The organism is Caldicellulosiruptor hydrothermalis 108 (assembly GCF_000166355.1).
In the GTDB taxonomy this organism is placed as follows: domain Bacteria; phylum Bacillota; class Thermoanaerobacteria; order Caldicellulosiruptorales; family Caldicellulosiruptoraceae; genus Caldicellulosiruptor; species Caldicellulosiruptor hydrothermalis.
In genome coordinates, this window is the sequence record NC_014652.1 from 916716 (window position 1) to 974386 (window position 57671).

Consider the following 57671-nt stretch of genomic DNA (forward strand, 5'->3'; position numbering starts at 1 on the left):
TTGATAAGTGGAAGTTCAAAGCTGCGTTCGTGTGTGGCGCAAGAGATTTGGGTGAGGCTTTGAGAAGAATTCAAGAAGGTGCTTCCATGATAAGAACAAAAGGTGAGGCTGGGACAGGAAATGTTGTTGAGGCGGTAAGACACCTTCGCAGAATAAACAAGCAAATTAGCTATGCTGCATCGCTGAATGAAGATGAGCTTTATGCATATGCAAAGGAACTTGGAGTGTCCTATGAACTTTTGAAAAAAACAGCCGAGCTCAAACGTCTTCCTGTTGTCAACTTTGCGGCGGGCGGAATTGCAACACCAGCTGATGCAGCTTTAATGATGCAGCTTGGAGCAGATGGTGTGTTTGTTGGTTCTGGTATTTTCAAGAGCAAAAATCCTGAGAAAAGAGCAAGGGCAATTGTGATGGCAACCACATATTACAATGACCCCAAAATACTGGCAGAAATATCATATGACCTTGGAGAAGAGATGGAAGGTATAGATTTGAGAAATCTTTCTGAGCATGAACTTTTGCAGTTTAGGGGGAATTAAAAATTGAAGACAATAGGAGTTCTGGCGTTTCAAGGCGGAGTTATAGAACATGTGAAAAAGATAGAAGAGCTTGGGGCAAAGCCTCAGCTTGTCAAGAAAAAAGAGGACTTAAAAAGCCTTGACGGCTTAATTTTGCCTGGGGGAGAAAGCACTACAATTGGAAAATTTTTGATTGAAACAGGCTTAAAAGATCAGATTTTAAGCTTGATATATGAAGGTATGTCAGTTTGGGGAACATGTGCCGGTGCAATTTTGCTTTCTAAAAATATCAAAAACCAGGGAAGTGGTGTTCTTCCCGTTCTTAACATAGTGATAGAAAGAAATGCCTATGGAAGCCAGCTTGACAGTTTCAAAAAAGAAGTTTTTGTCCCAAGATTCAACATAGCCACAGAGTGCATTTTTATAAGAGCGCCGAGGATTGTTGAGGTAGCAGAAGGTGTTGAGGTTTTAGCAGAGCTTGAAACTCCAATTGCAGTTTTGCAAAAAAATATCTTAGCTACAACATTTCATCCAGAACTTACATCTCAAAATTATTGGCATTCTTTCTTTGTGGAGAATGTGGTAAAATAAATTCTAAAGGTTTTCTTTTTCTTTCTCTTTTTTTCCCTTAACACTTTCTCCTGGTTCAAAAAACAGGCAAAAATCAGTACAGTATTTTGAGGGTGGACAAACGTGGGTTTTTAAGCAGTATCCATCTTTTTGATATTTGCAGGGATACCAGCAGCTTATAAAACTCATGTTTAGTCCCTCCTTTCATTTATATTTTTTGCTGTTTTTCAAGAAAAAATAATGCAATATTTAACTCAGAAGGGGAAAATAGTTTATGATATTTAATATTGGAATTGATATTGTTGAAGTGGACAGATTCAAAGATATGAAAAGATTTGATGAATTTTTAAAAAGGGTGTTTACTTCCTGTGAGCTTGAATATATAAAACAGAGAAGATATAATCCTGAGACAATAGCAGGGTATTTTGCTGCAAAAGAAGCAGTTGCCAAAGCACTTTCAACAGGAGTTGTTTTTTGCTTTAAAGACATAGAAATACAAAAAGGGAAAACTGGCTGTCCAATGGTGAAGCTTTATAACAGGGCAGAGGCTCTTTGTTTTGAGCTTGGAATTAAAAATATTGTGGTGAGTATATCTCACCAAAAATCGGTTGCAGTTGCAGTTGCCATTGCTGAAAAAGCCATTGCTGAAAAATAAAAAAAAAGAAGGGATGATAAATGTTTGTTTTGACCTCATCCCAGATGAGGGAAATTGACAGGAAAGCTTCGCAGGAAATAGGGATACCTGAAGTTGTGTTGATGGAGAATGCTGGTTTTTGTGTTTTTGAAGAGATAAGAAAGGATTTTGAAACTCTTGATGACAAAAACATTGCAGTTTTTTGCGGAAAAGGCAACAATGGCGGCGATGGATTTGTTGTTGCAAGGTATCTTGCCCAGGTTTGTCAAAATGTAAAGGTATTCTTATTCGATGAGAATGTGACTTTGACATCCAAAGTTTTCCTTGATATATTGAAAAGGCTGGAAGTCGATGTTAGCATTTTGTCAGAAGAACTATTATTATCCCTCAAAACCCAGAGATTTGACATAATAGTTGACGCAATCTTTGGGATAGGTCTTTCAAAAGACATTGATGGGCTTTATAAAAAGGCAATTGAGTATATAAATGGTAGCGGCGCTTATGTATATTCGGTTGACATTCCAAGTGGAATTTGCTCTGATTCAGCTTCTGTGAGAGGCTGTGCTGTTAAGGCTAACAAGACAGTAACGTTTGTTTACCCTAAGATAGGGAATATTTTGTACCCAGGTAGCTATTATTGTGGAAAGGTAATTGTTAAAGATATAGGTATCCCTGAAAAGATTATCAAAGATATCAAGGTAAAGATTCTAACAGCCGAGGATTTAGATATATCCAAATTTTACAGGTTTCCCGACTCTCACAAAGGCGATTATGGCAAGGTGGGAATAGTTGCCGGGTCAAAGTATTATCCTGGTGCGGCGGTTCTGTGCAGCAATGCTGCAGTACAAAGTGGCTGTGGACTTTGCTACTTAATAACACCCCAAGAAGCGCTTTATTTTCAGAATTTAAGAAAACCGGAGATAGTAGTGCTGCCTCTTGAGGGCAAAGAAGGTGTTATATCTTTTGATGGTTTTGTAAAATTTGACGAATACCTTGCCAAGTTTGATGTTTTGGGATTTGGCTGTGGGCTTACGAAGAATGAAGAAGTTGAAAAGATATTGATTCATATTTTAGAAAATTTCCAAATACCTATTGTAATAGATGCAGATGGACTAAATACTCTGTCATCAAGCCAAAAAGCAAAAAAACTCTTGGCAAACTATAAATCTCAAAAAGTTTTAACCCCACATTATATGGAAGCTGCAAGGATTCTTGGCGTTGATGTAAAAGATGTTGCTAAAAATCCAATTGATGCTGCCACAAAGATTGCAAGTGAATTTAGAGCTATATGCGTACTAAAAGGTTCAAGAACAATAATAACAGACGGAGATGAGGTTTTTATAAATGTTCTTGGCAATCCTGGCATGGCAAAAGGCGGAAGCGGAGATGTTCTCACGGGTATTATTTTGTCTATGATTGCTCAAGGGTATTCTGCTTTTGAGGCGGCAAAACTGTCGGTATATCTTCATTCTCTTTCGGCAGATATCTTGCTTGAAAAAAAGGCAATGCAGACAATTTTGCCCTCAGATATTATAGAGGGGTTGGACAGTGCTATTAGGAGACTAATTGAAGGTTAAATATAAAAAATGAGGTTTTTGTCTAAAAAACTCTGGCTGTGTATAGTAGTTATGCTGCTTTTTGAACTTTCCGGATGCAAAAATACTGTTCAACGTCCTGCTTTAAAAATTTTTCCCGACTATATTGCAAAAGGTTATGTGGAAATCTCTTCAAAAGATGGTGTTTCAAAGTACTCATTTTTAGAAAAGAGAATTGATGGGAGAGTTGAGGCGGAGTTTGTAAAAGGCACAAGAAAAATAAAATTGACAAAAGAGGACGGAAATGTTTTGCTGGATGGCAAAAACATAAAAAGTATTTCCCAGGACATATTTTTGGACTACTATATAGATAAGCTGATAAATGCCGAAAAGTACTCAATTGTAGTTCAGCAGAATCAAACAATTGTCACATTGGAGCTGAAAGGTGATATAAGGTACCTTCACTTCTACTTTGTAAACGGAGAACTGGAAAAGATAGGAGTAATATACCAGGATAAAAGGTTTATGAAAACCATTTATTTGACAGAATATAAAAAGTATAGAAAGGGATGAACAAATTGTCGCTCTACAACAGAGTTTGGGCAGAGATTGATCTTGACAATTTGGTGTACAATCTTGAAAACATCAAGAAAAAGATTTTACCCCAAACTCATATAATGGCAGTGGTGAAGGCTGATGCATATGGGCACGGAGCGGTTGAAATTTCAAGAGTACTTGTAAAAAATGGTGTTAGTATGCTTGCTGTGGCAATAATTGACGAGGCATTGCAGCTGAGACATTTCAATTTTGATGTTCCAATTTTAATTTTGGGTTTTACCCCTTTTGAGCTTTCTGAGCAGGTTGTTGAAAACGAGATAAGCCAAACAGTTTACACGTATGAGCAGGCATATTATCTTAGCCAGGCAGCACAAAAGGTAGGAAAAAAAGCCAAGATACATATCAAAGTTGATACTGGAATGGGGAGAATTGGATTTTTATGTTGTGATGAGAGTATACAGACAGTACTAAATATTGCAAAGCTACCAAACATCGAACTTGAAGGAATATTCTCTCATTTTTCATCTGCAGACGATCCAGATTCGGATAATTTTACGCATGAGCAGTTTATGAAATTTGAAAACTTTGTGAAAGAACTCAATAAAAATGGGGTATACTTTAAATATAAGCACATTGCAAATAGCAGTGCGGCAATCCGTTTCCCCCAGTATCAACTTGATGTTGTAAGGCTTGGTCTTATCCTATACGGGCTTTATCCAAACAGTAGCTTGAAAGAGCACATAAGTATCAAGCCTGTGATGTCTGTCAAGGCAAGAGTTATCAATGTAAAGGAGGTGCCGGAAGGCTTCCCAATAAGCTACAACAGAAGGTATATAACTACACGCAAAAGCAAAATTGCCACCATACCTATCGGTTATGCAGATGGTTTTACGCGTGTTGGAAGTAGTCAAAGGCATGTTCTCATAAAAGGTGAGTTTGCCAAAGTTGTTGGGAGTATATGTATGGACCAGTGCATGGTAGATGTGACTGATATTGAGGATGTCAAGATTGGCGATGAGGTTGTCATTATAGGAAAACAAGGGAAAAATGAGATTTTGGCTGATCATTTGGCTGAGCAGATTGGCACTATAAACTATGAGATTGTGTGTTCGTTTAGCAAGCGAATTCCGCGGGTTTATATCAAGGATGGGCGAGTTGTCAAAATATTAAACTATATCTTATGAAAAATTTACATTGATTTATCCTTTTCAAAAACCGTATAATGATAATAAGCTCATCCGCTTATTCCTACACTTTGAATTTTGTTTTTTTATATTTTGTTTTGCAAGGGGGAAATGAGATGCCGCAAATACGATTTGTGAAATTCCTTTTGCAGTATAAAAGTAATTCTTATGATGATGGTTTTATGAGGACAGCTATTGAAAAAAGAAAGCTGAAAAAGATTGAAAGAGAGCTTGAAAGTTGTTATAAAAAGTATGCAGAGCTAAATAGAAACATTGCAAACGAATGGCTTGCACTTGACTTTGAAGGACTTTTAAAATATGAGAATATAATTTACGATGATTTTGGGTATGATTTTTATAGAATAGAAGAAAGTAGGGTAGCGGAGAGTGGAGAAAGTGATACAGCAAAATCAAAATCAACCACCACTTGAAATCAAAAGGGGAGACATATTTTATGCTGACCTTGCTCCACATGTTGGTTCTGAGCAGGGCGGCATAAGACCAGTTCTGGTAATTCAAAATGATATAGGGAACAAATACAGCCCAACTGTGATTGTGGCTGCGATAACTTCACAGATTGGCAAAGCTAAATTTCCAACGCATGTTGAGATTCGTGCGGGTGAGTTTGGTCTCAGCCGTGACTCTGTCATTTTACTTGAGCAGATCAGAACAATTGACAAAGTGCGGCTCAAAAATAAGGTTGGCAAGCTTTCTGATGAGGTCATGGAAAAAGTAAACCAGGCAATTCTGATAAGCCTTGGGCTAATAGAATGGACAGCGGAGGGATATGATTGGAAAAAGAAAGAAGGCGCAGGTTTAAAAAAGGCGTAAATTTTTTGATACTTGTTCTGGTCGCAGGAGTGCTGAGCATGGGGGTTATATTTGCATCTACACAGTCAATTGACAGCAATGCTCTTGTCACATACGGTTTTTTAAAAAAGCAGGTTGACCAGTTAAAGGCGTACATAGACAATAAAATAAATGAATTAGATAAGAAAATAAAGGATACAAATATTTCTTCAGGGCAAGCACAAGATATTTCAAAGTTGCAAAGCCAGCTTGCCAATTTATCTTCCGAGATTGAAAAACTAAAGAAGCAAACTACGCAGCTTGATGCCAAGCTTAAAAACGTCTCAGGTTCTTCAGTAGTAAAAAAGAGCGATTTTGTATACACCAAAGGTTACGAGGTTATTAAGGTACCAAAAAGCAAGACCATCTTGTTTGATGCATCAACAGAGTTTGTGGTGCGGGTTGGAAAAGCTATTTCTGTTGTGCCAAAAGGGGCAACAATTATTGATTTGACAAGCGCAAAAGATGTGGGGGCAAACCAGCAACTTTTGTTTAACCATTTTTATTTAGTTGCAAGAAACGATGGCAGGGGATTCAAAGCAGTAGAGGATGTGTGGGTAATTGTAAATGGTGGGTACAAAATCAAATAGCAAAGGGGAAGAATATTATGAAAATAGATATTTTAGCGGCGGCGACAGCCGGTTTTTTGTCTTTTTTTTCACCCTGTATTTTGCCGCTTATTCCTGTGTATGTCCTATATCTTTTTTCTCAAAAGGGTAGCAGGTTAAAAAATAGCCTTTTGTTTGTTCTGGGATTTTCAATTGTCTTTGTTGTACTTGGAGTGCTTGCTGCAGCGGTAGGCAGTGTTTTTTCTGGGTACAGTTTTGTGCTAAAAAAGATAGCAGCAATAGTTATTGTTTTGATGGGTCTGGTGATGCTTGACTTGTCACCAGATTTTTTAAAAAGGATTTTTATACATATACAGGGTAAAGGTAATTTGGATATTAATGCTTCACCGTTGATTTTAGGAATGGTTTTGAGCATAAGCTGGACACCCTGTGTAGGACCAGTTTTGACGTCTATTTTGAGTATGGCGGCATTATCTGAAACATTTTTAAAAGGAGCGATGCTGCTTTTTATCTATTCGATGGGTTTTGCCGTGCCGTTTTTGATCTCAAGCTTTTTAATAGACAGGCTAAAAGCTTTTTTTGGCATGTTGAATAGGTACAGCAGGGCAATAGAGTATTTTACAGGTGCGCTTTTGATTGCATTTGGCATGCTTGCGTTTTTTGATAAGATAAATTTCTTCAGGTAGAAAATAGAAAAATTCAAAAAGAGGTGAATATTTCATGTTGAATAATAGAATCAAAAGTGTTATCTTTATATTGATAAGCGCCATTTTGATTGGGCTTTTAGTATACCAGATTATGTCGCGCTCAAAAGAGAATGCAGCTGCCGAAGGTATAGTTAATTTCAAGCTTGTATCAGTGGATGGCAAAGAGTATTCATTATCAGATTTTAGGGGCAAAAAGGTTGTTCTCAACTTTTTTGCAACATGGTGTCCACCCTGCAGGGCTGAGATACCCGATTTTGAAAGATTCCATCGCGAAAACAAAGATGTTGTTTTGATTGGCATTAATATTCAAGAAGATAAAGCAACAGTTGAGGAATTCTTAAGTTCAATGGGAGTTACGTACCCAGTACTTCTTGACAGGGATGGGAAGGTTTCTGCACAATTTGGGATTGAAGGAATACCCACAACATTTTTGATTGACGAAAATGGAAGGATAATAGCGAAAAACGTTGGTATGATGACTTATGAGCAGCTTAAAAAATTTGCTGGAAAGTAAAAATACTTCGAAAAAAGGGAATGAAAAAGGATGCTGTATGGTGAGAGGCTTCTTTTTGGGGATATGTGGGTTGAAGTTAATGGTTCGATTGCTTCGGTAGGTATAACTAAAAATTTGGAGATGGAGCTTGGTGACATTGTGATGTTTGAGTTTTTCAAGACGTCAGGGTATATTCAAGAAGGAGAGGAGTTTGCAAGAATTGAGTCAATCTACAAGACGTACACCTTGAAATCCCCAGTGAGTGGTTATATAAGGTGGGTAAACCGTGAGCTTCCTTTTGATCCTACTTTATTAAATTTATTACCAGAAGAAACAGAAATAATTAGTATAGACATCCAGCAACTTGTGTGATATAATAATGCAAGCAAATTATTACATACAAAGGGGTTGAATATGCTGATGAAGTTTTCTAAAAAGTTAGTTGCAATAGTTGTTTTAATTGCATTTGCGGTAGCTTTAATTCCATTTTATTCTCATGCTGCCGACTTTCCTGTCACAGTCAAGGATGGAAAAGGATATAGCATAACTGTAAAACAGAAACCTCAAAGGATTTTGTCGCTTGCGCTTCAGACAGATGAGATTTTGCTCAATATGGTGTCTGCTAACAGAATTGTTGGGCTTTCTATATTTGCTGATGACAAGAACAATTCGAATGTCGTAAATCTTGCTAAGAATGTAAAAGGCAGATATTCGAGCAACGACATTGAAAAGATAATTGCGGCAAAACCTGACCTTGTGATAGTACCTTATTACATTGACAAGTCAAAGTACGACCTTTTGAAGAAAGGTCTTAAGTGTCCTATATATGTCAGCTTAAATCCAAATTCGATTGTAAATATCAAACAAGAGATTATAAATCTTTCAAAGCTAACTGGTGAAATCCAGAAAGGTCAGGCTCTTATAAAGTACATGGACGATAAAATTAATTTTGTGCAAAAAAAGGTAAAATACTTGAGAAAGAAAAAATATGTGCTTTTCTACACATACTACTTCAATTCCACATATGGCAAAAATACAACCCAGCATGAGATTGCAAAGTATGCAGGGGTTATAAATATAGCAGCTGTTGCTGGATTGAAAGGCTGGCCAACTATCTCAAAAGAACAGATTTTGGAGTGGGACCCGAACATCATTGTTATTCCATCTGCGTCGTACAATCCAAAAAAGACTTCTCAGCAGTACGTAGAGGAGTTCAAAAAAGACCCTGCTTTCAAAAACCTGAAAGCTGTGAAGAACAACAGCGTAATTATTCTTGATGATAGGCACGTTCAAACAGTTTCGCACTATATTGTTGAAGGTATTTATGACTTGGCAAAAGCTGCATATCCGTATCTTTTCAAATAAGGCTTTTATAAGTGGTGGTACAGTTGAAAAAGGTTTTGATTATTTTAGCTCTTCTGCTTTTGACAGTATTTATAATATCCATAGGGGTGGGAAGTGTTTTTATCCCTCCCCTTCGTGTTTTAAAGGCACTTTTATCGCTCATAGGTATAAGTTTTGGTCCAGCGAATGATATGGATTTGACAATTGTCGGGCAAATAAGACTTCCAAGAATAATAATTGCCATGATTGTTGGGATGAGCTTGAGCATAGCAGGTGCGCTTGTTCAAGGACTTTACAGAAATCCTATGGCAGACCCAGGAATTATTGGAACATCAAGCGGTGCAAGTTTAGGTGCCATTGTTTGCATAGCCTTTTCGCTTAACACCATAAACATATTTTATTTACCATTACTTGCTTTTGCAGGTGCGCTTCTGATTTCGTTTTTAGTGTACAGGCTTTCAACCAAGAACAACAAAACGCCCATTACAAACCTCATTTTAATTGGTATTGCAGTTTCAACTTTTGTGTCTTCCATAAACTCTTTGATTCTTTCAAACATAAATCAGTATCAGGTAAGCGAATATATATTTTGGATGCTCGGTAGTTTAGACGGTCGAAGCTGGGTGCATGTGAAGATTAGCTTTGTTCCTCTTTGTATTTTGATACTGTGTTCTTTGCTATTTGCAAAGAGGATAAACATTTTGATACTTGGAGAGGAAGAAAGCTTTACAATTGGGGTAAATCCAGAAAAGCTGAAAAAAACCTTGCTTTTTCTTGTTTCGCTCATAACGGGGATAGCGGTCTCTGTCTCAGGACCAATCAGCTTTGTTGGGCTAATTGTTCCGCACATGCTCAGACTCATTGTTGGAAGCGATTATAGAAGACTGATACCTGCTTCAATTTTAAGTGGTGGAATATTTTTGATTATGTGTGATACAATTGCAAGAGTATTGTTTTCACCGGTTGAAGTAAAGGTTGGGATTATAACCTCTTTGGTGGGGGTACCATACTTTTTGTACCTTCTGAAAAAGCGTGAAAATGAGGTGAGTGTATAGAATAATGTCTCTTTTTGTTGAGAACCTCAAATGCGGCTATTCTTATCCAATTGTTGAGGTAGATGGAAGGCTTAAGTTCGAAGAAGGAAAAGTCTATGGATTTGTTGGACCAAACGGAAGTGGTAAAAGTACACTGATAAAGGCTTTAGCAGGGCTTGTCAAAATTTTTGAAGGCAGGATTTGTTTTGGTGAGGTGCAGATAAGCAAGCTTTCTGACATAGAAAGAGCAAAGCTTATTTCGTACATGCCACAGCACATCTTTTCAAGCTTTCCGTTTACAGTTCTTGATGTTGTGATGATGGGAAGATTTCCCTATGAAAAGAGCAGGTTCTTTGCTACCTACGAGAGCAAAAAAATTGCAGAGGAGAAGATAGAACAGGTTGATCTTTCCAGCAAAAAACTTTCGAGCATATTAAAGATTTCAGGTGGTGAGAGGCAAAGGACTTCCTTTGCACGTGTGCTTGCTCAAAGTAGCAAAGTTTTGCTTTTTGATGAGCCAAACTCAAGCTTGGACATCTCTCACCAAGAAAAGATTTTAAGGATTGCAAAACAAGAAGCGCTGGATGGCAAGATTGTCATAATGGCAATTCATAATCTGAAAATTGCAGCCAAAGTGTGCGATAGTGTGATTATGATGAAAGATGGTAAAATTGTAGATATTGGAAGACCAGATGAAGTTCTAAACCAGCAGAACATCAAAAAGGTGTATGACGTTGACGCAGTTGTTTACAAAAATCCCTTTGGGATATTTGATATAGAACTTATCCAGAGAGAAGACCCAAAAGCTGTGCACGTTCATGTTGTTGCAGGAGGTGGGAGCGCACAGCTTCTTTTCAGGATGCTCGTTGAAATGGGGTGTAAAGTCACAACAGGTGTACTTTCCACAAACGATACAGACTTTGAAACAGCTCAGCTTTTTTCCATCTATACAGTTTTTACAAAACCTTTTATGCCAATTGGTGAAAAAGAGTACATTGAAAATGTCCAGCTTATAAAGAGAGCAGACCTGTGCGTGCTGTGTAGTATTCCGTTTGGTGTTCAGAACCTGAAAAACTTAGAGGCGCTGAGATATGCTAATAAGCTGTGTATAATTGAAGAGGAGGATATTTCAAAGCGCGATTTTACAGGCGGTTTGGCAACAAGACTTTATAATTGCTTGAGGGAAAAAGCATTGGTTCTTTCAAGCGTTGATAGCTTAAAAGATTATATCTTAAAAGAGACAAACGGTAAAATGTGAAGGGGTGATATGAAGTGAATCCAAACAAGGCGTGGTGGATAGATACAAACTTTGAAACTGTAAAGAAAAACTTGGAAGCAAGAAACTTTGAATGTTTTATTGTCGAGAAAAAAGAAGATGTTGTGCCTCTTTTAGAAAAGCTCATTTCAAAAGGCAGTGTGGTATCGTGCGGTGGGTCAATGACACTTTTTGAGTGTGGTGTGATAGATTTTCTGAGAAATGGCAATTACAATTTTTTGGACAGATACAAAGAAGGTATAACACCTGAGGAGCTTGGTGAGATTTACAGAAAATCTTTCTGGGCTGACTACTATCTTATGTCAACAAACGCAATAACACTTGACGGAAAACTCATAAACATAGATGGAAACGGCAACAGGCTTGCAGCGCTTCTTTTTGGTCCTAAAAATGTAATAGTGATTGCCGGCAAGAACAAGCTTGTTTTAAACGAGGAGCAAGGTTTGCTGAGAGTAAGAAATATTGCATCTCCCATGAACTCAAAAAGACTTTCTCGAAACACACCCTGCACCCAGGACGGAAAATGCCATGATTGTTTAAGTAGCGATAGCATCTGCAGCCATATTGTTGTAACAAGAAGGTCTCCTGCAAAGGGAAGAATCAAGGTTGTGCTGGTCAAAGAAGACTTGGGCTTTTAAAGATGGGGTTGTAATATTTTAGAAATATCTGCGTAACAATTCTGTAAAAAAGGGTTGACAGAATAAAGTGACTTGTAATAAAATAATTACATCAAAATAATAAACTTCATAGGCTGAATGCCTGAGCAAATTGTAAAAATTGCTCAGACAGCGGGAGACCCACAGTAGCCATTGGGGTGAATCGGCAAAAGTCTTGCCGTAGGGATAGCCTTCTTGTCCCGAACCCGTCAGCTAATCCCGTAAGCCTCAAGAAGGGAGTTTTTGTATGAATCTCAGAAGCTTAATTGCTATAACTCTTGGAATTTTTTTGATGTTTTTTTCTGCAAAGGCCTTTGCCCAGTCAGCCCAGGCAAAATCAACAATAAATATAAGAAGTGCACCTTCAACAAGTAGTAAGATTTTAGGAGTTTTCCCCAAAGGGTTTAAAACCCAAGTTTTGTCAAATGCAGGTGGATGGGTAAAGATTTCGTATGATGGAATTGTTGGGTATGTAAAGTCTGATTACATAACTATTACAAATGAAAAAAGGAGCGCAGTTTCAAATACTTCAAGGGCAAGTGTTGCAAAAACGGCTGCTAAAGCTGCGCAAGCTACAGTTTTAAAAGACAATGCGCGCTTAAGAAGTGATATGTCAACCTCATCAAAGATATTAAAGACATTAAAAAGTGGCAGCAAAGTCTATGTCCTGTCAAGAGAACAAAATGGCTGGGTGAAGGTAAAGACGCTTGATGGCACAGTAGGATATATGGCATATTACCTTTTGAAGATGCCTTCACAATTTGTATCGAAAACAATGTCACGTGGTGGGTATGAGAGAGGTCAAGCAGAAACTTTTACAAATCTTAGCTTAGCTCAGAGAATTTTGGAGTTTGCTCAAAGATTTCGTGGTATAAGATACTCATATGGTGGGACGTCACCATCAACTGGTTTTGACTGTTCAGGATTTGTACAGTTTGTGTTTAAGAACTTTGGGATACATTTAGAAAGAACAGCAGCTGACATGGCAAGAACAAATGGTGTGAGAATTTCTTACAGTGAAATTAAACCGGGAGATTTGCTTTTCTTTGACACAGATGGCGGGAAAAATTATATAAATCATGTTGGCATATATTTAGGCGGTGGCAAGTTCATTCATGCATCAAGTGCAAGGGGACGTGTAACAGAGACTGACTTAAATTCATATTATGGAAGATTTTTTATGATGGCAAAAAGGGTCATAAGATGAAAGTAATAAGGGGCTTTTTCCTGAAAATCAGAAAGGAAGAAGCCCCTTTCAAGTTTAAAAGTGCTTTTTACTTTTTTATCAAAGGCAAAATCAGGTTTTTGGCATCTTCTTCACTTTCAATGGTAGAATCAACTTTCTTGAGCTGCCAAACCTCAAGATGAGAAATCTCTACGCCCGGTGCGACAGTGTAAAGTGGACTTAGAGTTTCCATCTCGAGCATGAAATCGGTTGTATATGTTTCGTAAGAACATCCAAAGTCAGGGTACTCTGCACCATCTACATGTTTGTATTGTTTTATAAACAAGTCTCCATCATTTAAGTAGCAAGCCCAGCCGTCTAAATTTGGATATCCAATCTTAAACGGTGGCTTGCAGTTTTTATCCTGTTTTAGAATAATAAAATCCTCTCCCCACAAGACTCTGTGGTCGTTAAGTTTTGTATATGGCCACATGACCAAAGGATAGCTTGGTAAAAGTCCTGTATCAATCTTTGGAATTGGCATGACCTCAACTCCACCAGGTGCCATTACAGAAAGAGCCCAAATTGCGAACTTAACTTCAAAAAGACCATTGTTCTTGATTTTATACGTTACATAAGCTTCTGGTTCGGTTGGGTGAAACTTCAGTTCAATTGTTTTTTGCAAGAAAGTTGTGGTTTCCATGGGTTGTTTTAGTACAATGCCATTTTCTACAATTTCAAAGTCTATTTTGTGATTATCAGGGAAATATGTGCGTGGCATAGCTTCCGGACTGTGCCACAGTCTTGTCCCGCCGTATATTCTCCACTCATCACCGCCAACTTTTCCTGCCTGGTCTTCCACCACACAAAAGACGTTCTTACCACCTTCAAATCCAAAATGAATTATTCTCGGTCCCACGTCTGTTGTGACAATTGCTTCGATTTTCCCATTAGAAATTTTGTAGCAGTTTTCCCAGCCCATATACTCGACTTTTTTTACCTCAACCATTTTTAACCTTTTTCCCCCTTCTCAATTTATTTTGAAAAATATAGAGGCTTAGAATATAATTAAATTATACCTTATCAGGTTGTATTTTCACAAATCAAAAAACAAAAAAGTTGTGTAGATTCATTTTTTTCTTTGACAATTTTTAGATAGTAAAAGGGAGAGAAAGGGCAGAGAAGATGCTAAAAAAGTTCAAACCTGATATGATATGCAAAAGTATATTGGATATTGACCTTGAAACTCTTATAAAAAGAGGAATAAACTATCTCATTATCGACATAGACAACACCATAGTTGCGTGGGGAGAGTTTGATGTAAGAGAAGAGATTATTGAGTGGCTTGAAAAGGTTCAAAAGATGGGATTTAAAATTTGCCTTGTTTCGAACAACCAGAAGGATAGAGTCAAAAAAATAGAAAGTATGCTTGGCATTCCTGCCATCTATAATGCAAAAAAGCCTTTGAAATCTGGATTTTTAAAAGCATCAATACTGCTTCATCAGGGCAAGAAAAATCATCAAACAGCTGTGATAGGTGACCAGTTTTTTACAGATGTGATAGGGGCAAAAAGGTTAAAACTCTATGTAATTTTGGTCCGACCATTAAAAGAAAAGGAGTTTATTGTAACCAGAATAAACAGGATTTTTGAAAAGAAAATTCTAAAATATTACGAAAAGGATGAGAGAGAATGAAAAAGCTTTTTTTGATTGGCAAGAGTTTAAAACACTCAATTTCACCTTTTATTCATAACACGATTCTATCTGAGTTTGATATTGATGCAATTTATTCAAATTTAGAACTCTCTGATACTGAAAAGCTAAAAGAATTTGTTGAGATGGTGAGAAAAGATAAGGATGTTGTTGGATTTAATATAACAATTCCTTACAAGGAAGATATTTTGGAGTTTTGCGATGAAGTTTCAGAAGATGTGAGAATAATAAAAGCGGCAAATACTGTAAAAAAAGAGGATGGAAAGTTTTTGGCTTACAATACCGATTGGATAGGGTTTAAAAAAAGCTTGGAGGATAGGGGGGGTGATGTAAAAGACAAAAAAATATTGATACTTGGTAGCGGTGGTGCAGCAAAAGCTTGCATCTATGGACTTTACAGGATGGGTGCAAAAGAAGTGTTTATTGCAAACAGGACATATGAGAAGGCACAAGCTTTAAGGCAGCAGTATAAAGAAATAGTTGACTTGAAGATTATAAAGTGGTCAGAAATAGAGAATGTTTCATATGATATTTTGATCAACACTACACCCATTGGCATGTACCCTGATGTAGACATCTCTCCCATAAATACCCTAAATTTTACTGTTGAACTTGTATATGACATGATATATAATCCTTATAAAACTAAGTTATTGCAGCTTGCAGAAATAAATGGCAAAAAAATATTAAATGGGCTGCCGATGCTGATATATCAAGCAATTGAAGCAGAAAAAATATGGTTTGGAATTGAGCCAGATAAAGAGATGGTTTCACTTATACACACTTTAGCAAAGAGTGAACTTGAGAGAATTGGAAGTATGTAAGTGAGAAAAAACCGCTATTGAAAGAAGGTAATAAATAGTGGTAGCAGGCAAAAAACGCTTAGGAGAGTTGTTGGTAGAAGCAGGATTGATCACTCAAGAGCAGCTTCAAAAGGCTTTAAGTCTCCAAAAGTCTACGGGAAAGAAATTGGGTGAAATTTTAGTTGAACAAGGTTTTGTGACAGAAGATGAGATTGTAGAAGTTTTAGAATTTCAATTGGGAATTCCCCACATAAAACTTGATCAATACAATATTGATCAGGAAGCAGTGAGTCTGGTTTCAGAAAACATTGCCAAAAGACATACGTTAATTCCCATAAAAGTTGAAGGTGATAAGATTTATGTTGCTATGGCAGATCCTCTTAATATATTTGCAATTGAGGATGTGGCAATATATAGCGGTAAGAATGTTCAGCCAGTTATAGCCAAGGCTGGTGATATCAAAAGAGCGATTGAAAGATTTTATGGAAAACAGGAGGCATTAAGAGTTGCAGAGGAACTGAACAAAGAAGCATCTCAAAGGAAGCCACAACGATTAGTAATTTCTTCTGATGAGGAGCAGGAAACTCCTGTTGTAAAGCTTGTTAATTCCATATTTGAGCAGGCAATAACACTGCGGGCAAGTGACATACATATTGAGCCTTTTGAGAATGAAGTGAAAATAAGATTCAGAATTGATGGGGTATTGTATGATATTTTGAAGTTAGAGCCAAGTGTTTTATCGTCATTGATTGCACGAATAAAGGTTATTGGAAATATGGATATAGCTGAAAAAAGAATTCCCCAAGATGGTAGAACAACATTTTACTTTGATAATAGACAATATGATATGCGAATTTCATCCTTACCCACCATTTATGGAGAGAAACTTGTAATAAGAATAGCTGATAAGAGTTCATTTATTAAATCAAAACTTGAACTGGGATTTACAGATGATGATTTAGAAAAATATAATAGAATCATTTCTTCCCCGCATGGTATCATTCTTGTTTGCGGCCCAACAGGTAGTGGTAAAACAACAACCTTGTATACAATTTTGAATGAATTGAATACTGGAACAAAAAACATCATTACTGTTGAAGACCCTGTTGAAAGTACAATTTATGGCATAAATCAAGTTGAGATCAATCCCAAAGTAGGACTTACATTTGCCAGTGTGCTGAGGTCTATCTTGCGACAAGACCCCGATATAATTATGATTGGTGAGATAAGGGATAGAGAAACTGCAGAAATAGCAATTAGAGCAGCAATTACAGGACATCTTGTGTTGTCTACAATTCATACTAATGATGCTCCAAGTGCCATTACAAGACTAATCGATATGGGTATAGAGAATTTTTTAATTGGTTCTGCAGTAGTGGGTGTTATATCCCAGCGTCTTGTGAGAAAGATTTGTCCGAATTGTAAAACAGCATATATACCAGATATTTCTGAGTTAAACACTTTGGGTATAAAAGATAATAAGGATACAAAACTTTACAAAGGCAGAGGATGTGCTTTTTGTAATCATAAGGGTTATTATGGAAGGACAGGAATATATGAAATTTTGCTGATGTCAAAAGAATTAAAAAAATATATAGCTAAAAACGCAAGCAGTGACGAAATTAGAGAGATAGCTATAAAAGAAGGGATGAAAACCTTAAAAGAAGCATGTATCGCAAAAGTGTTAGAAGGTGTAACAACGGTAGAGGAGTTTGTGAAAGCGACTTACACATTAGATTAAAATTTTTGTCTTTTATAGGAGGCTTTTTATGATGAACATTGATGAGATTCTTAAAGAAGCTTTTTTAAAAGGTGCCTCAGATATTCACATAACGGTGGGATTGCCTCCAACTATTAGGGTTCATGGAAATTTGATTCGGCTTGGGGATGAGAAACTTTTGCCTAAGGATATAGAGTCAATTGTAAAATACATTGTGCCGGCTGATCATCTTGAAAAACTTTATGAGAATGGTGAAGTTGATTTTTCTTATAGCCTACAAGGAATTAGTAGATTCAGAGTAAATGTATTCAAGCAAAGGGGTTCATATGCAATTGCTTTTAGAATCATTCCTCAAGAAATTCCAAAATTTGAGAATTTGGGACTTCCACCTGTTATCAGAGAATTCACAAAGCTTAATAAGGGATTGGTTTTAGTTACTGGTCCAACTGGTTCAGGAAAATCAACTACACTTGCCTCGCTGATAGATATAATAAATACAGAAAGAAGTGTTCATATAATTACCCTTGAAGATCCAATCGAATACTTGCATAAACACAAAAGCAGTATAGTAAATCAAAGAGAAATCGGAAGCGATTCTAAAAGTTTTGCAGCAGCTCTTCGCGCTGCTTTACGTGAAGACCCGGATGTAATCTTAGTTGGTGAGATGAGAGATTTGGAAACAATCTCGATTGCTCTTACCGCTGCAGAGACCGGGCACTTAGTATTTTCAACTCTTCACACTATTGGTTCTGCAAAAACAATCGATAGGATAATTGATGTTTTTCCACCACATCAGCAACAGCAAGTAAGAGTCCAACTGTCAACTGTACTCCAGGCAGTAGTTTCTCAACAATTGCTTACGCGTAGAGATAAACTTGGTAGAGTAGTTGCTTGTGAGGTAATGATTGCAACGCCGGCTATAAGAAATTTGATTAGAGAAAACAAAACTTACCAGATTCAATCTGTGATTCAGACAAGTATGAAAAATGGAATGATAACGATGGAGCATTCGTTAGTAGAGTTGTATCGCAAAGGGTGTATCACAAAAGAAGATGTTTTTACATATGCGCCTGACCAAGACATAGTGAATAAATTACTCCAACTGTAAGTGGGGAAGATATCATATGGGCGAGTTTGTTTACAAAATATTAGATAAAAACGGAAAATTAACTAAGGGAACAATTATGGCCGAAGATATAAATGCAGCTCTGAAAATTCTTAAAAGCAGAGAAGTTTTTGTTATTGACTTACAAGAAAAAGGTTTATTAGAAAAAGAAATTAATTTAAGAGTCAAAAAGAGAATAAGTACAAAAGAGCTCTTTATTTTCTGCAGACAATTTGCTACAATGTTGATGGCAGGAATATCAGTCTTGAATTGCCTCGATGTATTGAGAACACAGAATAGAGGCAAATATTTTGGCAAAGTTTTAAATGACTTGTATGAGGAGGTAAGTAAAGGAAATCCTCTTTCATCTGCTATGCATGAGCACCGCGATATTTTTCCGTCTATTCTGATACACATGGTTGAAGCTGGAGAGTTGAGTGGTTCATTGGATACGGCAATGGATAAAATGGCAATACATTTTGAAAAAGAAATGAAATTGAAGCAGAAGATAGTAAATGCTTTGATATATCCAGTGATTGTCATAAGTGTTGCATCACTTGTATTTTTGTTTTTACTTATTTTTGTAATACCAGCATTTGTCGAAATTTTTGCACAATTAAATGTGCAACTTCCATCGATAACTCTTTTTATAATAAATTTAGGAGTTTTTTTAAAGAGAAACCTTATATATATATTAAGTGCAATTGTTCTTGGTTACATAGGATACAAAATGTTCAGAAAGTTTCAACGAGGAGCCGTTTTTATTGATAGTTTCAAACTCAAAATTCCCCTTATTAAAAGTATTATTTTAGGTCAAGCTACAAGCAGGTTTACAAGGACACTGGCAACACTTTTAGGTGCTGGTGTTAACTTGTTAACCGCTTTAGATACTACAAAAAGAGTAATTTCCAATGCTTATATTGAAAAGGCGTTCGAGGGGGTGATTGAGAGAGTTAGAGGGGGAGAGGGATTGTCACAACCAATAAGTGAGCTAAAAATATTTCCTCCACTTGTATCGGTTATGCTAAGAACCGGTGAAGAAACAGGTAGGCTCGAGTATATGCTCGAAAAAGCGGCTGACTTTTACGAAAATGAGGTTGAAAATCAGATAACAAGACTGACCGCTTTGTTTGAACCGTTGATGATTATCTTTCTTGCTTTGATGGTAGGTTTTTTAGTGATATCAATTATTTTGCCATTGTTTAGGTTGTATGGAAGTGTAACTATATGAAGAGGTTTTAAAAAAAAGAGGAGGGAGATAAAATGTTGAGATGGTTTATTAAAAAAATTAATGGGAAGAATGAAGGTTTTACATTAATTGAAATGATTGTAGTAGTTGCAATAATTGCAATACTTGTAGGAATAGCTGTTCCCCAGGCAGTAAAACAAATCAATAGAGCCAAAATTAGTGCTGACTTAGCAAATGCAAGGAATATAGCAATGGCTATTCAACAATATGTAGCAGATGGTGGAGATGCCAGCAAGCTCTCTACTAACTGGAAATCAATAGAAGAAGATACATTTATAGTCCCATATCTAAGTGGGGGAGTACCAAAACCAAAATATTCTTCGGACTATAAAGGCTTTTGTTACAAATACCAAAATGAAACTGTTCACGTTGGAGTATATAAAGATTCTTCATCTTTGACTGACGATAAAGTAGATGAAATATATCCAAATCCAGAGCAACCTTATAACCAGTGAAAAATAATAAGATGTGGTTAGACAATATGTGTCGCATAATGTTTTTAATTTGGACCCTTGTCCTTGGCAGCTTCCTAAACGTTTGCATATATAGAATACCACGGGGGGAGTCGATTGTATATCCCCCCTCTCATTGTCCTAATTGTAAAACAAGAATAAAGCCATATGATTTAATCCCTGTTTTGAGTTTTATCATTTTAAAAGGTAGATGCAGGGCTTGTCATGAGAAGATTCCATTAAGGTATCCTATAGTTGAAATTTTATCCTTGCTATGTGCAATTAGTGCCTACAGCAAGTTTGGTTTTAGTGTCAGGACATGGATAGCGTATTTCATAGGATTTGTATTGATATATATCTCATTTGTGGATGTGGATACACTTGAGATATCTAATCTTTCCATATTAATACTTTTTGTACTTTCCTCATTGTTATACTTTTTAGACAAAGGTTTTTCTTTGATAAACATAAAACACTTAATTCTTGGCGGAATCTATTCAAGTTCCTTGGTTTTGTTGATATATCTATCCTCTCGAGGAAGAGCAATGGGGTTTGGTGATGTTTTACTATTGTTTGCAGGCGGAGTTGGTTTTGATTTTGGAAAGGCAGTTGTTGTTAATTTTTTGAGCTTTGTAATAGGGGCAATATATGGTGTTCTTTTATTACTTCTTAAAAGAAAAACAGTAAAAGCACAAATTCCGTTTGCTCCTTTTATAGCTATGTCTATATATTTAACTCTTATATTTGGTGATCATATTGTGAAATGGTATCTTGGTTTATTTTTGTAAAAATATGTTGAGAGGGGAGAAATTTGTGTATAAAGTAAAAAACTATATGGAAGAAGCTGTTTTAATGTTATTTGATAGAGTGTTGAAAGATATAGATGTGTGCAAATGTGAAAAATGCAAGACAGATATATTTGCCCTGACTTTAAACAGGCTTCCACCAAGATATGTGGCAACAGAAGAGGGAGAGCTTTACACAAAAATAGAGTCCTTAAAGGAACAATTTGAAGTTGACATAATTGCAGCAATTACTGCTGCAGCATATATTGTAAAAAATAATCCTAAACATGAGAAAAAATAAAGAAGTAATGTGGTTTAACATGAAAGGTAATTGTAGAGCATTTACATTGATTGAAATGATAATTGTAATCTCAATTTTGGTCGTATTGTTGTCAATTGCAATTCCCAATTATTTGTTATTTAGTGAAAAAGCAGAGATTGATAGAGTTACTAAAGAAATTGCTTCTATGATAACACAAATGTATGGTAAAATAGAAAGTGAATTGGCATATTATAAGTATTTTGTTGTAATAAACAATTGGGCCAAAGAAAACGATAATGGAGAAAAATACCTTGAAGTTAAATTCATTAAAAGAGATGAAGGTAATCAAATAAAAATTCTTAAGACGTTGGTAAGTCGGAAAGTAGTACTCGAAAGTAACAAAGTTTCGACTCAGAGATTAACTGTTATTACGTATGATAATAGGCTTCGATATTGCATTTCTGAGGCAGATAGTGAGACTACAATTTTCTTAAGCTCTTATTCTCCTACGCAGGGAGATACGGTGATTGAAATAAAAGGGAAAGGGCATTCTACATTCAAAAGAAAGATTATTATTAAAGAAATACCTCCAGGAAGTGTCTTGATAGAATGAAGAAAAGAGCCTTGGGCTTTACATTAATAGAGGTTTTAGTCAGTGTTACAATTTTGTTTATTGTGATAGTGGTTATATATGATTTTTTTATGAACACAAATAAATTTCTACATAACCAAGATGAGAATATAGAAGTATCTCTTCAAGCTAAAAGACTCCAAGAAGATATAAAACAATGGTTCCAGATGGCTGATCAAAAGTCTATCGAATGTTTTCCGTACAGCAAAAGAGTTGAGATGAATGTTTATGAATATGACTTAGCTCAGAATATTTTCTTAAAATATAGAATTGTACTCCAATATGATGGTGTTCAAAAGAAAATAAGTATTCATAAATATGATGAAGCTGGCAGAGAGGTTTCTTCTTCAATTTATTTAGAGAAAAAGGTAGAGTATTTTTCTGTTATTGAAAATGGTAATTTAGTTTTGATTACTTATGAAATTAAATTTAGTCCTAAAAAAGTGCAGAAATACGAGATTACTTATTATCGACGTACTGATTAGAAATTAGAGTATCAAAGTGAGGCAATATAAACATGAGCAAAAAAATTACCATTGAGATAGGAAAAAACTATATAAAAATTTTAGAAGGAACTGTTAATAAGAAAATTTTAATTAGTAAAGTCTTTGAAATCGAATCGGATGATGATTTTATTAGGGATGATTCAAGGGTGGAAGAAGATATTCTTTACAAGTTGTTAGGAGAAGGGATTGTAAACAATAATTTTTCTAAAAACAACGTTACAATAGTGCTTTCTGGAATTGCAAACATTCTAATAAGAGAAATGGTAATTCCTGCTCTTTCACCAGATAAGACCTATTCACTTTTGAAATTTGAGGCAAAGCAAAGTTTTCCTGTAAATGTAGAGAATTTCGTAGTTGATTATAAACAGCTTTCTTTTTTTAAGGAAGGAAAAACAAAAAAGCAACATATTTTAATGGTGGCAGTTCCCAAGAAAATTATAGAGGGGATTATAAATGTGTCTGAAAGATTACACTTGAGAGTGAAAAAGATTGATTTAGAGTCAAATGCGTTATGGCGGGTAGTGAGTAGGGAAAGAGGAACTTTGAAAGAAGAAACAGCTACTGAGAATACCTTTATGATTGTGAATTTGATGCGGTACTATGTAACTGTTGTAATTTGTAAGGGAGAAAAGCTGCTGTTAGCAAAGACGTTTCCATTTTATCAGCTTGAAAGGATTTTCAGGTCTGAGGATATGTCAGAAGAAGTACTCTTCACTTATTACGGTTATATGCTTAGTGAGGTAGTAGAAAATGTTGCAAAGTTCTATGAATTTTTTAAAATAAGAAGACACGCAAATGAGACACTTTCTAATATTTATTTAACAGGTGAGTTGTGCAAAAAAATGGATATGAGGGAACTAATGAAAGCAAGAATTAACAGCAATGCAATATACTTGGAAAATCTAAATGTTATAGACACAGCAAATAGCTTAGAAGAATTAAATCAGTGTTCGATTGTAACAGCTATTGGTGGGTTATTGACATGAAGGAGAGGAAGTTTTTGAAAAAAAGAAGTTATAAAGATATAAATTTACTGCGGGCATATCAGTACGAAACACGAAAAAGAGAAAAAATGCTGAGGATATTTGTTGCCATTTTAATATTAGAAGTTGTATTATTTTGTATCATCTCTTTTGGATACATCACAAAAATTAAGATTATAAAGAATGAAATAAAGACATTAGAACTCTTAAAAAGCGAAAAACAAAAGGATACGCTGGTAATAAAAAATGCAGCGGCAGAAGTGAAATTGTTAAAATTAAAAGAAAAGTTTGTAAATTTAAAATTAGAAGAGCATAAAAATGTATTAAAAATCTTAAATGAGTTAGAAAAAATTACGCCGCAAGATGTAGTATTTGACAGTTTGAGTTTCTCTAAAGGAGAAATTAATTGTGTTGTTAGAAGCAATTCAGTAGAGTCACTTTTTAAATTTGTTGTGGGTATTAGAACCAGTAGCGTATTTACTAATGTTTCATTTTCAAATATAAGAAGCGAAGGTGATTGGAAACTCATCTCAGTAAAAGCAAAAATACAATAAGGAAGGGGTTATTAGTGGGATTAAAAGATAGAGATAAGAAACTTTTATTAATCTTGGTTATGATAATTTTGGCTTTCACTTATTATAACTTTTATGTAAGAAAATATAGTCAGGAAATTTACACTTTAAAAATCAGAAAACAACAACTTGAAGATGAATTGAATATTCTAAGCTCACAGTTAATTGTCTATAAAAAAGAAGAGAACACAAAATTAAATCTAAGTAGTGAAGAATTGAACAAAAGACTTCCCCCTAACCAAGATCAGATGTTTACTCTTTTAGATCTCCAAAGATTAGCACAACAATTTAATGTGGAAATCTCCGATTATTCTATTTCTCAAAAACAAAAGTTGAACAATTCCTTTGGTAATGAATTTGATGATATTTTTTATTTTTCTTCTCATCAAACATGGAGAATGAAATATGAGGATTTTAAGAAGCTTTTTGAAATGCAGAAGTTTTTTTATCCTCTTTACTCTATAGATTCTTTCACATTGATAAATTCTGAAGATAAAATAGTGGCAGATTTTGAAATTAAGTTTTATGGTTACGAAGACAGATTTGCGAAAAAGAGAGAACTTTCATTTCCAAATATAGTTACGGGGAAAAATAATATTTTTAAATAGACAGGGTTAGGAGTTTTTGTAAAGGAGAAGTACAAAATGAAACAAAGTGGTTTTACACTTATAGAAGTAATAGTTGTAGTGGCTATAATTTATATTTTGTTAATTCCGATAGGAAACTTGTTGCAGCAAATACTAAATGCTAACATAAAAACAGAGAAAAACTTTGAATTAGCAAAAGTTTTGAATAAAACGATTGAAGAAGTAGTGCATTTCTTGAAAGATATAAATCCATCATTTGTTGGTCAAAATTCTGTTAATGTAAAAGATAATAACGGAAATGTGGTGTACAGGATAATATATGAAGTTTCAAACTATGATAATTTTGAAGTGACACAAGATGTTTATAATTACCGAGAAGAACTTAAAAAAGTTGATTTAGAAATATTAGATAAAAACAATAATAATATCAAGTCACTTACATATTTTATTAGGGTGAATCAATGATGAAAAACTTTATAAGAAGCTCCAGCAAAGGGTCAGCATTAATAATTGTGATAGTTTTTTTTACTGTATTGCTTCTTCTTGTTGCAGGCACGATGGAACTTGCCCTCACCTCGTTAATACATAGTAAAGAGACAATAAACAAGACACAAACTTCAACTGCTGCAGATAGTGCGATGGAATATATTCTGTTTTATATTAGCAAAGCGATTGCTCAAGCAAAAAGGCTTACATATGCTCAGTTTTTTGATTCAACTGGAAGGTTGATTTACACGGGTGATAGTTTTGAAAATGATTATTTAAATACTTTCAATAGCTATATAGCTGATTTTTTTGAAAACAGAGGTAACAGAATTGGAATTGATATGAAACTCGCAGATAATAGTTCAGTTCAAGTTTCAAATGTATCTGAACTTATTTTGCTGGCAAGACAAAGTTGTGAATATATTAGCAATATATCTTTTTCCAGATCAGGAAATTCATATATTTTAGAAGTTGAAGCTTTAGATTCTACTACGAAAACAAAGAGGGTAGAAAGATGTGTATTTACAATTCCTTCCCCATTTGAAAAAGTCGAGATTGTTTCTAATTCTTCATCCCCAGACACTTTATTACCCTATTTGTTAGCGTGGGATAGCAATATATTTGATTTTACCACTTATGGCCTTTTTAGCAGTGACAAAATCATATTTAACAATAACATAACGGTTACCACACGAAATATGTACAGCAGTAGCGATATAACACTTCGAAGTGACAACAATAGACCAGGAGATTATACTATTAAGGCTGATAACATTATTGTGAAAAATGGAAGTTTTATCTTTGGAGGAAACAATAAGGTAGTAGTTAACAATTTGATGTACACAAAAAATGGGATAACTTTTAATGGAAACAACAATAGACTTGAATCAAACTCTCTTCTTTTCTCGGATGGGACTATCTCTCTTAGTGGAAAAGATGAAATAGTAGCAAATGCATTGTTTTGTGATACATTGGATATTAGAAATGGGAGCAGCAATTTAGTCACTATAAATGAATTTGCATATTTTAATAAATTAAATATCTGGACTGACAAAATGGTCTTGAAATCAAATTCTAAGCTTTTTGGAGGAGATATAGAAATAAGAAATGATGGTATTCTGTCTGCAGATGTCGGAACAGTTGTATATGCTAACAATCTGGATATTATTGGTTCATCTGCAACTATTGATGCTCCTGATACTGTGCTCTATTGTAATAACTTAAAAATAGATGGAGAAGTAAAGCTAAACGTAAAGAAAATTGTTTGTAGTGGAACGATTACTATTTCTAATTTAAATTCAGGAACGAATATAAGAGTTTCAGATAAAATTGAGTGCAGAAGTATTCCCCAAAATATACCCTCAGGTATTCGGAATTTGTTTGTTCAAAATCCAAATGTAAATTTTCAAATTCCTTATCCCACTATTCCCGCGATTATAGAGGAAATAAAGAAGAATACATTTCCAACTAATTGGATTAGACTTGATAACATTGTGGAAGACAAAAAAGATATTAACGGAGCAAATTATTATTCACTTGTGTCTACAGGACAGAATAGTAATGACATAAATGAAATATTTAACAAGAATAAACCTAACAATCCACATTCTAATGTTCAGATTTTCGTTATTACAAAAAGTGGAATCAATGTACCACCAGATCAAAACCATTTGGATGGAGTTTTAATAGCAAATGGGTCTCTTCAGTTCAATGGAGGTAACTTAAATATCGAGTATGTTAGAATGCCTCAACCACTTATAGACTATTTATTGAGCAAGAACATAATAAAAATAGAAAATGTTCAGCCACCTGTAATTAGTAATCCTACAGTTACTTTTTTGCCTCGAGATGTGAATTTGTTTATCATTGCACGTCATTTTGTAGTTAAATAAGATATTAATGTTAATAGAGGAGTCAAAAACCATTGCAATTTGTGTTGGAATTAAGTATTATAATAAAAGAGAATTTTCTAAACAAAGTAAAATGGTAAATTAGAAAATAAAGACATATGTCGACAAAGGCAAACCTGTCGAAAGGCAGGGGCGCAAAGCCATGGGCCTGTCGGAAGTACAGCTTCCTATGGTCGCCAGGCTGCCGAAACATATGTCAAAGAAGAGTGAGTAAAAGTTGGTTGAGTGAAAGGAGCAAACACTCACTTTATTTTCTTTGACTGTAGGCACCTGGCGAGAAGTCAGGTGCTTTAATTGTTTTGTAACAAGCTTTTTGATAAATGAAGAAAGGTCTGCGGGGAATAGAAAATAGAAAATCCCTCTATCCTCATAACCCCTCGAACTCCTAAAATACATTTTGAGCCGACCATCCTTTTGGTCGGCTCTTTTTTTATGGTTTTGTCGCTATCTTCTCCAGCCTTTCCTTCACACTTTTCAAATCCCTGTAAAAATCCTCTCTTTTGCCCGGGTCTCTTAAAAGTGCTGCTGGATGGTATGTAGCCATAATCAAAAAATTACCTTTTTCAAACCACTTTCCCCTGTCTTGAGTGATTTTAAGGTCTTTGCCAAGAATATATTTCATAGCTGTTGCACCAAGACAGACAATTATTTTTGGAGAGATGAGTTTTATCTGGGCTCTCAAAAAAGGCAAGCAGTTTTGAGCCTCTACCTCTGTTGGCACGCGGTTGTTTGGGGGTCTACACTTTAAAATGTTGCAGATATAAAAATCTTTTTCTCTTGAAAGCTCCAGAGAAGTCAAAGCCAAGTCCAAAAACTTTCCTGCTCTTCCTACAAACGGTTTCCCTTGCTTGTCTTCTTCCTCGCCCGGTGCTTCGCCTACAAATACAAGCTTTGCGTTTTTGTTCCCATCACCCACCACAACGTTTGTGCGATTTTTGGAAATAGGGCATTTTTCACATGAAAGACACGCATTTTCAAGCTCTTCCCATGTCAGCATATCTTTTCACCACGTCTTTGAAGATTTCCAAAGCTTTATCTATGTGAGTTTTTTGAACAATCAAAGGTGGAGCAAATCTTATGACATTTCCACCTCCGCAACTGCTTGTCAAAAGCCCGGCTAGAGCTAACTCTTTTACAAGCTCTTTCACAGGGAAAGAAAACTCAACACCTATTAAAAGTCCCAAACCTCTGACATCCACAATAAAATCGAATTGTTCTTTTAGCTCAAGAAGCTTTTGTCTTAAATAATCCCCCATTTTGTTTACATTTTCAATTATATTTTCTTCTTCAATTATTCTCAACACCTCTAAAGCTGCTCTTGTTGCAAGCAAATTTCCACCAAAAGTTGAGCCGTGCTCACCTGGTTCAAATGTAGCAACCTCTTTTTTACAAAGCATAGCTCCAATCGGCACACCATTTCCAAGCCCTTTTGCAAGAGTAATTATGTCAGGTGTTATATCATACTGCTCAAAACAAAAAAGACTGCCGCACCTTCCAATACCTGTCTGGACCTCGTCAATTACAAACAAAAGCCCGTGTTCTTTGCAAAGGCTAAAAAGCTTTTGTACAAACTCTTTTGAAAGAACCTTTATTCCGCCTTCTGCCTGAACAAGTTCAATCATAACTGCTGCTGTTTTGTCGTCTATAGCATTTTTTATCTTTTCAATGTCTGCCTCAACGTTTATAAATCCTTCTGGCATTGGTTCAAAGGGCTTTTGATATTTCTTTTGGCCTGTTGCAGCAGTTGTTGCAAGTGTTCTTCCATGGAACGAATTTTCAAGTGTGATGATTTTGTATTTTGAAAGACCTTTTTTGAAAAAGTAGTTTCTTACAAGCTTTATTGCAGCCTCGTTAGCCTCAGCGCCAGAATTACAGAAAAATACTTTGTCAAATTTAGAAACTTTAGCAAGTCTTTTTGCCAAAAGTGCTTGAGGTTCAATGTAAAACAGGCTTGATGTGTGTATAAGCTTTTCAATCTGGTCTTTCAAGGCAGCAACAAATTTTGGGTGGCTGTGCCCCAAATTGCACACAGAAATTCCAGAGATAAAATCAAGGTATTCTTTGTTTTGGCTGTCATAAAGAACGCATCCTTCTCCTCTTTCAAAAGCAAGTGGTATTCGACTGCCAAACACGTTGACATAGTACTGTGAATCATAAGAGATTATTTCATCTATTTTCATAATTTTAGCCCCTCACTTAAAAGTTTTTAATAATTATACATCAACATTTATATTTATTCAACCTCAGCTGACTTTTTGCCTTTGAAGATTTTATAGACAACATAACCCACAATTGCAGCAATTATTAAGGCTAATATAAGATAGTCGAAGCCTTTTAAATGCTCTTCAATTGACTTCCAATTATCGCCAAGCTTTTTTCCGAGATAGACAAAAACCAGAGACCAAGGAAATGACCCAAGGACGGTGTAGATACAAAACTTTACAAAGTTCATCTTTGCAATACCAGCAGGAAGCGAGATGAATGTTCTTATAACAGGCAGAAGCCTGCTCACAAATATAGTAATTTCTCCCTTTTTCTGAAAGAATTTTTCTGCCCTCTCAAAATCGTGCTTTGATATAAAAAAGTATTTACCGTATTTGAGTATAAATGGCCTTCCGCCAAAGTACCCTACTACATAGGCTATTACAGAGCCAGCTAAACAACCCAAGGTTGCAACAATGGTCATGGAAAGTACACTTCCAATTCCTTTGTATACGAGGTACCCGCCAAGCGGCAGGATGACCTCAGAGGGTATTGGAATGCAGGCAGACTCAAGCGTCATTCCTATGAATATACCTAAATGACCAAACTGAGAGAGGTATTCAGCAATTGATATAAATATCTGTTTTATAAACTCCATTTTTTCTTCCTCCAGAATTCTTTCATATAATATTTTGAATTTAAATATCATGTAATTTGAGAAATATGTGAAGGTAGCAGGAGAACCATTGCACAAGGGAAGAATTTTTGCAATTGTTTCAACAATCCTTGGGTCAATAATAGGCGCTGGTTTTTCTACCGGTCAGGAGATTTTCTATTTTTTCTCTCAGTTCAAAGAAAAAAGTTTTTTATATATCAGCTTTTCTTCCATTTTGATATTTCTAATTTTACTTTACCTTGTGAACATCAGAATTAAAAGCAGAATAATTTTAATGATATTCAAATCTTACATCTTGCTCTTTTCTGTAATAACACTAATAGTTATGTTTTCTGCATTTGGTCAGTTAGGAAGAGAATTTTTGGGTGCAAATAAATATATGTTTACTTTACTTTGTTTTGTCTTAAGCTTTGCAATATATAAGCATGGCTTGGTAGCAATTGTAAATTTAAATAAGATTGTGGTTAGCATTTTAATTACAACAATTACTTTTGTTTTTTTGAAATCTATGCATAAAAATGCGATACTATTTCAATTTGAAAATTTAAAATTCCATTTATCAAAAGATGCTTTTCATAATCTCATATTCCCTCTACTTTACTCCACTTACAATTCGTTACTTGCCTTTCCTGTAATAAATAGTCTTGAAGAAAGATTTTGTAAACAAGAGATTAAAACATCAATAGCTATTTCGACCATACTAACTTTTTTACTACTTTTGATTATTAATACCTTGTTACTTTCAAATGGCAATATTCAAACTTCCCAGATGCCTCTTTTGAAAGTTGAAAAGAGTATTATTTTGCAGTTTGTCCTTGTTACATGTGCATTTTTAGAAATACTCACAACTACTCTTGCAAACTACATGGGGCTTTCCTATTCTATCAAAAATCCAAAAGCTGAGTTTGTGATTATCGCCGTTTCGCTTATTTTGGGCTTTAATGAGTTTCAGGAGCTGCTGAGAAAACTTTACTCTCTCATGGGATACATCGGTCTTGGCATTATAGCAATGCTGAGCTTATCTACACTGCTTTTAAAAGATAGAAGGCTAAAATGACTGCAGCCAATAAAAATCTGTAATAAGCAAAAATTTTAAAACCGCTTTTTTTGACAATACCAAGCAAAAAATGAATTGCCAGAAAACCTACTATAGCAGATGTAAAAAAACCAATTGCAAAGTTTGAAAACTCAGCAACCACATGATTGATGTTTTTTAAAAGCGACACAGCTCCTGCACCAAGTATAATGGGTGCTGACATCAAAAACGAAAATTTAGCTGCAGCTTCTTTTTTAAGACCAAGCAAAAGTCCTGTTGTCATTGTTATGCCAGATCGCGAAATTCCGGGGAAAAGGGCAAATGCCTGCGAGACACCAATTAAGGCTGCGTGATACACATTCATTTTTAAAAGTTCTATTTTATTTTTTGCAATTGAGTCTACATAGTACAAGATAAAACCGAACACTGCAAGTACAATTGCAATCAAAAGATATTGTTTTCTGAAAACTTCTTCTACAATATTTTCAAAAAAGTATCCAAAAAGTGCACCCGGAATTGTTGCAACTATTATGAACCAAAGCAATTTTCCTTTTTCTGACTTTGGCTTTGCAATTCCTTGTACCACGATATCCAAGTAATCCTTCCAGAAATACACAAGTACTGCCAAGAGTGTTCCAAGATGCAAAGCGACATCAAATACAAGTGAATGTTCTTTCCAGCCAAAGAGCCATGGGAAGATTATCAGGTGTGCAGAGCTTGAAATTGGCAAGAATTCTCCAAGCCCCTGCAATATTCCTAAGAAGATTGCCTGAAATGCCGTCAAACTTATGACCTCCTCTTGAAAATGTTTTAGACTAATCTATTATATCAAAAATATGTAATAGGAAAAATTAAAATTCTATGAGAATTTGGTATAATAAAAGAGTGTCAAAGTTTTTCTAAGTAAGGAGCTGAGAACAAAAGATGCTTGTGCTTGGGATCGAGACATCATGCGATGAAACTTCTGCTGCAATTGTAGAAGATGGAAGAAAAGTTCTGTCAAATGTGATATACTCTCAGATTGACATCCATCATCAATTTGGTGGTGTTGTGCCAGAGATAGCTTCTCGCAAGCATGTTGAAAAGATTTCATACGTTGTTGATATGGCGTTCAAACAGGCAGGTTTGACCATACACGATATTGATGGTATTGCTGCAACGTATGGGCCTGGGCTTGTAGGTTCGCTTCTTGTGGGGCTTTCGTTTGCAAAGGCACTAAGCTATGCCAAAAGGCTTCCGTTTGTTGCTGTGAATCACATTGAAGGGCATATTTATGCCAATTTTATAACATACCCTCAACTTACACCTCCATTGATTGTTCTTGTGGTCTCTGGAGGGCATACTAATCTAATTATTTTAAAAGATTTTGAAGAGTATGAAGTGGTTGGAAAAACAAGAGATGATGCGGCAGGCGAGGCTTTTGATAAGATTGCAAGGTACTTGGGGCTTGGATATCCTGGCGGTCCGGCCATAGACAAAATCGCAAAGCAGGGTGATGAGGACAAATACAAATATCCTGTTGCTGATGTTGATGGGTACAATTTTAGTTTCAGCGGATTGAAATCTGCCGTGATAAACCATGTTCATGGGCTTTGGCAGAAAAGCGAAGAATTTAAAATAGAAGATGTTGCTGCGTCCTTCCAAAAAACAGTGGTGAGCATACTTGTAGAAAAAACAATCAATCTTTCACTTGAGACAAATATAAGAAAAATAGCAGTTGCCGGTGGCGTTGCTGCAAACTCAAGACTAAGAAGCGAATTTTATAAAAAGTGTGCTGAGCACAATATTGAATTTTTTGTGCCGGAATTTAAGTACTGTACAGACAATGCAGCTATGATTGCCTCATGCGGCTACTTTAAACTGCAAAAAGGAATAGTGTCGTCTTATCGCGAAAATGCTGTTCCTTATATAAGTCTTGTAAGCAAAAAAAGTTAATAGTTAATTACATCAATAATTTCCCTTTTAGGATCTTGAGAGAGGTCCACAAAATAAGGAATGAGCACAGGTGGACCTTCTTTTCTTGCAACAACTTTCACGATTGGTTTTGTCTTGTTGAAAGGATTTTCTTCGTACACAATTGCGATCTCACCCGTATTTAGTACAACAAAGCAACCCACTGGATATTTTACCACCATCTTTAAAAACTTTTGAACAATGTCCTTGTCAAAATGAATGCCCGCATACTTTGTAAGATAATCTGCCGCCTTTGTTGGCACTATTTTCTTTTTGTACACTCTGTCTGCAGTAATGGCATCGTACACATCCGCAATTGCCACAATTCTTGCAAACAAGGGTATTTTATCGCCTTTGAGTTTGAGAGGATAACCAGACCCATCAAGTCTTTCATGGTGCAAAAGTGCCACTTCTGCAATCTGTTCAGAAACACCATCCATGTTTTTTACAATTTGATATCCATATATTGTGTGTTTTTTCATCTCTTCAAACTCTTCATCAGTAAGCTTTGCAGGTTTATTTAATATCTCATGGGGAATTTTCATTTTGCCAAAATCGTGCAAAAGTGCTGCCAAAGCCAAATCTTCTATTTGTTTTCTATCAAGTTCTAAAAGCTTTCCAATTATGGCGGCAAAAATACTAACATCTACAGAGTGAAAGTATGTATAGTTGTCAACATCTCTAAATCCAACTATTCTCAAGAACACATCCTCTTCTTCAATTATTTGCGCTACAATGTCGTTTACTATTTCTTTGGCAACAAATGGGTCAACAATTTCTCCTGCCTTTGCAGACAGCATCAGGTCCTGAATGGCAACAAAAGTCTCATGATATATGATCTCTTCTTTTACATAATTTTCGACATTTTCATCTTCCACATAGACGCTGTCGATGTTGTGTTCTCTAAGCTTTTGAATAAATGAAGGTTTTATGATAAACCCTTCTGGAAGCAAAAGCTTGCCGTTTTCAGTAAACACATCTCGCGCAAGTTTCATACCCTCTTCAAGCTGATCAATTGTCACTTTTTTCATGTGTTATAAAACCCCTTTGTTTTTTTAAAATAAGACTAAAAAGTCTCCTGTATAAAATTTTACAGCAACATTTTTTGGCACGTCAATAAGATTTATATATTCTAACACATTTTAAACTTCTGCTAAGCATACCTTTTCAAATTTTTTCTGAAAAGATTAGCAAAGTAGCAAAAGGATTTTTAAAATCATTGTAGAATATCTTATTTATCGTACACAAATTTAAATCTTTTAAGTTACAAGGGGGAATGCCTGTATGAAAGACTATGCTCCGCAGTATATAAAAAATGTGGTTTTACTTGGTCACGGGGGGGATGGAAAAACAATCCTCACAGAGAGTATGTTATTTGCCGCAAAATGTATTGACAGAATGGGAAGGATAGAAGATGGTACAACCACCTCAGACTTTGACCCGGAAGAGATAAAAAGGCGAATTTCAATTTCAATGACAGTAGAGCCTCTTGAGTGGCGGGACTGCAAGATAAACATTCTTGACACGCCGGGATACTTTGACTTTGTTGGAGAGGTATGTGAAGCGCTTTATGCAGCTGACTCTGCAGTGTTGGTAATCGGTGCAAAAACAGGTGTGCAGGTTGGGTCAGAGAAGGCATGGGAGCTTGCTCAAAAGCATAATCTTCCAGTGCTCATATTTGTCAACAAGATGGATGAGGAAAATGCCAATTTCGAAAAAGTAGTAGATAGAATTAATCAAGTTTTAACACCAAAAGCAATCCCGATTCAGTATCCAATAATGGAAAATGGAAGGTTTGTTGGCTTTGTTGATGTGATTTCAAAAAGGGCTTACAGGTATGAAGATAACACCGCAAAGGAAGTAGAAATTCCGAGCGGGTTGAGTGATAAAATTGAAGAGATAAGGAATCGTCTTATAGAGGATTCGGTCGAAAATGATGAGAGTCTGATGGAAAAGTATTTTGCAGGTGAAGAAATCTCTGAGGATGAAATCTACAGGGGACTTAGCGAAGGGATAAAACAAAGGTCAGTCTTTCCAATACTGTGCGGGTGTGCTGCAAAGGGTCTTGGTGTTAAAGAGCTTCTGGACAGCATCTGCAGACTCTTGCCCGCAACCGATGCAAAGCAGTATAAAGCAAAGGATACGAAAAATGGAAATGAATTAAATATAAAAGTTGACAAGAACCAACCTGTCTGTGCTTTTGTATTCAAAACAGTTGCTGACCCGTTTGTTGGCAGGATTTCATATCTGAAAGTGGTAAGCGGCGTTCTAAAGCCGGAGATGACCTTGCTTAATACCATGTCAGAAAAGCCTGAAAAGATTTCACAGATCTTTATGATAAGAGGCAAAAAGCAGATTCCTGTATCTGAGCTTGTTGCAGGTGACATTGGTGTTGTGACAAAGCTACAATCTACTTTGACAAACTCCACCCTGTGCGAACAGTCAAGACCTGTCAAGCTTCAAGAGATTGATTTTCCACGTCCCTGGCTCATGCTTGCGATTGAGCCAAAGACAAAAGGCGATGAAGAAAAGATCTCAAACGGTCTTCACAGGCTTATGGAAGAGGACCTTACTTTTAGGATAGAAAAAAACAATGAAACTGGTCAAAACATCATCTATGGTATTGGTGAGATGCACATAGATGTGATCGTCAGCAAGCTTAAAAACAAGTTTGGCGTCTCGGTTGTCTTGTCTGACCCAAAAGTTCCCTATCGAGAGACTATCAGAAAAAAGGTAAAGAGCGAAGGAAAGTACAAAAAACAAACAGGTGGACATGGCCAGTACGGGCATGTGTTTATTGAATTTGAACCAAGCCCGGAAGAAGACTTAGTTTTTGAAGAGAAGATATTTGGCGGTGCTGTTCCAAAACAATACATTCCCGCTGTTGAAAAGGGACTGAGAGAGTGTATTAAAAAGGGTGTACTTGCAGGTTATCCTGTTATGAATTTGAAAGCTACCTTGGTTGACGGGTCATACCATCCAGTTGACTCATCAGAGCTTGCGTTCAAAGTTGCAACATCTTTAGCCTTCAAAAAAGGTCTTGCGCAGGCAAACCCGGTGCTTTTAGAGCCTATCATGAGCGTGAAGGTTGTAGTTCCACAAGACTACACAGGTGATATTATGGGGGATTTGAACAGGCGAAGAGGAAGAGTTCTGGGTATGCAGCCGCTTGACAATCACTTAGAAGAGATTTTGGCAGAAGTTCCTCTTGCTGAGATGTTCAAATACGCAACAGACCTCAGGTCCATGACACAGGGGAGAGGATATTTTTCCATGGAGTTTGCAAGGTATGAAGAGGTGCCGAGCCATATTGCCCAAAAGGTAATAGAGGCAGCTAAGGCTTCATTGCAGGAGGAAGAAGAGGAGTAAAAAAATTTTTAATTTGCTATTTACAAAATGCTAAAATGGGGTTATAATTAAGAAGACGTTGGTTGTTCGGCAAAGGAACAATGGGCGTCAGAAAAATCTAAATCCATGAAGTGAGGGGAATTTTAGAATGTATCAAGACAAGGTTTTAGTTTGCAAGGATTGCGGAAGAGAGTTTGTGTTCACAGCAGGTGAACAGGAATTTTACGCGCAGAAGGGGTTCAAGAACGAACCAACAAGGTGCAAAGAGTGTAGAGACCAGAGAAAGGCTATGCAAAGAAGAGATTCCAGACAGGGCCAAAGACGTGAACTTTACGATGCAGTGTGCAGTGCGTGTGGGAAAGAGACAAAGGTTCCATTCAGGCCCAGAAACGACAGACCCATATACTGCAGTGATTGTTTCTCCAAGATAAAGGCAGCAAGATAACCACTGCAGGTTTAAATAAAATGGGGAAGTTAAAAGCCGCATCAGTGTGATGCGGCTTTTGTTTTAAACTGAAGGGGTTTTTGCATCTTGTCAATTGTTTCAAATCTGTATCTCTGTTTTTTGAAAGTTCTGATTATACTTGGCAGAGCTTCTATCGCATTCTTTTTAGAAGAGCTGTCATGCATCAGAAGTACAACTTCATTTTTTTTATTAGCTGTCGAAATTGTAATTTTTAGTATTTGATTGGGTGTAAGATTTTCATGATTTTTTATTGAGTCGCCAGTAATTGCATTCCAATCGACATACACTATACCGTTTGCGTCAAGGAACTTTTTAATTTGAGGTGAAACTCTGCTTAAAGACCCACCAGGAAATCTATAGTATTTGGGTTTTATTCCTATGATTTTGTATATAGTATCTTGCGCCTTTTTGAAGTCCTCAACAAAATGATTAAAATCTTTATATATGTTATTATACCTGTGAGAATATGAATGATTTCCTATCAAATGGCCTTTCTGATAAATTTCCTTTAAGTATTGTGGGTACTTTATACAATTTATACCTACAACAAAAAATGTGGCTTTAACTTTCTCTTTTTCCAAGATTTCAAGTATGGAAGGGGTGACAGGTGATGGTCCATCATCAATGGTAAGATAAATGATTTTTTCATTTTTTGCTTGCTTTTCAGCTTGTACATCTTTGCTTTGAGTTTCAACAGGATTTTTGACCCTATCGTTTTTATTTAAACTGGTTTTGACTAATTTTTGGTTGTGTGAAGGTTTTGGCTTTTCAAAAATCTTAAGCCTTTCTTCTTGAAGGTAAGTATGATTTTGTTTTAAAATTATAGCTGAAAAGAAGTTTTTGCTTGTATGCATGGATATGAAGAAGGAAAATAACGCTAAAATGATTAAAAAAGCTACATGTGCTACCTTTTTGAGGTTCAACCTTTTTCTTTCCTTTCATGCGAGCACTTTATACAAATGATTATAATATATTTGTTACATCTTAACAATAAAAAATATATTGCATTTACAAAAAAAATATATTAAAATATATTTGCAAGGTCAAAGATAGTCAAAGTCAGCTAAGGTTGAAGCGGGGTGGAATTTTTATGCCAAGGCTTTCTGACATCATTGAGGAGTTCATAAAGGACCTGATTGAAAAAAAAGATGGTGAGGTTGAAATTCAGAGAAATGAGCTTGCAAACTTTTTCAACTGTGCACCATCTCAGATAAATTATGTGCTTTCCACCAGGTTTACTATTGAAAGAGGGTATTACATTGAAAGCAAACGTGGCGGTGGTGGCTCTATTAGAATTGTAAAGGTCAAGTTTGAAAATTCTTCTAACTTGCTTGAAAATATTCTGAACAATATAAACTCACCTGTAAGTCAGCACCAGGCAAACGAAATTGTTGAGTGTTTACTTGAAAATGGTGTGATATCAAAAAGAGAAGCAAATATAATGAAAGCTGCGCTCAATGACAAGACACTACCGGTGAACCAGCCATTGAAAGATACGCTCAGAATGTTAATTCTAAAAGCAATGATAATTTCTCTTATGAATGGGTAATATTTAAATGAGAAGAAGCTTTTCTTTTTAAAGGACGGTGAGGTATCATGCTTTGCGAAAATTGCGGGAAAAGACCGGCAACTGTACACTATACCCAGATTATAAACGGAGTTAAAACAGAGATGCATCTTTGCGAAGTTTGTGCAAAGCAAAAAGGCAGTATAGAGTTCGATGCACCATTTTCTGTAACAAACTTTTTGGCAGGAATACTGGAGCCAGCTTTTGGAACCCAAGTTTTGAAACCTTCTTTTGAGGTTGCTCTTACATGCAAGGGTTGTGGTATGACGTTTGACGAGTTTAGAAGAGCTGGCAGGTTTGGCTGTGCTATGTGCTACAGCTCCTTTTCAGAAAAGCTCTATCCCATTTTCCGCAGGATTCACGGCAACACAAAACATGTTGGTAAAATCCCTACAAAGATGGGCGAAGATATAGCAATAAAAAGAGAAATTGACAGGCTCAAAATAGAACTCAATGTTGCTATAAAGAATGAGGAGTATGAAAAGGCTGCAAGAATAAGGGATAAAATAAGAGAGCTTGAAAAAAAGCTTTCACGGGAGTGATTTTTCACGATGAATGATATTGTTGTAACAAGCAGGATAAGGCTTGCAAGGAATCTTTCTGATGTGCCTTTTACCATAAAGATGAATGACTATGATGCCTCAAATGTTATAGATAGGGTGAGGGATGTAATCTTAAAAAACAAGCAGTATCATTTCGATTTTTTCGAGATAAAAAAGCTACCTCTTATAAAACGTCAGGTGCTGATAGAAAAGCATTTGATATCACCTGCACTTGCATCATCAAAAATAAAAAGTGCTGTGGCAATTGACCAAAATGAGAATATCAGCATTATGATAAATGAAGAAGATCATCTTAGAATTCAGGTTCTTTACAGGGGGCAGGAAATACAAAAGGCATGGGAAGATGCAAACAGGATTGACGACTTTTTGGAACAGCATCTTCCTTATGCCTATGACGAAACATGGGGCTACCTTACTTCATGTCCCACAAATGTTGGAACAGGACTGAGAGCATCTTTTATGCTTCATCTTCCTGCCCTGACACTTCTGGGGTACATGAAAGGAATAATTGATACAATAACAAAGCTGGGGATTGCAGTGAGAGGGTTTTATGGTGAGGGAAGTGAGGCCGCAGGAAACCTGTATCAGATTTCTAATCAGATAACCTTGGGTCAGCCTGAAGAAGACATTATAGCAAATGTAGTTTCAATTACAAATCAGATAATAGAGCAGGAACAGCAAGCAAGGTTGAGGCTTTTGAGCGAAAACAGAGCTTTTGTTGAAGACAAGGTCTACAGAGCTTATGGAATTTTGAAATATGCAAGGAATATCTCTTCAAACGAAGCTTTAAAACTCATATCTGATGTGAGAATGGGTATCAGTATGGGTATAATAAAGGAGACAACAATCGACAAGCTGGATGTGCTTTTGAATTTAATTCAGCCTGCTATTATCCAAGACTACTTTGGCAGGGAAATGACACCAGAGGAAAGAGACATAAAAAGAGCAGAACTCATAAGAAAAATTTTGGAATAGGGAGGGAAGAATTAATATGTTTCAAGGAAGGTTTACAGAGAGAGCTGAGAAAGCAATAATGCTTGCGCAGCAGGCTGCTGCTGAGCTTGGCCATAACTATGTTGGAACAGAACATTTGCTTTTGGGACTTATAAGAGAAGGTGGTGGCATTGCTGCAAGGGTTTTACACAGCCAAGGTGTCACTGAAGAAAAGGTGATTGATGAGATTGAAGAACTGATTGGACGGGGTGATTATCAGCTTCCACAGCCACCAACAGGTTTTACGCCAAGGACAAAAAGAGTGTTTGAGATTGCCTTTATGGAAGCGCGAAGACTTGGCAGCAGCTATATCAGCACAGAACATATCCTTCTTGCTATAATGAGAGAAGGAGAAAGTGTAGCTGTGAGGATTTTAATGGACCTTGGTGTTGACCCGCAGAGACTTTTTGAAGAGATAATGAAGCTTTTGAACGAGGATGCAAAAAATGTTGGTGGTGTATCTCCTCAGCAGCAGATCAATTTCCAAACACAGAACACTCCAACATTAAATCAGTTTAGCAGAGACCTCACCCAGCTTGCGCTCGAGGGCAAAATTGACCCTGTAATTGGCCGTGAAAAGGAAATAGAAAGAGTCATCCAGATTTTGTCAAGAAGAACAAAGAACAACCCGTGCTTGATTGGTGAGCCAGGTGTTGGTAAGACTGCTATTGTTGAAGGGCTTGCACAGAAGATTGTAGAAGGAAATGTTCCTGAACTTTTGAGGAATAAAAGGGTTGTGGCTTTAGACCTTTCTGCTATGGTTGCAGGGTCAAAGTTCAGAGGAGAGTTTGAAGAAAGGCTCAAAAAAGCTATGGAAGAGGTTAGAAAAGCAGGAAATGTAATTCTGTTTATTGATGAGATGCACACCATAATTGGTGCTGGTGCAGCCGAAGGTGCAATTGATGCGTCAAACATCTTAAAACCTGCTCTTGCACGCGGTGAGATACAGGTCATTGGTGCAACAACTCTTGATGAGTACAGAAAACACATAGAAAAGGACGCTGCACTGGAGCGAAGATTCCAACCAATTTTGGTTGGTGAGCCAACACCTGAAGAGGCTATACAGATTTTAAAAGGTCTTAGAGACAAATACGAAGCTCATCATGGCGTAAAGATAACTGATGAGGCTATAAAAGCTGCTGTTGAGCTGTCTACGAAATATATTACAGATAGATACTTGCCGGACAAAGCAATTGACCTTATTGATGAGGCAGCATCAAGAGTGAGACTCAGAATGTACACTTTGCCACCGCATGTGAAGGAGTTTGAAGAGAAGATTGAAAAGCTTGAAAAGGAAAAGGAAGAGGCTATAAGGCTTCAGGAGTATGAAAAAGCTGCAAAGATAAGAGATGAGATAATGAAGCTTCGCCAGGAACTTGAAAAGATAAAAAATTCATGGACAAATGATCAGCAAAAGACACAGCCAATTGTTACAGAAGATGATATAGCATACATTGTATCAAGCTGGACAGGGATTCCGGTAAATAAACTTACCGAAGATGAGTCTGAAAGACTTTTAAAGCTTGAAGAGGTTTTGCACAGAAGAGTTGTTGGTCAGGATGAGGCTGTCAAGGCTGTTGCAAGGGCTATACGACGAGGGAGAGTTGGTCTCAAAGACCCGAAAAGACCAATTGGTTCGTTTATCTTCCTTGGACCTACTGGTGTTGGTAAGACAGAGCTTGCAAGGGCTTTGGCAGAAGCACTGTTTGGTACAGAAGATGCTATGATAAGAATCGACATGTCGGAGTATATGGAAAAGTTCAACGTGTCAAAGCTCATTGGTTCGCCTCCAGGCTATGTTGGGTATGAAGAAGGTGGCCAGCTTACCGAAAAGGTCAGAAGAAGACCTTACTCTGTTGTGCTGTTTGATGAAATAGAAAAAGCGCATCCTGATGTTTTCAACCTGCTTTTGCAGATACTTGACGATGGAAGGCTCACAGACTCGCAGGGAAGAACGGTTAGCTTCCGAAACACTGTTATCATTATGACATCTAACATTGGTGCAAACCTCATTACAAACCCCAAAAAGTTAGGTTTTTCAACTTCAGAAGATGAAAAGCAAAGGACATATGAACAGATAAAAGAAAATGTCATGGGTGAGCTTAAGAAAACTTTCAGGCCAGAGTTTTTGAACAGAATTGATGAAATCATAGTCTTCCATCCGCTTGATGAAGATGATGTCAAAAAGATTGTAGAGATAATGCTCAAAAACTTGCAGGAGAGGATAAAAGCAAGCGAGTACTATGCAGAGTTTACTACCTCCTTGGTTGAAGCAATTGCTAAAAAAGGATTTGACCCTGTGTTCGGTGCAAGACCGCTAAAACGAGCTATCCAGAGCATGGTAGAAGACAAGATTTCAGAGGCTATCTTGGAAGGGAAGATAAAACAGGGCGATGAGTTTATAGTAGACTATGTTGATGGAAATACAGTAATAGTCAAAAAAGAAAAGGCATCTACATCTTCATCTGAAATGGCTCAGTCACAGTAAAAATTAAAGCGGGAGCAGGACTTTTGGTCCCAGCTCCCGCTTTTTTGTGATTTATACAACCTTCTTTGGCACCATTATCTTTCTGAGCTTTGCATATCGAGGAAGACCTCTTTCGTACTTGACTTCAACTTCACCTTCAATGAGCGGTTGGATATAATTTAGAGCATCTTCTTTTACATAGTTGCCGTCATGTGAGATCCATGCAAGTGGGACAAGCTTTTCAGCGTTTGCAACCTTGTTCAGCTCAACAAGTTCTGTCGAACTTGAATAAGGATTGTCACTGTCGCGTTTTATTGCTACCATGTATCCACAAGCGCCTTCAACCGCGTACCTTACTGCCATACGTCCAACCATGTACGCTTCTTCAACATCAGTTTTGGACATGATATGAGCAGCACTGCGCTGCAGTACGTTGAATTGAATTGATTTTACTCTCTTTTCCACTTCTTCGCGGATGATGTTCTCTAAAACAAATGCTGCTCCGCCAAGCTGTACATGTCCAAACGCGTCTATTCCAAACTTGTGGCTCATATCAGCAATATACTTTCCTTCTTTGTCTTTTATGCCCTCTGAAACCACAATAGTGATCTTTCCAGTTTTTTTGTGGATATTTCTTACATCATCCAAAAACTTGTCAATTGAAAATGGAACTTCAGGAAGGTATATTAAATCTGGTGCGCCTATATCTTTGGATGCCAGTGCAGATGCTGCTGCAAGCCAGCCAGCGTTTCTTCCCATCACTTCAATTATAGTAACAATGTTTGTTGGGTACACCACTGCATCTCTTGCAATCTCCATCACAGATGTTGCAATGTACTTTGCAGCACTTCCAAAACCCGGGCAGTGGTCTGTCATCACAAGGTCATTGTCAATTGTCTTTGGAATTCCAATTATGCAAATGTCATACCCAATTTTTTGTGCATATCGTGTGAGCTTGTCAGCTGTGTCCATTGAGTCATTTCCGCCTATATAGAAAAAGTAGCGGATGTTGTGCGCCTCAAATACATTGAAAATCTTGATATAGTCTTTTTCATCATGTTCAAAAGGCTTGAGCTGATACCTGCAAGAACCTAAAGCAGAGGATGGAGTTGTCTTTAAAAGTTTTAACTCTTCAGGGTCTTCCATTCTGAGGTCGTAAAGCTCTTCATCAATAAGACCAATGATTCCATTTTTAGCACCATAAATAGCACGGATTGGGTGCTGTTTCATAGCTTCTTCAATAACACCCAGAAGCGATGCGTTGATGACAGCAGTTGGTCCACCTGATTGCGCAACCACGCAGTTACCTTCTTTTGGCATTCAAAATCCCTCCCGTCCATATTTTTAGTTTATTTCAATAGTTAAACATAGAAGCCATTACTCAACTTTGTTAAAGTTATCAATATTTTCAGGTGAATCAACAATGATAGTCTTGAAATTATCATATATAACAAAACCTGGCTTGGATTTGGGCGGTTTTTTTACATACTTTACAAAGGTATAGTCAACCGGCACTTTTGTTGAATGCTTGGCTTTGCTAAAGTAGCTTGCAAGAAGTGCAGCTTCAATCAAGGTTGTTTGCGGGACTTCTTTGTTGTTTGTTCGAATTATAACATGAGAGCCGGGAATCTTTTGGGTGTGAAGCCAGATGTCATGGCTTGAAGCAAATCTTATGGTGAGAAAATCATTCTGTAGGTTGTTTCTTCCCACATATATGTCAAATCCATCTGAGCTGATAAAGTGGTGAGGTTTTGATTTCTGATTTTCTTTTTTCTTTTGCTGACCTGCATTTTCTGCCTGAGTTTTGATATAACCTTCTTTTTCTAACTCTTCTTCAATACTCAAAAGGTCTTCTATCTCTTGGCTTTTATCTAACAGTGCTTCTAAACTTTGCAGAAATTCAAGTTCTCTCTCAATTTCGGTAATCTCACCTTTTGCATACTCTTCAGCTTTTTTGAGCTTATTGTAAAGCTTATAGTACCTCTCAGCATTCTGTTTCAAATCTTTGTCTTTTTCAAGCGGAATTTTTATGGTAGACAAATCTTCACTGTAATAATCAATAACTTCAATAAAATCCTGGTTTGTCTCTTTTGCCTGGTAAAGATTTGCTAAAATTAGGTCACCATATTTTTTGTAAACCTCGGCATTTTTAGCCTCTTGTATTTTTTGAATGTTCTGCTCATATTTTTGGCTCAGCTTTTTTATATTTTGTTCTATAATCTTCTGAAGATGTTGACGTTTCTCAATAAATACTGTGTATTGTTCTTTTTTAAAATAGTATTCGTCTATACACGAATTTAGATTTGAAAAATGTTTCTTGGGGTAAGCAGTGTAACATTTCAAGTCGATAGCATAAAAGTCTACAACGTTTCCTTTTTCAGTATAGAGTGTTGGAAGTATCTCCCCTTTTTCGACTATACAATATAATAATTCTTTTAAAGAATCAAAAATCCTTTTAATTGTATCCTTATTTTCAAGACTTTTTTCAAAAACTTGTGCACGCAAGATAACTTCATTCGCAAATTGTTTGCTAATTCCAGAAAGATTGTCAGTCAAGATATTTTCTGGACTTTTATTTGAGGATTTAAAAAATGATATAAATTCATCAAACGAAACTTCAATAGGATTTTTCTTTGTCAAAACTGGCGGCAATGTGTATTTGACTCCAGGTAAAATTGGTCTTGGTGAGTCTTCGAATGATAGCCTTTTTATAGCATCAATAATTTTGTAGTTGGAATCTACCAAGAATATGTTGCTGTGCCTTCCCATCATTTCAAATATAAGATATTTGGTCTCTAAGTCACCCAGCTCACTCTTTGTCTCAAACTCTATCTTCAAAATTCTTTCTAACCCTTCCTGATAAATTCCGACAAGCCTTGCACCAAGCAAGTTCTTGCGCAAAATCATACAGAAATTTGGAGCAACTTCTGGGTTTTTCTTTTGCCTTGGTGAAATATATATCCTTGGCAAAGAAGGATTTGCAGAAATAATGAGTTTTTTTGTACTGCCAAATTTGTAGACATAAAGGTTTACCTCAAACTGATTTGGCTGATATATTCTTTCAACTTTGCCATCTACAAGCTCCGAAATTAACTCTTTTTTAAGAGCACTTAGGACAACTCCGTCAAATGGCATCTTTTAGCTTCCCCCATTGTTGTAGATGTTCTTCTGCTCAAAAAATTGGCTTTTATCTTCTACTGATTTGAGAGCAAACAAAAATCCCAAAAACAGCCAGAAATATGTTGTCATCATTGGAACTTCAAAGATGTTTTCAACCACGTTGTGCAGCAGGACTGTTGCAAGACCAATGAGCACTCCGCTTGCTATATTCTTCAATTCTTTTGAGCGCAGATGTTTTACAGTTCTTGCAGCGAATAAAAGTCCTATTATGAATAAAAATATCATAATACCCACTCCAATAATTCCCATTTCAACAGCACTTTTAAGGTAAAAATTATCAACGTAAAACGCATTGGCTATATTTCTCTTTGCAACCGCACCGCCAAATCTTCCAAATCCAACTCCAAAGAGAGGATGCTGCATTAAAATTTCGTATGCTTTTGTCCAGCGAGCAATTCTTCCTGCCCTTGCGCTGCTTTTGGCATACTCAGAGCTGAGCATATAAAGAACCCTCATTACAATTGAAGGTGCTAAAATAGGGACTGATACAAATATAGCAAAAAGAATTCCCAGAACTTTTTTGTCTATGAAAAAACCAAAAAGAAGCATTGAAAACAAAAATGCAAGCCATGCTCCTCTTGAAAATGTAAACCCAAGGCAGGCAATCATTGAAATCAGCACAACCGAATAATAAATTCTCTTTTTAATATTTTTCTCATAAAGCACATATGGAAGTACAAACGGGATTGACATTGCCAAAAGACTTCCAAGAACATTTGGACTTCCTATAATTGAAAACACTCTTGTTCTTATATACGTCTCTCTACTACTATCAATCCAGCTTGAGGGTATTTCAACACCAATAATATACTGGTATATGCCATAGATGGATATTATGAACATCATCAGGATAAATATTGTAATAATCCTTTCAAACTGCTTTGCGTCTTTTAAAAGCCACAGTCCGACAAAGAACCATAAGGCATACTCTGCGTATACTCTAAACCCTTCTATAGCTATTCTCATATTGGGCGAATTTTTAAACAGTAAAAACACACAGACAAGTAAAAAAATCAGAATGTATACGTCTAAAGGAGAAACTCTCAAACTTGATTGATTTTTTATAATTGACTTTAAAAACAGCGCAAGGACAATTATCAAAAATAGCGCTTCATCCCACACAGAAGCAAAACCGCTTAAAATAGAAAGTTTTCTGAAAAGAAAATCCACAAAAGCATAAAGCACAACACCCCACAAGAGTTTTGAAGGGTCTTCTAACGTTATCAGCACAAGCAAAAACAGACCAAGCGCAAGTATGCCAACTTTTACAGAGATTAAGCTACTTGTAATTCCTAATAGAAATATCAAAAAAGAGGTAATATATAAAGTTTTCTTTTCAACCATTCTATTTCACCTTTCACAATCTATTTTTCAGACAAAAATGTCTTTAAAAAATTTGATAATTATACTGTCTTTTGAGAACTTCCTCTTGGCATCTTGAATGCAGAAGAAATTTAGCAGTAGCAAGATGGCCCACAACAATAGACTTTTTATTGAGAGCCCACCTTTTACAATTTTTCCAGCTATAAAGCCAGTGTAAAAGATAAAAGCATAAAAAATGCAGAAAAAGGCGGGTTTTTCTTTCATAAATCTTATCTGTTCACGGGCAACATAAACCAAAAAACTGTGTGACCACAAACTTTTTGAAGCTAAAAGTACCTGATGTATGCCATTTATAATTTTGCTATAAAAATTCAAAAGAGTCCTAAAAAAAAGAGATTGTTGTATGTAGTCTTCTTTTGGCTTTTTTCTTACAAGTTCGAAGACTGCTGAGTATCTTGAAAGATAAAATAGCTTGGAAACAAGCTCATATATTCTGCTCTCCTTTAAATATCTTGCTAATAACAAAGCTAATTTGTAAGAATAACTTTTTTTAATCATGTTTCCACCAGCCTTATTCTTTTACAATTTTCACTCCAGTTACAACTCCAACAAGTTCTGTAGTTCTTGTCTTTACATAAAATGTCTTTCCAACTCTGACTGTTTGCTTGTCAAGCTTTATTGTTGCTCCTTGCAAAGTTACGTAGCCATAGATAGTAAGATAGACATCTTTCTTGTATGGGTGAGTTGCGACAACAACTTTGCCGTCTGATGATGTTCTTTCATATATTCCATCTTTTATTTGAATGTCCTGAATGTATGATTTTGTCAAAGTGTCGCCAGTTACCAAATAATCGTTTTTGTGAAGAGACTGAGCCATAACAGGGTCAGCAAGAGGAATTTTTACATTGATGATTGCTTCGCCCGGCTTGATTTCCACAAATTCATCCTGCGGAGTATTTTCGGATGATTTTGCATGTGATGAAATCTTTGCAAACCCTACCCATGCAATTGCTACAATCAGCACTATCAAGATAAGGTCAACAATGTTGATAATTCCAAATAGTCTTCCTTTTTGATCCATTATTTTCATGTTTGTTTCTCCCTCCACAACAATAGTTTATCAAGACCATAGTATTACAAATTATTGAGCTTGGTCAAGAGATTTTAGAATTTTTTGTTGACTGGGCTGCCAAAAATATTGTATCTTAAGATTTGTAAAAAGAGTTTCAAAAAAATTACTAAGGGACTGAGAGAAGATGATAGATATAATTTGTTTTTCAACAACGCCGTGGGATCCTATACCAACACGTAAACAGCAGATAATGAAAAGAATGCCGCAAAACTGTAGAATATTTTATTTAGACCCGCCTGTGACCCTGATAGGTCCATTAAAAGATCCAAGTTTGAGACCTTACCTTACAAGATTTAGAAAGTCTCCAAAGAGAATAAAAGAAAACCTTTTTGTATTTGCTCTGCCACCAATTATTCCTTTTTATAACAAGAAAAGAGCTATCAATAAGTTCAATCAAAAAATGATAGCAAATTTTGTTAAAGAAGTTATCTATCAGAACTTTGATTTAAAATCACCTATAATATGGACCTACATGCCAAACACTGTTGATCTTCTTGAACATCTTTCTTACAGCTTTTTGGTTTACGACTGTATAGATAAACATTCAGAGTTTCAAGGATTTATTGACAAGGCTTTGGTTGAGAGCATGGAAGATGAGCTTGCTCAAAAGAGTAATGTAGTTTTTACAACAACACAAGGACTTTATAATAAACTAAAACAATTAAATGCTCACACATATCTTGTACCAAACGGTGCCGAGTTTGAACATTTTAATAGAGCTTCAAATAAACTGCCTGTACCCGATAAGATGAAGAATATTCCCCATCCTATCTTTGGCTTTGTAGGTGTTATCCACACATGGATTGACACTCAACTTATAGAATATTTAGCAAAAGAAAAAAGAGAGTGGTCTTTTGTTTTGATAGGACCTGTAGGTGCTGGTGTGAGCGTGGATAATTTAAAGAAGCTGAGCAATGTTTATTTGCTTGGAAGGATTGATCACAGGGATTTGCCGCAGTATGTCTCTCAATTTGATGTTTGCTTAAACTTATTCAGAACAAACAAGCTCTCAGAGAATGTAAGCCCGCTGAAATTTTATGAATATTTGGCAACCGGAAAACCAATTGTTTCAACTTCTATGCCTCAGGTAGAAGAATTTTCTGATGTTGTGTATATCGGCAAAAACTATGAAGATATGCTTGTAAAATGCATTCAAGCTCTGCAGGAGGCACAAAATCCTAATATTGAAAAGATAGAAAAAAGAATAGAGTATGCAAAGCAAACCTCCTGGGATAGCAGAGTAGCTCAAATTATCGAGATACTAAAGAGGGAAGGGATAAACATTGAATAGCGTATGTGTAATTGGCCTTGGATATGTTGGTCTTCCACTTGCTCTTTCGTTTGCAATGAAGGGTTATAAAGTCTTTGGTGTTGATAGCAATGAAAAATTGATTGAGGAACTTAAAAAGGGAGTGACTCACCATTTAGAAAGTTACAATGGAAAAACAATACAGGAGATTTTAAAGGAGCAGCTTGAAAATGGAAACTTTATTCCCATGGTAAATTACAAGCAGGCGCTTGAAGCTTGTGATGATGTAATAGTCACGGTTCCAATACCTGTTTATGGTGGAAAACCTTACTTTGATTATCTCATTTCGTGCGCCAAAGAGATAAGCAAAAACTTGAGAAAAAATCAGCTAATACTTTTGCGATCAACGGTTGTTCCAGGTACAACAAGAAACATATTTCTTCCGATATTAGAAGAGAGTGGCTTGAAATGTGGAGAGGACTTTTATTTAGCCTATGCCTCAGAGAGAATTGCAGAGGGGAAGGCTTTTGAAGAGTTTGAAAATATGCCAACTGCTCTGGCGGGATTTTGTGAAAATAGCGTAAGAAGAGCTGTTGATTTGATTAAGGTGATTTGCAAGGAAGAGATAATTGTTGCATCTTCGTTTGAAGTTGTTGAGACAGCAAAGGTGATTGAGAATCTGCAAAGGGATATAAATATTGCGATGGTAAACGAGTTTGAGAGATTTACAAAGGCAATGAACCTTGATATATTTGAGGTGATAAAGGTTGCAAACACTCACAAGAGGGTAAATCTCTTGTATCCTGGGCCTGGCGTTGGAGGATTTTGCATTCCTAACGCATTTTATTATTTAGATGCAAAGGCACAGGAGTTAGGTATTGAGCTTAAACTTTCTAAAACAGCAAGAATGTTCAACGAAGGCATTCCTAATTATATCTCCGACCTTGTTATGAAGACTATTGAAAAGTATAAATGTTCAAAAAAGGTTGCAGTGCTTGGCATTGCAATGAAAGATTACTCTTCTGACGACAGGCTCAGCCCTGCCATTGAAATAATTAAGAATTTAAAAGTTCGAGGTGTTGAGGTTAAAGCGTTTGACCCTGCGGTAAAAACCGAATATGATTTTAAAGTTGAGAGTTTGCAAGAAGCTTTGAAAGATACACAGCTTGTTTTGATTTTAGCAAAGCAGCATGGGATAGAATTTGAAAAAATTTTTGAGTATATTCCTCCTTCTCAGGCAATTATTATTGACACCCGAAATGTGTTTTCTTACAATGATGCAAGAGAAAAAGGATTTGTGCTGGAAAAGATATAAAGAAAAAGAGGTCATGGCAACTTGCCACGACCTCTTTTTTTGGATATAGACCTTCAAAATAAAATTTGGGGGGTTTTGCAGATATGATTATATAAAAATTTTAGCAAAAAAACAATATTGTCTTGTTATTAATATTAACCTGTGCTATAATATTGTCGGCTTTGTAAAAAAGCAGAGTCGGAAATCTTCGGTGGAAGGCATAAAAAGCCTTCTTATTATCCGGCTCGAAGAAAAACCGAATTGAGGGAGGTAAAAAGAAGATGCCAGTTTTAACTATGAAACAGCTTCTTGAAGCAGGTGTGCATTTCGGTCATCAGACACGCAGATGGAATCCCAAGATGGCTGAGTACATCTTTACTGAAAGAAATGGGATTTATATCATTGACCTTCAAAAGACAGTAAAGAAAATGGACGAAGCTTATGAGTTTGTAAAGTCTCAGGTAGCAGAAGGTAAAATTGTGCTCTTTGTTGGAACAAAAAAGCAAGCTCAAGAGACAATCAAAGAAGAAGCAGAAAGATGCGGAATGTTTTACATCAATCAACGATGGCTTGGTGGACTTTTGACCAACTTCAGAACAATAAAGACAAGAATAGAAAGGTTAAAAGAGCTCCAGCGAATGGAAGAAGATGGAACATTCGAAGTTCTGCCCAAGAAAGAAGTAAATCTCTTGAGGAAAGAGAAAGAAAGGCTTTTGAAGTATCTTGGTGGTATTCAGAATATGCCACGCATTCCCGACATTCTGTACATTGTTGACCCAAGAAAAGAAAGAAATGCTGTGCTTGAGGCAAGAAAGCTTGGGATTCCAATAGTTGCGATTGTCGATACAAACTGCGACCCTGACGAGATTGACTATGTAATTCCTGGAAATGATGATGCAATCCGTGCTGTAAAGCTCATTACATCTAAAATTGCAGATGCTGTGATTGAGGGAAGAGAAGGTGAGCAGTTTACACCTGCTACAACTTCATCTCAAGAAACTGACAAAGCGTCTGAACAGATGGAGATAACAGTTGATGATGGCATAGATGAAGAATAATATGTTTTTTATCAAACAATTGTAGGAGGGATTTTTCATGATTACTGCTGAGATGGTGAAGGAGCTCAGAGAAAAAACAGGTGCTGGTATGATGGACTGCAAAAAGGCTTTAGAAGATGCAGGCGGCGATATGGACAAGGCAATAGAACTTTTGAGAGAAAGAGGCCTTGCAAAGGCTGCAAAGAAGGCTTCACGTGTTGCGGCAGAAGGTATTGTTGAAAGCTATATCCATGGAAATGGCAGAATTGGTGTTTTGGTAGAGATAAATTGCGAGACAGACTTTGTTGCAAGAAATGAGGAGTTTAGACAATTTGCAAAGGATATTGCTATGCAGATTGCAGCAGCAAATCCAAAATATGTTTCAAGAGAAGAGGTGCCTCTTGATGTAATTGAAAAAGAAAAGGCAATTTTAAGACAGCAGGCTTTGAATGAAGGAAAGCCAGAAAATGTTGTTGACAGAATTGTTGAGGGTAGGCTTGAAAAGTTCTTTGAAGAGGTTTGCTTGCTTGAGCAGCCTTGGATTAAAAACCCTGATATGAAGATAAAAGACTTGCTCACAGAAAAAATTGCAAAAATTGGCGAAAATATTGTTATAAGAAGATTTGCAAGATTTGAAAGAGGAGAAGGAATTGAAAAGGCTGCTTCATGTTAAAATTTTAAATATGGCAGAGGAAGGGAACACTATTTTATTGAAAAGTGGTGTTCCCTTTTTTTGAGCAAAAACTCTTGATATACGGGCATCTTTGTTTGTAAAATATTATCGTAAAGAAGGAGAAGATAAAAATGGTTAAGCCAAAATACAAAAGGGTAATATTAAAATTAAGTGGTGAAGCTTTGGGCGGTGAAAAGGGTTTTGGAATTGACTGGCAGGTTGTTGAAACCATCTGTGAAGAGATTGAAAAGGTAAGGGAGCTTGGAGTGGAAGTTGCTATTGTGGTCGGTGGCGGCAACTTCTTCAGAGGAAGAAGTGCTGAACACATAGACAGGGCAACAGCCGACTATATGGGAATGCTTGCAACTGTTATTAATTCACTTGCACTTCAGAGCATTCTTGAAAAAAGAGGCATTCCGACAAGAGTCCAGAGCGCAATCGAGATGAGACAGATTGCAGAGCCGTACATCCGACGCCGAGCAATTCGCCACTTGGAAAAGGGCAGGGTTGTGATTTTCGCATGTGGCACAGGCAATCCTTTCTTCTCAACAGACACTGCAGCAGCTTTGCGTGCTGCTGAGATTGACGCAGAGGCAATACTTCTTGCAAAAAAAGTAGACGGTGTCTATGACAGTGACCCGAAGAAAAATCCAAATGCTAAAAAGTATGACTTTATCACTTACTTAGATGTCATCAATCAGCGACTTGAGGTTATGGACTCAACAGCAACATCTATGTGCATGGACAATGAAATTCCTATTTTGGTGTTTGAACTTGCAAAAGGAAATATTCTCAAGGCTGTTATGGGCGAGAACATAGGAACAATTGTAAATGTAAAGGAGGCAAAGTAAAATGGCAGAACCTATTCAGGTTGCAGAGGAGAAGATGAAAAAGGCAATTGAGACTTTGAAAGAGGAGTTTGCCACAATCAGAGCAGGAAGAGCAAATCCTCATATTCTGGACAAGGTGATGGTGGACTATTATGGCGTTCCAACTCCCATTCCTCAGGTTGCAAGCATAACCGTTCCCGAAGCGAGAATGATTGTTATCCAGCCATGGGAAGCAAGGATGCTCAAAGAAATTGAAAAAGCCATTCAAAAATCTGACCTTGGAGTAAATCCAACAAATGACGGAAAGGTTATAAGACTTATTTTCCCTGAACTCACAGAAGAAAGAAGAAAAGAGCTTGTGAAACAAGTCAAAAAGATGGCTGAAGATGCAAAGGTGGCAATTAGAAACATAAGAAGAGAGGCACTTGATGAGTACAAAAAGATGAAAAAGAACAATGAGATTACAGAAGATGACCTCAAAGACGCCGAAGAGGATGTCCAGAAGCTTCACGACAAATACATAGAGCAGATTGAAAAACTTTTGAGTGCAAAGGAAAAGGAGATTATGGAGGTATAAGATTTTCTAGTTGCAGAAGTTCAGGTTTTGGCGGGGGTGGCAACCCCGTTATTTTTTTAATCAATAAAAAGGGAGAATGAAAACAAATGTTTGAGTTTTTAAAAAGAGAAAAGATAAAAATAGATAAAGAAAAGATGCCACAGCACATTGCAATCATTATGGATGGAAATGGCAGATGGGCAAGGAAAAGAGGGCTTCCGCGTTCGGCGGGGCACAGGTTTGGTGCGCAGAAGCTAAAAGAGATAGTCCTTTTTGCCGATGAGATAGGACTAAAGTACCTTACAGTTTACGCTTTTTCAACGGAGAATTGGAAAAGACCTAAAGAGGAAGTTGACAATCTTATGAACCTTTTGAGAGAATTCTTTGATACAGAGATAGAAAACCTCATAAACAAGACCCAGATAAGAATCAGGGTTATAGGGGATATTTCAAAGCTTGATAAAGATATTCAAGAGAGAATTGTAAGTGCCGAAGAAAGAACAAAAGACAAAAAAGGGCTTTGTGTTGTTATAGCTCTCAATTATGGGGCAAGACAGGAGATAATAAATGCGGTAAAAAATTTGGCTTTGGACATAAAGAGTGGTAAAATTGATATCGAAGATGTTGATGAGAACCTCTTTAAAAAATACCTTTACACAAAGGATATCCCTGACCCTGACCTTTTGATAAGACCAAGCGGAGAGATGAGGGTTTCAAACTTTCTTTTGTGGCAGATATCATATACAGAATTTTGGTTTTCAAATGTCCTGTGGCCAGACTTCAAAAAGGAGCACCTTTTAAAAGCTATCGAAGACTATCAAAGAAGAGAAAGAAGATTTGGCGGTGTTAAATAGCCTTTTTGGAGGAAAAAAGATGAAACAAAGGATAATCACTGCTATCTGGGGAATAGCGTTGGTAGCTTTGGCAAACTTTCTTGGTGGAATTTGGCTGAAGATTTTTGGTGCTCTTGTTACAGCAGTTGCTTTGTATGAATTTTTCAATTTGTTTAGAATAGAAAGATATATGCTGTATTTGAGCATAACATTAAGCTTCTTTGTTATTTTTAGCAATTATAGTATTAACAATAAAATATTGTTTTTATTTGTCCTTCTTTTTCTACTTGCCTTCATAGAGAGCTTTAAAAACAGGATAGCTTCACAGAACATAGTCTATGTGCTATTTTCTTTTATTTACATAGTTTTTCCCATTTTATTTTTAGTACTACTTAGAGAATTTGAAAATGGGAAAAAACTAATATGGGTTCCTTACCTTGTATGCTGGCTTTCAGACACTTTTGCGTATTTTACTGGTCTTGCTTTTGGCAAAAGAAGAATATGGACAAGTATTAGTCCTAAGAAAAGTTTAGAAGGCTTTTTTGGAGCAATGGTTGGAGGTATGGTTGCTGTCTGGTTTTATCAGTTTGGACTTTCGGGCAAAAATTTTGATTTGTCAACCCTGCTTATAAGCACAGCAGAAGGTATGATGCTATCTATAGTTGCACACACAGGCGATTTGTTTGCTTCAATGCTAAAAAGGCAGCAGCAGAAAAAGGATTTTGGCTCTATTTTGCCAGGTCACGGCGGTGTACTTGACAGGTTCGACAGCTTAATCATGGTCACGCCAATAATCTATTTTCTTGCAAAATTTGGACTATTTTAATAATTGCTTTTAAAGGAGCGAAGTATATGACAAAGAGTATTTGCATCCTGGGGTCAACCGGGTCCATAGGTGTTCAGACAATAGATGTTGCCAAAAAGCTGGGGATTAAAGTTGTTGGGCTTTCAGCGCACAAAAATGTGGAGCTTTTGATTAAGCAAGCAAGAGAGCTTAACCCGGACATTTTATGTATTGTAGATGAAAAATATTATCCTCTATTAAAAGAAAATTTTCCTGATAAGATAGTTGTAACAGGGCAGCAAGGTCTGATTAATATTGCGACATATCCACATGCAGATTTGATTGTAAATGCCCTTGTTGGTATATCTGGTTTGATGCCAACAGTTGAGGCTATTTTGGCAGGTAAAAGAGTTGCTCTTGCCAATAAAGAGACCCTTGTGACAGGTGGAAAGATTATAAAAAGGATTCTTTCCCCAAAACAAGCAAAAGATTCTCTCCCTCTTCTTATTCCTGTTGATTCAGAGCACAGTGCTATTTTTCAGTGCCTGGTAGGTGAAGACAAAAAAAATGTAAAAAAGATAATTCTCACAGCATCGGGAGGACCTTTCAGAGGCAAAAAACTCAAAGACTTACAAAGCGTCAATGTAGAAGATGTGCTGAAGCATCCTACGTGGAACATGGGCAAGAAAATCACAGTTGATTCAGCCACCTTTATAAACAAAGGGTTTGAAGTGATAGAAGCTATGTTTTTCTTTGATAAAAGTTGTGATGATATAGAAGTGTTGATACATCCACAGAGTATTGTTCATTCGATGGTTGAATTTGTTGATGGGTCTGTGAAAGCACAGCTATCTTACCCGGATATGCGTCTTCCAATTGAATATGCCCTGAGCTTCCCAGAAAGAGGCAAAGCAGTAGCTGCGCCACTTGACCTTGCAAAGGTAAAAAACCTTACATTTGAAGAGCCTGATTTTGATACATTCTTTTTGCTCAAAATTGCATATGAGTGCGCAAAAGAAGGAGAAAGTTACCCGATTGTGCTCAATGCTGCCAATGAAGAGGCTGTAAAATATTTCTTGGAAGGGAAAATTGCCTTTGTTGATATTATGAAGTATGTAGCTAAAATTATTGAAAGTCACAGGGGGCAAAAAGTGGAATCCATTCAGGACATCTTGGAAATTGATGCAGAGGCAAGGCAGAAGTTTAAAAATCTTGTGGAAGGTGAGAAAAGCTAATGAACCTTATACTTGCATTAATTGTGCTGACAATAGTGATACTTGTTCATGAGTTTGGACATTTCATTGTATGCAAACTATCAGGTGTCCTGGTTGAAGAATTTGCCATTGGTTTTGGTCCCAAACTCTTTAGCATCAAAGGGAAAGAGACAGAGTATTCTGTGAGAGCATTTTTGATAGGAGGGTATGTAAAGCCTCTTGGCGAAGACCAAGAAGTTGACCATCCACGAGCACTCAATAACGCAAAGGTTTACAAAAGAATTTTAATGGTTTTGATGGGACCTGTTATGAACTTTGTTCTTGCCATAATAATCATGATGGGGATTGGTTATTTTATTGGTTTTGGGACCAATATTATTGGTAAAGTAGAACCAAACATGCCTGCATATGAGGCTGGGATAAGAAGTGGTGATAGGATTGTTGCGCTTGACAAAAATAGAGTTTATGTTTGGGACCAGGTAAGCTTTTATTTGGCTGTTCACAATATGCTCTATAAAGACAGAGAAGTGGAGATAAAAGTTTTAAGAGATGGCAAACAATATACTTTCAGGGTAATGCCTAAGTATGACCCGAATACAAAAACAAAGCGAATAGGTGTTTCGTCAAAGATATCACGTAAAAATTTATTTGATAGCATCTATTATGGAATATTTGGGACATATGCTGAGATAAAAGAGACCATATACAGTGTTGTGCTGATGATAACAGGCAAAGTTTCTGGTTCTGAGATTATGGGACCTGTTGGTATGGTGAAGACAATTGGAGAGGCTGCGAATGCCGGATTTAAGCAGAGCGTACTCAGCGGTCTTTTGAATGTTCTGTGGCTTATGCAGCTGATTTCAGTAAACTTAGGTGTTATAAATCTTATTCCATTTCCTGCTTTAGATGGAAGTAGACTCGTATTTTATCTATACGAAGCTGTGGCAAGAAAGCCTTTTAACAGAGAAAAAGAAGCACTTATTCACACAATTGGTTTTGTACTTCTTCTATTTTTGCTGGTGATAGTTACCTTTAATGATATAAAGAACATTATAATGCCTGGAAGGTGAAATTGTTGACAAAAAAGATTAAAATAGGCAATCTTTATATTGGTGGCGGTGAGCCAATTAGAATTCAGTCAATGACAAATACAAAGACAAAGGATGTTGAGGCTACAGTTGAGCAGATACTGAGACTTGAGAGTTTGGGATGCGACATCATAAGAGTTGCTGTTCCTGATTTAGATAGTGCTAAGGCTATAAGTAAAATAAAGCTGAAGATACACATTCCACTTGTTGCTGACATTCATTTTGACCACAAACTTGCGCTTGAAGCTATATACAACGGTGCTGATAAGATTAGAATAAATCCTGGAAACATTGGAGATGAAAGAAAAGTCCAGGAAATAGCAAAAGAAGCAAAAAGATATGGGATTGCAA

At 36.4% G+C, this 57671-nt stretch carries 62 protein-coding genes and 2 riboswitches (2 of these 64 cut by a window edge); of the genes, 51 read left to right on the forward strand and 11 right to left on the reverse strand.

The window, feature by feature from the left end; genetic code table 11:
* The 17 genes from pdxS to CALHY_RS04495 form a co-directional block, all read left to right on the forward strand.
* On the forward strand, window positions 1-539 hold the 3' portion of the coding sequence (pdxS, locus tag CALHY_RS04415; protein ID WP_013402800.1) for a pyridoxal 5'-phosphate synthase lyase subunit PdxS. Its footprint begins 352 nt before the window's first position; only the last 539 of its 891 coding nucleotides appear in the window; the start codon falls outside the window, past its left edge; the stop codon is at window positions 537-539.
* Window positions 540-542: 3 nt separating this feature from the next.
* Window positions 543-1109: a pyridoxal 5'-phosphate synthase glutaminase subunit PdxT gene (pdxT, locus tag CALHY_RS04420; RefSeq protein WP_013402801.1), complete on the forward strand. Its 567-nt coding sequence runs from the start codon at window positions 543-545 to the stop codon at window positions 1107-1109.
* Between the two features lie 253 nt (window positions 1110-1362).
* Entirely contained in the window at window positions 1363-1743 is a 381-nt protein-coding gene (acpS, locus tag CALHY_RS04425) for a holo-ACP synthase (protein ID WP_013402803.1), read from the forward strand.
* A gap of 20 nt (window positions 1744-1763) precedes the next feature.
* Window positions 1764-3299, forward strand: coding sequence for a bifunctional ADP-dependent NAD(P)H-hydrate dehydratase/NAD(P)H-hydrate epimerase (locus CALHY_RS04430; RefSeq protein ID WP_013402804.1), 1536 nt, complete (start codon window positions 1764-1766; stop codon window positions 3297-3299).
* A 9-nt stretch (window positions 3300-3308) separates the two neighbouring features.
* Window positions 3309-3830: a hypothetical protein gene (locus tag CALHY_RS04435; protein ID WP_013402805.1), complete on the forward strand. Its 522-nt coding sequence runs from the start codon at window positions 3309-3311 to the stop codon at window positions 3828-3830.
* On the forward strand, window positions 3827-4999 hold the full coding sequence (gene alr, locus CALHY_RS04440; protein ID WP_013402806.1) for an alanine racemase: 1173 nt from the start codon (window positions 3827-3829) through the stop codon (window positions 4997-4999). Before CALHY_RS04435 ends, alr begins: the two co-directional genes overlap by 4 nt.
* Window positions 5000-5115: 116 nt before the next feature.
* Window positions 5116-5430 (forward strand): hypothetical protein, encoded by a 315-nt coding sequence (locus tag CALHY_RS04445; protein WP_013402807.1) that lies wholly within the window; start codon window positions 5116-5118, stop codon window positions 5428-5430.
* Entirely contained in the window at window positions 5387-5830 is a 444-nt protein-coding gene (locus CALHY_RS04450; protein WP_013290985.1) for a type II toxin-antitoxin system PemK/MazF family toxin, read from the forward strand. Before CALHY_RS04445 ends, CALHY_RS04450 begins: the two co-directional genes overlap by 44 nt.
* Entirely contained in the window at window positions 5791-6438 is a 648-nt protein-coding gene (locus CALHY_RS04455) for a hypothetical protein (RefSeq protein ID WP_013402808.1), read from the forward strand. The genes CALHY_RS04450 and CALHY_RS04455 overlap by 40 nt, the downstream gene beginning before the upstream one ends.
* A gap of 17 nt (window positions 6439-6455) precedes the next feature.
* Window positions 6456-7103 (forward strand): cytochrome c biogenesis CcdA family protein, encoded by a 648-nt coding sequence (locus CALHY_RS04460; protein WP_013402809.1) that lies wholly within the window; start codon window positions 6456-6458, stop codon window positions 7101-7103.
* Between the two features lie 34 nt (window positions 7104-7137).
* Window positions 7138-7638: a TlpA family protein disulfide reductase gene (locus tag CALHY_RS04465; RefSeq protein ID WP_013402810.1), complete on the forward strand. Its 501-nt coding sequence runs from the start codon at window positions 7138-7140 to the stop codon at window positions 7636-7638.
* A gap of 30 nt (window positions 7639-7668) precedes the next feature.
* Window positions 7669-7989: a glycine cleavage system protein H gene (locus CALHY_RS04470; RefSeq protein WP_013402811.1), complete on the forward strand. Its 321-nt coding sequence runs from the start codon at window positions 7669-7671 to the stop codon at window positions 7987-7989.
* 42 nt (window positions 7990-8031) lie between these two features.
* A complete protein-coding gene (locus CALHY_RS04475; RefSeq protein ID WP_013402812.1) occupies window positions 8032-8982 on the forward strand; it encodes an ABC transporter substrate-binding protein in 951 nt (316 codons plus the stop codon).
* 14 nt (window positions 8983-8996) lie between these two features.
* A complete protein-coding gene (locus CALHY_RS04480; protein ID WP_238524602.1) occupies window positions 8997-10016 on the forward strand; it encodes a FecCD family ABC transporter permease in 1020 nt (339 codons plus the stop codon).
* Window positions 10017-10020: 4 nt separating this feature from the next.
* The gene (locus CALHY_RS04485) at window positions 10021-11253 is read left to right on the forward strand and encodes an ABC transporter ATP-binding protein (RefSeq protein ID WP_013402814.1); all 1233 of its coding nucleotides are present in this window, start codon (window positions 10021-10023) and stop codon (window positions 11251-11253) included.
* A gap of 14 nt (window positions 11254-11267) precedes the next feature.
* Window positions 11268-11909: a lactate utilization protein gene (locus CALHY_RS04490; protein WP_013402815.1), complete on the forward strand. Its 642-nt coding sequence runs from the start codon at window positions 11268-11270 to the stop codon at window positions 11907-11909.
* 101 nt (window positions 11910-12010) lie between these two features.
* Window positions 12011-12170, forward strand: a riboswitch (cyclic di-AMP (ydaO/yuaA leader).
* Window positions 12171-12174: 4 nt separating this feature from the next.
* Window positions 12175-13134 (forward strand): C40 family peptidase, encoded by a 960-nt coding sequence (locus tag CALHY_RS04495; protein ID WP_013402816.1) that lies wholly within the window; start codon window positions 12175-12177, stop codon window positions 13132-13134.
* A gap of 67 nt (window positions 13135-13201) precedes the next feature.
* Here the strand turns inward: CALHY_RS04495 and CALHY_RS04500 are convergent, their stop codons facing one another.
* A complete protein-coding gene (locus CALHY_RS04500) occupies window positions 13202-14101 on the reverse strand; it encodes a hypothetical protein (protein WP_013402817.1) in 900 nt (299 codons plus the stop codon).
* A gap of 176 nt (window positions 14102-14277) precedes the next feature.
* Here CALHY_RS04500 and CALHY_RS04505 point away from each other — a divergent pair, with 176 nt between their 5' ends.
* From CALHY_RS04505 to CALHY_RS04575, 15 genes are read left to right on the forward strand one after another with little or no spacing between them, the layout of a single operon-like run.
* On the forward strand, window positions 14278-14787 hold the full coding sequence (locus tag CALHY_RS04505; RefSeq protein WP_013402818.1) for a YqeG family HAD IIIA-type phosphatase: 510 nt from the start codon (window positions 14278-14280) through the stop codon (window positions 14785-14787).
* Window positions 14784-15629: a shikimate dehydrogenase gene (gene aroE, locus CALHY_RS04510; RefSeq protein ID WP_013402819.1), complete on the forward strand. Its 846-nt coding sequence runs from the start codon at window positions 14784-14786 to the stop codon at window positions 15627-15629. The genes CALHY_RS04505 and aroE overlap by 4 nt, the downstream gene beginning before the upstream one ends.
* Window positions 15630-15666: 37 nt before the next feature.
* Window positions 15667-17349 (forward strand): GspE/PulE family protein, encoded by a 1683-nt coding sequence (locus CALHY_RS04515; RefSeq protein WP_013402820.1) that lies wholly within the window; start codon window positions 15667-15669, stop codon window positions 17347-17349.
* 31 nt (window positions 17350-17380) lie between these two features.
* Window positions 17381-18436 carry a type IV pilus twitching motility protein PilT gene (locus CALHY_RS04520; protein WP_013402821.1) on the forward strand — a complete coding sequence of 352 codons (1056 nt, stop codon included), beginning with the start codon at window positions 17381-17383 and terminating at the stop codon, window positions 18434-18436.
* Window positions 18437-18452: 16 nt separating this feature from the next.
* A complete protein-coding gene (locus CALHY_RS04525) occupies window positions 18453-19664 on the forward strand; it encodes a type II secretion system F family protein (RefSeq protein WP_013402822.1) in 1212 nt (403 codons plus the stop codon).
* Between the two features lie 32 nt (window positions 19665-19696).
* Window positions 19697-20137, forward strand: a complete 441-nt coding sequence (locus CALHY_RS04530) for a type II secretion system protein (RefSeq protein ID WP_013402823.1) — start codon at window positions 19697-19699, stop codon at window positions 20135-20137.
* Between the two features lie 38 nt (window positions 20138-20175).
* On the forward strand, window positions 20176-20922 hold the full coding sequence (locus tag CALHY_RS04535) for a prepilin peptidase (RefSeq protein ID WP_238524584.1): 747 nt from the start codon (window positions 20176-20178) through the stop codon (window positions 20920-20922).
* Between the two features lie 25 nt (window positions 20923-20947).
* Complete coding sequence (locus CALHY_RS04540) at window positions 20948-21220, forward strand: late competence development ComFB family protein (RefSeq protein ID WP_013402825.1); 273 nt, start codon at window positions 20948-20950, stop codon at window positions 21218-21220.
* Window positions 21207-21794: a pilus assembly FimT family protein gene (locus tag CALHY_RS04545; protein ID WP_041723110.1), complete on the forward strand. Its 588-nt coding sequence runs from the start codon at window positions 21207-21209 to the stop codon at window positions 21792-21794. The genes CALHY_RS04540 and CALHY_RS04545 overlap by 14 nt, the downstream gene beginning before the upstream one ends.
* Entirely contained in the window at window positions 21791-22297 is a 507-nt protein-coding gene (locus CALHY_RS04550) for a PilW family protein (protein WP_013402827.1), read from the forward strand. The genes CALHY_RS04545 and CALHY_RS04550 overlap by 4 nt, the downstream gene beginning before the upstream one ends.
* A gap of 32 nt (window positions 22298-22329) precedes the next feature.
* Window positions 22330-23304 (forward strand): pilus assembly protein PilM, encoded by a 975-nt coding sequence (pilM, locus tag CALHY_RS04555; RefSeq protein WP_013402828.1) that lies wholly within the window; start codon window positions 22330-22332, stop codon window positions 23302-23304.
* A 14-nt stretch (window positions 23305-23318) separates the two neighbouring features.
* Entirely contained in the window at window positions 23319-23855 is a 537-nt protein-coding gene (locus CALHY_RS04560) for a PilN domain-containing protein (protein WP_158304226.1), read from the forward strand.
* A gap of 14 nt (window positions 23856-23869) precedes the next feature.
* Window positions 23870-24481 carry a hypothetical protein gene (locus CALHY_RS04565; protein WP_013402830.1) on the forward strand — a complete coding sequence of 204 codons (612 nt, stop codon included), beginning with the start codon at window positions 23870-23872 and terminating at the stop codon, window positions 24479-24481.
* A gap of 36 nt (window positions 24482-24517) precedes the next feature.
* Window positions 24518-24925 carry a prepilin-type N-terminal cleavage/methylation domain-containing protein gene (locus CALHY_RS04570; protein WP_013402831.1) on the forward strand — a complete coding sequence of 136 codons (408 nt, stop codon included), beginning with the start codon at window positions 24518-24520 and terminating at the stop codon, window positions 24923-24925.
* Window positions 24925-26838 carry a tapirin gene (locus tag CALHY_RS04575; RefSeq protein WP_041723111.1) on the forward strand — a complete coding sequence of 638 codons (1914 nt, stop codon included), beginning with the start codon at window positions 24925-24927 and terminating at the stop codon, window positions 26836-26838. The genes CALHY_RS04570 and CALHY_RS04575 overlap by 1 nt, the downstream gene beginning before the upstream one ends.
* A 117-nt stretch (window positions 26839-26955) precedes the next feature.
* Window positions 26956-27045, forward strand: a riboswitch (cyclic di-GMP riboswitch).
* A 241-nt stretch (window positions 27046-27286) separates the two neighbouring features.
* On the opposite strand, the gene CALHY_RS04580 is transcribed toward CALHY_RS04575, so the two are convergent.
* Genes CALHY_RS04580 through CALHY_RS04590 form a run of 3 tightly spaced genes read right to left on the reverse strand, consistent with a single transcriptional unit; the run spans window position 27287 to window position 29716 of the window.
* Window positions 27287-27853, reverse strand: a complete 567-nt coding sequence (locus CALHY_RS04580) for a uracil-DNA glycosylase (protein WP_013402833.1) — start codon at window positions 27851-27853, stop codon at window positions 27287-27289.
* Window positions 27831-29036, reverse strand: a complete 1206-nt coding sequence (locus tag CALHY_RS04585) for an aspartate aminotransferase family protein (RefSeq protein ID WP_013402834.1) — start codon at window positions 29034-29036, stop codon at window positions 27831-27833. Before CALHY_RS04585 ends, CALHY_RS04580 begins: the two co-directional genes overlap by 23 nt.
* Before the next feature lie 53 nt (window positions 29037-29089).
* On the reverse strand, window positions 29090-29716 hold the full coding sequence (locus tag CALHY_RS04590) for a DedA family protein (protein WP_013402835.1): 627 nt from the start codon (window positions 29714-29716) through the stop codon (window positions 29090-29092).
* Window positions 29717-29804: 88 nt separating this feature from the next.
* Between CALHY_RS04590 and CALHY_RS04595 the strand changes: the two genes are divergently transcribed.
* Entirely contained in the window at window positions 29805-30791 is a 987-nt protein-coding gene (locus CALHY_RS04595; protein WP_013402836.1) for a hypothetical protein, read from the forward strand.
* On the opposite strand, the gene uppP is transcribed toward CALHY_RS04595, so the two are convergent.
* Complete coding sequence (gene uppP, locus CALHY_RS04600; protein ID WP_013402837.1) at window positions 30757-31554, reverse strand: undecaprenyl-diphosphatase UppP; 798 nt, start codon at window positions 31552-31554, stop codon at window positions 30757-30759. The two genes, CALHY_RS04595 and uppP, sit on opposite strands and share 35 nt — an antisense overlap.
* 140 nt (window positions 31555-31694) lie before the next feature.
* Between uppP and tsaD the strand changes: the two genes are divergently transcribed.
* Entirely contained in the window at window positions 31695-32705 is a 1011-nt protein-coding gene (tsaD, locus tag CALHY_RS04605; protein WP_013402838.1) for a tRNA (adenosine(37)-N6)-threonylcarbamoyltransferase complex transferase subunit TsaD, read from the forward strand.
* On the opposite strand, the gene CALHY_RS04610 is transcribed toward tsaD, so the two are convergent.
* Window positions 32702-33754: an HD-GYP domain-containing protein gene (locus tag CALHY_RS04610; RefSeq protein WP_013402839.1), complete on the reverse strand. Its 1053-nt coding sequence runs from the start codon at window positions 33752-33754 to the stop codon at window positions 32702-32704. The two genes, tsaD and CALHY_RS04610, sit on opposite strands and share 4 nt — an antisense overlap.
* Window positions 33755-34007: 253 nt before the next feature.
* Here CALHY_RS04610 and fusA point away from each other — a divergent pair, with 253 nt between their 5' ends.
* The gene (gene fusA / locus CALHY_RS04615; RefSeq protein ID WP_013402840.1) at window positions 34008-36092 is read left to right on the forward strand and encodes an elongation factor G; all 2085 of its coding nucleotides are present in this window, start codon (window positions 34008-34010) and stop codon (window positions 36090-36092) included.
* 127 nt (window positions 36093-36219) lie between these two features.
* The gene (locus tag CALHY_RS04620; RefSeq protein ID WP_013402841.1) at window positions 36220-36516 is read left to right on the forward strand and encodes a zinc-ribbon domain containing protein; all 297 of its coding nucleotides are present in this window, start codon (window positions 36220-36222) and stop codon (window positions 36514-36516) included.
* Between the two features lie 41 nt (window positions 36517-36557).
* On the opposite strand, the gene CALHY_RS04625 is transcribed toward CALHY_RS04620, so the two are convergent.
* Window positions 36558-37460 carry a polysaccharide deacetylase family protein gene (locus tag CALHY_RS04625; protein ID WP_013402842.1) on the reverse strand — a complete coding sequence of 301 codons (903 nt, stop codon included), beginning with the start codon at window positions 37458-37460 and terminating at the stop codon, window positions 36558-36560.
* A 167-nt stretch (window positions 37461-37627) separates the two neighbouring features.
* Between CALHY_RS04625 and CALHY_RS04630 the strand changes: the two genes are divergently transcribed.
* The 4 genes from CALHY_RS04630 to CALHY_RS04645 are packed head-to-tail and all read left to right on the forward strand — an operon-like array spanning window position 37628 to window position 42148.
* Window positions 37628-38086 (forward strand): CtsR family transcriptional regulator, encoded by a 459-nt coding sequence (locus CALHY_RS04630; protein ID WP_013402843.1) that lies wholly within the window; start codon window positions 37628-37630, stop codon window positions 38084-38086.
* 47 nt (window positions 38087-38133) lie between these two features.
* Entirely contained in the window at window positions 38134-38646 is a 513-nt protein-coding gene (locus CALHY_RS04635; protein WP_013402844.1) for a UvrB/UvrC motif-containing protein, read from the forward strand.
* Between the two features lie 9 nt (window positions 38647-38655).
* Window positions 38656-39642, forward strand: coding sequence for a protein arginine kinase (locus CALHY_RS04640; protein ID WP_013402845.1), 987 nt, complete (start codon window positions 38656-38658; stop codon window positions 39640-39642).
* A 16-nt stretch (window positions 39643-39658) separates the two neighbouring features.
* Window positions 39659-42148, forward strand: coding sequence for an ATP-dependent Clp protease ATP-binding subunit (locus tag CALHY_RS04645; protein ID WP_013402846.1), 2490 nt, complete (start codon window positions 39659-39661; stop codon window positions 42146-42148).
* Between the two features lie 51 nt (window positions 42149-42199).
* Here CALHY_RS04645 and CALHY_RS04650 read toward each other — a convergent pair whose 3' ends face one another.
* From CALHY_RS04650 to CALHY_RS04670, 4 genes are all read right to left on the reverse strand, one after another.
* Window positions 42200-43447: a 6-phosphofructokinase gene (locus CALHY_RS04650; protein ID WP_013290916.1), complete on the reverse strand. Its 1248-nt coding sequence runs from the start codon at window positions 43445-43447 to the stop codon at window positions 42200-42202.
* A gap of 57 nt (window positions 43448-43504) precedes the next feature.
* The gene (locus CALHY_RS04655; RefSeq protein ID WP_013402847.1) at window positions 43505-45262 is read right to left on the reverse strand and encodes an Rqc2 family fibronectin-binding protein; all 1758 of its coding nucleotides are present in this window, start codon (window positions 45260-45262) and stop codon (window positions 43505-43507) included.
* Between the two features lie 3 nt (window positions 45263-45265).
* Window positions 45266-46651 carry an O-antigen ligase family protein gene (locus tag CALHY_RS04660; RefSeq protein ID WP_013402848.1) on the reverse strand — a complete coding sequence of 462 codons (1386 nt, stop codon included), beginning with the start codon at window positions 46649-46651 and terminating at the stop codon, window positions 45266-45268.
* Window positions 46652-47201: 550 nt separating this feature from the next.
* On the reverse strand, window positions 47202-47720 hold the full coding sequence (locus CALHY_RS04670; protein WP_013402850.1) for a DUF4330 domain-containing protein: 519 nt from the start codon (window positions 47718-47720) through the stop codon (window positions 47202-47204).
* 166 nt (window positions 47721-47886) lie between these two features.
* On the opposite strand from CALHY_RS04670, the gene CALHY_RS04675 reads away from it, so the two are divergent.
* The 11 genes from CALHY_RS04675 to ispG all read left to right on the forward strand — a co-directional run.
* Window positions 47887-49053 carry a glycosyltransferase gene (locus CALHY_RS04675; RefSeq protein WP_013402851.1) on the forward strand — a complete coding sequence of 389 codons (1167 nt, stop codon included), beginning with the start codon at window positions 47887-47889 and terminating at the stop codon, window positions 49051-49053.
* A complete protein-coding gene (locus CALHY_RS04680; protein ID WP_013402852.1) occupies window positions 49046-50326 on the forward strand; it encodes a nucleotide sugar dehydrogenase in 1281 nt (426 codons plus the stop codon). Before CALHY_RS04675 ends, CALHY_RS04680 begins: the two co-directional genes overlap by 8 nt.
* A 260-nt stretch (window positions 50327-50586) precedes the next feature.
* Window positions 50587-51363, forward strand: a complete 777-nt coding sequence (gene rpsB, locus CALHY_RS04685; protein ID WP_013402853.1) for a 30S ribosomal protein S2 — start codon at window positions 50587-50589, stop codon at window positions 51361-51363.
* Window positions 51364-51400: 37 nt separating this feature from the next.
* Window positions 51401-52015, forward strand: a complete 615-nt coding sequence (gene tsf, locus CALHY_RS04690) for a translation elongation factor Ts (RefSeq protein WP_013402854.1) — start codon at window positions 51401-51403, stop codon at window positions 52013-52015.
* A gap of 131 nt (window positions 52016-52146) precedes the next feature.
* On the forward strand, window positions 52147-52866 hold the full coding sequence (pyrH, locus tag CALHY_RS04695) for a UMP kinase (RefSeq protein WP_013402855.1): 720 nt from the start codon (window positions 52147-52149) through the stop codon (window positions 52864-52866).
* Between the two features lies 1 nt (window position 52867).
* Window positions 52868-53422: a ribosome recycling factor gene (gene frr / locus CALHY_RS04700; protein ID WP_013402856.1), complete on the forward strand. Its 555-nt coding sequence runs from the start codon at window positions 52868-52870 to the stop codon at window positions 53420-53422.
* Between the two features lie 86 nt (window positions 53423-53508).
* Window positions 53509-54255 (forward strand): isoprenyl transferase, encoded by a 747-nt coding sequence (locus CALHY_RS04705; protein WP_013402857.1) that lies wholly within the window; start codon window positions 53509-53511, stop codon window positions 54253-54255.
* Window positions 54256-54274: 19 nt separating this feature from the next.
* Window positions 54275-55060 (forward strand): phosphatidate cytidylyltransferase, encoded by a 786-nt coding sequence (locus tag CALHY_RS04710; RefSeq protein WP_013402858.1) that lies wholly within the window; start codon window positions 54275-54277, stop codon window positions 55058-55060.
* Between the two features lie 26 nt (window positions 55061-55086).
* Window positions 55087-56253 (forward strand): 1-deoxy-D-xylulose-5-phosphate reductoisomerase, encoded by a 1167-nt coding sequence (locus CALHY_RS04715; RefSeq protein ID WP_013402859.1) that lies wholly within the window; start codon window positions 55087-55089, stop codon window positions 56251-56253.
* Window positions 56253-57302: an RIP metalloprotease RseP gene (gene rseP / locus CALHY_RS04720; protein WP_013402860.1), complete on the forward strand. Its 1050-nt coding sequence runs from the start codon at window positions 56253-56255 to the stop codon at window positions 57300-57302. Before CALHY_RS04715 ends, rseP begins: the two co-directional genes overlap by 1 nt.
* Window positions 57299-57671, forward strand: partial view of a flavodoxin-dependent (E)-4-hydroxy-3-methylbut-2-enyl-diphosphate synthase gene (ispG, locus tag CALHY_RS04725; protein WP_041723112.1) — the start only. The gene runs 674 nt beyond the window's last position; the window shows 373 of its 1047 coding nt (coding positions 1-373); the start codon lies at window positions 57299-57301; the stop codon falls past the right edge of the window. The genes rseP and ispG overlap by 4 nt, the downstream gene beginning before the upstream one ends.

What these genes read in the sequence shown, in the direction of transcription:
- CALHY_RS04590 (WP_013402835.1), bottom strand. Translation starts at nt 29,716, where the DNA reads ATGGAGTTTATAAAACAGATATTTATATCAATTGCTGAATACCTCTCT.
- tsaD (WP_013402838.1), top strand. Translation starts at nt 31,695, where the DNA reads ATGCTTGTGCTTGGGATCGAGACATCATGCGATGAAACTTCTGCTGCA.
- CALHY_RS04620 (WP_013402841.1), top strand. Translation starts at nt 36,220, where the DNA reads ATGTATCAAGACAAGGTTTTAGTTTGCAAGGATTGCGGAAGAGAGTTT.
- CALHY_RS04445 (WP_013402807.1), top strand. Translation starts at nt 5,116, where the DNA reads ATGCCGCAAATACGATTTGTGAAATTCCTTTTGCAGTATAAAAGTAAT.
- CALHY_RS04570 (WP_013402831.1), top strand. Translation starts at nt 24,518, where the DNA reads ATGAAACAAAGTGGTTTTACACTTATAGAAGTAATAGTTGTAGTGGCT.
- CALHY_RS04580 (WP_013402833.1), bottom strand. Translation starts at nt 27,853, where the DNA reads ATGCTGACATGGGAAGAGCTTGAAAATGCGTGTCTTTCATGTGAAAAA.
- fusA (WP_013402840.1), top strand. Translation starts at nt 34,008, where the DNA reads ATGAAAGACTATGCTCCGCAGTATATAAAAAATGTGGTTTTACTTGGT.
- CALHY_RS04550 (WP_013402827.1), top strand. Translation starts at nt 21,791, where the DNA reads ATGAAGAAAAGAGCCTTGGGCTTTACATTAATAGAGGTTTTAGTCAGT.
- alr (WP_013402806.1), top strand. Translation starts at nt 3,827, where the DNA reads ATGAACAAATTGTCGCTCTACAACAGAGTTTGGGCAGAGATTGATCTT.
- acpS (WP_013402803.1), top strand. Translation starts at nt 1,363, where the DNA reads ATGATATTTAATATTGGAATTGATATTGTTGAAGTGGACAGATTCAAA.
- pyrH (WP_013402855.1), top strand. Translation starts at nt 52,147, where the DNA reads ATGGTTAAGCCAAAATACAAAAGGGTAATATTAAAATTAAGTGGTGAA.
- CALHY_RS04715 (WP_013402859.1), top strand. Translation starts at nt 55,087, where the DNA reads ATGACAAAGAGTATTTGCATCCTGGGGTCAACCGGGTCCATAGGTGTT.
- CALHY_RS04670 (WP_013402850.1), bottom strand. Translation starts at nt 47,720, where the DNA reads ATGAAAATAATGGATCAAAAAGGAAGACTATTTGGAATTATCAACATT.
- CALHY_RS04650 (WP_013290916.1), bottom strand. Translation starts at nt 43,447, where the DNA reads ATGCCAAAAGAAGGTAACTGCGTGGTTGCGCAATCAGGTGGACCAACT.
- tsf (WP_013402854.1), top strand. Translation starts at nt 51,401, where the DNA reads ATGATTACTGCTGAGATGGTGAAGGAGCTCAGAGAAAAAACAGGTGCT.
- CALHY_RS04535 (WP_238524584.1), top strand. Translation starts at nt 20,176, where the DNA reads ATGTTTTTAATTTGGACCCTTGTCCTTGGCAGCTTCCTAAACGTTTGC.
- CALHY_RS04635 (WP_013402844.1), top strand. Translation starts at nt 38,134, where the DNA reads ATGCTTTGCGAAAATTGCGGGAAAAGACCGGCAACTGTACACTATACC.
- CALHY_RS04525 (WP_013402822.1), top strand. Translation starts at nt 18,453, where the DNA reads ATGGGCGAGTTTGTTTACAAAATATTAGATAAAAACGGAAAATTAACT.
- CALHY_RS04465 (WP_013402810.1), top strand. Translation starts at nt 7,138, where the DNA reads ATGTTGAATAATAGAATCAAAAGTGTTATCTTTATATTGATAAGCGCC.
- CALHY_RS04610 (WP_013402839.1), bottom strand. Translation starts at nt 33,754, where the DNA reads ATGAAAAAAGTGACAATTGATCAGCTTGAAGAGGGTATGAAACTTGCG.
- CALHY_RS04500 (WP_013402817.1), bottom strand. Translation starts at nt 14,101, where the DNA reads ATGGTTGAGGTAAAAAAAGTCGAGTATATGGGCTGGGAAAACTGCTAC.
- CALHY_RS04470 (WP_013402811.1), top strand. Translation starts at nt 7,669, where the DNA reads ATGCTGTATGGTGAGAGGCTTCTTTTTGGGGATATGTGGGTTGAAGTT.
- rpsB (WP_013402853.1), top strand. Translation starts at nt 50,587, where the DNA reads ATGCCAGTTTTAACTATGAAACAGCTTCTTGAAGCAGGTGTGCATTTC.
- CALHY_RS04645 (WP_013402846.1), top strand. Translation starts at nt 39,659, where the DNA reads ATGTTTCAAGGAAGGTTTACAGAGAGAGCTGAGAAAGCAATAATGCTT.
- pilM (WP_013402828.1), top strand. Translation starts at nt 22,330, where the DNA reads ATGAGCAAAAAAATTACCATTGAGATAGGAAAAAACTATATAAAAATT.
- CALHY_RS04485 (WP_013402814.1), top strand. Translation starts at nt 10,021, where the DNA reads ATGTCTCTTTTTGTTGAGAACCTCAAATGCGGCTATTCTTATCCAATT.
- CALHY_RS04585 (WP_013402834.1), bottom strand. Translation starts at nt 29,036, where the DNA reads ATGAAAATAGATGAAATAATCTCTTATGATTCACAGTACTATGTCAAC.
- CALHY_RS04475 (WP_013402812.1), top strand. Translation starts at nt 8,032, where the DNA reads ATGCTGATGAAGTTTTCTAAAAAGTTAGTTGCAATAGTTGTTTTAATT.
- CALHY_RS04430 (WP_013402804.1), top strand. Translation starts at nt 1,764, where the DNA reads ATGTTTGTTTTGACCTCATCCCAGATGAGGGAAATTGACAGGAAAGCT.
- CALHY_RS04705 (WP_013402857.1), top strand. Translation starts at nt 53,509, where the DNA reads ATGTTTGAGTTTTTAAAAAGAGAAAAGATAAAAATAGATAAAGAAAAG.
- CALHY_RS04495 (WP_013402816.1), top strand. Translation starts at nt 12,175, where the DNA reads ATGAATCTCAGAAGCTTAATTGCTATAACTCTTGGAATTTTTTTGATG.
- CALHY_RS04520 (WP_013402821.1), top strand. Translation starts at nt 17,381, where the DNA reads ATGAACATTGATGAGATTCTTAAAGAAGCTTTTTTAAAAGGTGCCTCA.
- CALHY_RS04460 (WP_013402809.1), top strand. Translation starts at nt 6,456, where the DNA reads ATGAAAATAGATATTTTAGCGGCGGCGACAGCCGGTTTTTTGTCTTTT.
- frr (WP_013402856.1), top strand. Translation starts at nt 52,868, where the DNA reads ATGGCAGAACCTATTCAGGTTGCAGAGGAGAAGATGAAAAAGGCAATT.
- CALHY_RS04545 (WP_041723110.1), top strand. Translation starts at nt 21,207, where the DNA reads ATGAGAAAAAATAAAGAAGTAATGTGGTTTAACATGAAAGGTAATTGT.
- CALHY_RS04505 (WP_013402818.1), top strand. Translation starts at nt 14,278, where the DNA reads ATGCTAAAAAAGTTCAAACCTGATATGATATGCAAAAGTATATTGGAT.
- CALHY_RS04575 (WP_041723111.1), top strand. Translation starts at nt 24,925, where the DNA reads ATGAAAAACTTTATAAGAAGCTCCAGCAAAGGGTCAGCATTAATAATT.
- CALHY_RS04435 (WP_013402805.1), top strand. Translation starts at nt 3,309, where the DNA reads ATGAGGTTTTTGTCTAAAAAACTCTGGCTGTGTATAGTAGTTATGCTG.
- CALHY_RS04630 (WP_013402843.1), top strand. Translation starts at nt 37,628, where the DNA reads ATGCCAAGGCTTTCTGACATCATTGAGGAGTTCATAAAGGACCTGATT.
- CALHY_RS04675 (WP_013402851.1), top strand. Translation starts at nt 47,887, where the DNA reads ATGATAGATATAATTTGTTTTTCAACAACGCCGTGGGATCCTATACCA.
- CALHY_RS04530 (WP_013402823.1), top strand. Translation starts at nt 19,697, where the DNA reads ATGTTGAGATGGTTTATTAAAAAAATTAATGGGAAGAATGAAGGTTTT.
- aroE (WP_013402819.1), top strand. Translation starts at nt 14,784, where the DNA reads ATGAAAAAGCTTTTTTTGATTGGCAAGAGTTTAAAACACTCAATTTCA.
- CALHY_RS04655 (WP_013402847.1), bottom strand. Translation starts at nt 45,262, where the DNA reads ATGCCATTTGACGGAGTTGTCCTAAGTGCTCTTAAAAAAGAGTTAATT.
- CALHY_RS04710 (WP_013402858.1), top strand. Translation starts at nt 54,275, where the DNA reads ATGAAACAAAGGATAATCACTGCTATCTGGGGAATAGCGTTGGTAGCT.
- rseP (WP_013402860.1), top strand. Translation starts at nt 56,253, where the DNA reads ATGAACCTTATACTTGCATTAATTGTGCTGACAATAGTGATACTTGTT.
- CALHY_RS04660 (WP_013402848.1), bottom strand. Translation starts at nt 46,651, where the DNA reads ATGGTTGAAAAGAAAACTTTATATATTACCTCTTTTTTGATATTTCTA.
- CALHY_RS04640 (WP_013402845.1), top strand. Translation starts at nt 38,656, where the DNA reads ATGAATGATATTGTTGTAACAAGCAGGATAAGGCTTGCAAGGAATCTT.